The organism is Aeromonas sp. BIGb0445 (assembly GCF_024809075.1).
GTDB lineage: Bacteria > Pseudomonadota > Gammaproteobacteria > Enterobacterales > Aeromonadaceae > Aeromonas > Aeromonas rivuli.
Map to the genome: position 1 here is coordinate 57,672 of NZ_JANUES010000011.1, position 48,608 is coordinate 106,279.

General features: G+C 59.6%; 45 protein-coding genes and 1 tRNA gene. 17 read left to right on the forward strand and 29 right to left on the reverse strand.

What is annotated here, in order from left to right:
• The first annotated feature begins 287 nt into the window (after positions 1-287).
• From barA to M2367_RS17050, 3 genes are all read left to right on the forward strand, one after another.
• Positions 288-3,002, forward strand: a complete 2,715-nt coding sequence (barA, locus tag M2367_RS17040; protein ID WP_224431231.1) for a two-component sensor histidine kinase BarA — start codon at positions 288-290, stop codon at positions 3,000-3,002.
• A gap of 84 nt (positions 3,003-3,086) precedes the next feature.
• On the forward strand, positions 3,087-3,566 hold the full coding sequence (locus tag M2367_RS17045; RefSeq protein ID WP_042042974.1) for a DUF1456 family protein: 480 nt from the start codon (positions 3,087-3,089) through the stop codon (positions 3,564-3,566).
• A gap of 3 nt (positions 3,567-3,569) precedes the next feature.
• Entirely contained in the window at positions 3,570-4,478 is a 909-nt protein-coding gene (locus tag M2367_RS17050; protein ID WP_310504081.1) for an N-acetylmuramoyl-L-alanine amidase, read from the forward strand.
• A 284-nt stretch (positions 4,479-4,762) separates the two neighbouring features.
• On the opposite strand, the gene pdxJ is transcribed toward M2367_RS17050, so the two are convergent.
• From pdxJ to rpoE, 10 genes are all read right to left on the reverse strand, one after another.
• Entirely contained in the window at positions 4,763-5,500 is a 738-nt protein-coding gene (gene pdxJ / locus M2367_RS17055) for a pyridoxine 5'-phosphate synthase (protein ID WP_042042973.1), read from the reverse strand.
• Between the two features lie 92 nt (positions 5,501-5,592).
• Entirely contained in the window at positions 5,593-6,303 is a 711-nt protein-coding gene (recO, locus tag M2367_RS17060; protein ID WP_042042972.1) for a DNA repair protein RecO, read from the reverse strand.
• Between the two features lie 14 nt (positions 6,304-6,317).
• Entirely contained in the window at positions 6,318-7,223 is a 906-nt protein-coding gene (era, locus tag M2367_RS17065) for a GTPase Era (protein WP_224431232.1), read from the reverse strand.
• Positions 7,224-7,343: 120 nt separating this feature from the next.
• Positions 7,344-8,015: a ribonuclease III gene (rnc, locus tag M2367_RS17070; protein WP_042043031.1), complete on the reverse strand. Its 672-nt coding sequence runs from the start codon at positions 8,013-8,015 to the stop codon at positions 7,344-7,346.
• Positions 8,016-8,017: 2 nt separating this feature from the next.
• Positions 8,018-8,941: a signal peptidase I gene (gene lepB, locus M2367_RS17075; RefSeq protein WP_259237345.1), complete on the reverse strand. Its 924-nt coding sequence runs from the start codon at positions 8,939-8,941 to the stop codon at positions 8,018-8,020.
• 3 nt (positions 8,942-8,944) lie between these two features.
• Positions 8,945-10,738, reverse strand: a complete 1,794-nt coding sequence (gene lepA, locus M2367_RS17080; RefSeq protein WP_224431233.1) for a translation elongation factor 4 — start codon at positions 10,736-10,738, stop codon at positions 8,945-8,947.
• 116 nt (positions 10,739-10,854) lie between these two features.
• Positions 10,855-11,316, reverse strand: a complete 462-nt coding sequence (locus M2367_RS17085; protein WP_224433041.1) for a SoxR reducing system RseC family protein — start codon at positions 11,314-11,316, stop codon at positions 10,855-10,857.
• Between the two features lie 60 nt (positions 11,317-11,376).
• A complete protein-coding gene (locus M2367_RS17090) occupies positions 11,377-12,357 on the reverse strand; it encodes a MucB/RseB C-terminal domain-containing protein (RefSeq protein ID WP_042042965.1) in 981 nt (326 codons plus the stop codon).
• A 41-nt stretch (positions 12,358-12,398) separates the two neighbouring features.
• The gene (locus M2367_RS17095) at positions 12,399-12,980 is read right to left on the reverse strand and encodes a sigma-E factor negative regulatory protein (RefSeq protein WP_259237346.1); all 582 of its coding nucleotides are present in this window, start codon (positions 12,978-12,980) and stop codon (positions 12,399-12,401) included.
• A gap of 22 nt (positions 12,981-13,002) precedes the next feature.
• A complete protein-coding gene (rpoE, locus tag M2367_RS17100; RefSeq protein ID WP_005898862.1) occupies positions 13,003-13,584 on the reverse strand; it encodes an RNA polymerase sigma factor RpoE in 582 nt (193 codons plus the stop codon).
• A 182-nt stretch (positions 13,585-13,766) separates the two neighbouring features.
• Between rpoE and nadB the strand changes: the two genes are divergently transcribed.
• The gene (nadB, locus tag M2367_RS17105; protein ID WP_259237347.1) at positions 13,767-15,374 is read left to right on the forward strand and encodes an L-aspartate oxidase; all 1,608 of its coding nucleotides are present in this window, start codon (positions 13,767-13,769) and stop codon (positions 15,372-15,374) included.
• A gap of 101 nt (positions 15,375-15,475) precedes the next feature.
• Here nadB and M2367_RS17110 read toward each other — a convergent pair whose 3' ends face one another.
• Complete coding sequence (locus tag M2367_RS17110) at positions 15,476-15,859, reverse strand: protein YgfX (protein ID WP_259237366.1); 384 nt, start codon at positions 15,857-15,859, stop codon at positions 15,476-15,478.
• 13 nt (positions 15,860-15,872) lie between these two features.
• Entirely contained in the window at positions 15,873-16,142 is a 270-nt protein-coding gene (locus M2367_RS17115) for a succinate dehydrogenase assembly factor 2 (protein ID WP_259237348.1), read from the reverse strand.
• Between the two features lie 76 nt (positions 16,143-16,218).
• On the opposite strand from M2367_RS17115, the gene ygfZ reads away from it, so the two are divergent.
• Positions 16,219-17,166: a tRNA-modifying protein YgfZ gene (gene ygfZ / locus M2367_RS17120; RefSeq protein WP_259237349.1), complete on the forward strand. Its 948-nt coding sequence runs from the start codon at positions 16,219-16,221 to the stop codon at positions 17,164-17,166.
• Between the two features lie 294 nt (positions 17,167-17,460).
• Entirely contained in the window at positions 17,461-19,185 is a 1,725-nt protein-coding gene (locus M2367_RS17125) for an ABC transporter ATP-binding protein/permease (protein ID WP_259237350.1), read from the forward strand.
• Positions 19,186-19,293: 108 nt separating this feature from the next.
• Here M2367_RS17125 and M2367_RS17130 read toward each other — a convergent pair whose 3' ends face one another.
• On the reverse strand, positions 19,294-20,187 hold the full coding sequence (locus tag M2367_RS17130) for a LysR family transcriptional regulator (RefSeq protein ID WP_259237351.1): 894 nt from the start codon (positions 20,185-20,187) through the stop codon (positions 19,294-19,296).
• 155 nt (positions 20,188-20,342) lie between these two features.
• Between M2367_RS17130 and M2367_RS17135 the strand changes: the two genes are divergently transcribed.
• The gene (locus tag M2367_RS17135) at positions 20,343-20,774 is read left to right on the forward strand and encodes a PACE efflux transporter (protein ID WP_042041998.1); all 432 of its coding nucleotides are present in this window, start codon (positions 20,343-20,345) and stop codon (positions 20,772-20,774) included.
• Positions 20,775-20,940: 166 nt separating this feature from the next.
• On the opposite strand, the gene M2367_RS17140 is transcribed toward M2367_RS17135, so the two are convergent.
• Positions 20,941-21,282 (reverse strand): hypothetical protein, encoded by a 342-nt coding sequence (locus tag M2367_RS17140; RefSeq protein ID WP_224431240.1) that lies wholly within the window; start codon positions 21,280-21,282, stop codon positions 20,941-20,943.
• 201 nt (positions 21,283-21,483) lie between these two features.
• Here M2367_RS17140 and cutA point away from each other — a divergent pair, with 201 nt between their 5' ends.
• From cutA to M2367_RS17155, 3 genes are all read left to right on the forward strand, one after another.
• The gene (gene cutA, locus M2367_RS17145) at positions 21,484-21,801 is read left to right on the forward strand and encodes a divalent-cation tolerance protein CutA (RefSeq protein ID WP_224431241.1); all 318 of its coding nucleotides are present in this window, start codon (positions 21,484-21,486) and stop codon (positions 21,799-21,801) included.
• Positions 21,798-23,573 carry a protein-disulfide reductase DsbD gene (locus tag M2367_RS17150; protein WP_259237352.1) on the forward strand — a complete coding sequence of 592 codons (1,776 nt, stop codon included), beginning with the start codon at positions 21,798-21,800 and terminating at the stop codon, positions 23,571-23,573. Before cutA ends, M2367_RS17150 begins: the two co-directional genes overlap by 4 nt.
• Positions 23,574-23,837: 264 nt before the next feature.
• Positions 23,838-24,248: a hypothetical protein gene (locus M2367_RS17155; RefSeq protein ID WP_042041973.1), complete on the forward strand. Its 411-nt coding sequence runs from the start codon at positions 23,838-23,840 to the stop codon at positions 24,246-24,248.
• 44 nt (positions 24,249-24,292) lie between these two features.
• Here the strand turns inward: M2367_RS17155 and M2367_RS17160 are convergent, their stop codons facing one another.
• From M2367_RS17160 to M2367_RS17210, 11 genes are all read right to left on the reverse strand, one after another.
• Complete coding sequence (locus tag M2367_RS17160) at positions 24,293-24,670, reverse strand: hypothetical protein (RefSeq protein ID WP_042041974.1); 378 nt, start codon at positions 24,668-24,670, stop codon at positions 24,293-24,295.
• A gap of 12 nt (positions 24,671-24,682) precedes the next feature.
• Positions 24,683-25,381: a hypothetical protein gene (locus M2367_RS17165; RefSeq protein ID WP_259237353.1), complete on the reverse strand. Its 699-nt coding sequence runs from the start codon at positions 25,379-25,381 to the stop codon at positions 24,683-24,685.
• Positions 25,382-25,622: 241 nt separating this feature from the next.
• A complete protein-coding gene (locus tag M2367_RS17170) occupies positions 25,623-26,915 on the reverse strand; it encodes an FAD-binding oxidoreductase (protein WP_224431245.1) in 1,293 nt (430 codons plus the stop codon).
• 170 nt (positions 26,916-27,085) lie between these two features.
• Entirely contained in the window at positions 27,086-28,165 is a 1,080-nt protein-coding gene (gene fbaA, locus M2367_RS17175; RefSeq protein ID WP_042041977.1) for a class II fructose-bisphosphate aldolase, read from the reverse strand.
• A 114-nt stretch (positions 28,166-28,279) separates the two neighbouring features.
• Positions 28,280-29,443 carry a phosphoglycerate kinase gene (locus M2367_RS17180; RefSeq protein ID WP_259237354.1) on the reverse strand — a complete coding sequence of 388 codons (1,164 nt, stop codon included), beginning with the start codon at positions 29,441-29,443 and terminating at the stop codon, positions 28,280-28,282.
• A 62-nt stretch (positions 29,444-29,505) separates the two neighbouring features.
• Positions 29,506-30,516: an erythrose-4-phosphate dehydrogenase gene (gene epd / locus M2367_RS17185; RefSeq protein ID WP_259237355.1), complete on the reverse strand. Its 1,011-nt coding sequence runs from the start codon at positions 30,514-30,516 to the stop codon at positions 29,506-29,508.
• A 51-nt stretch (positions 30,517-30,567) separates the two neighbouring features.
• The gene (locus M2367_RS17190) at positions 30,568-31,497 is read right to left on the reverse strand and encodes an ROK family protein (protein ID WP_259237356.1); all 930 of its coding nucleotides are present in this window, start codon (positions 31,495-31,497) and stop codon (positions 30,568-30,570) included.
• 216 nt (positions 31,498-31,713) lie between these two features.
• Positions 31,714-32,781, reverse strand: a complete 1,068-nt coding sequence (hemE, locus tag M2367_RS17195) for a uroporphyrinogen decarboxylase (protein WP_224431248.1) — start codon at positions 32,779-32,781, stop codon at positions 31,714-31,716.
• 210 nt (positions 32,782-32,991) lie between these two features.
• Positions 32,992-33,789, reverse strand: a complete 798-nt coding sequence (nudC, locus tag M2367_RS17200; protein WP_259237357.1) for an NAD(+) diphosphatase — start codon at positions 33,787-33,789, stop codon at positions 32,992-32,994.
• 236 nt (positions 33,790-34,025) lie between these two features.
• Positions 34,026-34,625 carry a TIGR04211 family SH3 domain-containing protein gene (locus M2367_RS17205; protein WP_042041985.1) on the reverse strand — a complete coding sequence of 200 codons (600 nt, stop codon included), beginning with the start codon at positions 34,623-34,625 and terminating at the stop codon, positions 34,026-34,028.
• A gap of 170 nt (positions 34,626-34,795) precedes the next feature.
• The gene (locus tag M2367_RS17210; RefSeq protein WP_224431251.1) at positions 34,796-35,548 is read right to left on the reverse strand and encodes a potassium channel family protein; all 753 of its coding nucleotides are present in this window, start codon (positions 35,546-35,548) and stop codon (positions 34,796-34,798) included.
• 101 nt (positions 35,549-35,649) lie between these two features.
• Between M2367_RS17210 and M2367_RS17215 the strand changes: the two genes are divergently transcribed.
• The 4 genes from M2367_RS17215 (at position 35,650) to M2367_RS17230 (ending at position 41,977) form a co-directional block, all read left to right on the forward strand.
• Positions 35,650-36,900 (forward strand): methyl-accepting chemotaxis protein, encoded by a 1,251-nt coding sequence (locus M2367_RS17215; RefSeq protein WP_259237358.1) that lies wholly within the window; start codon positions 35,650-35,652, stop codon positions 36,898-36,900.
• A gap of 142 nt (positions 36,901-37,042) precedes the next feature.
• Entirely contained in the window at positions 37,043-37,504 is a 462-nt protein-coding gene (locus M2367_RS17220) for a GNAT family N-acetyltransferase (protein WP_042041988.1), read from the forward strand.
• A gap of 293 nt (positions 37,505-37,797) precedes the next feature.
• Entirely contained in the window at positions 37,798-40,626 is a 2,829-nt protein-coding gene (glnE, locus tag M2367_RS17225; protein WP_259237367.1) for a bifunctional [glutamate--ammonia ligase]-adenylyl-L-tyrosine phosphorylase/[glutamate--ammonia-ligase] adenylyltransferase, read from the forward strand.
• A 256-nt stretch (positions 40,627-40,882) separates the two neighbouring features.
• On the forward strand, positions 40,883-41,977 hold the full coding sequence (locus M2367_RS17230; protein ID WP_259237359.1) for a type I restriction endonuclease: 1,095 nt from the start codon (positions 40,883-40,885) through the stop codon (positions 41,975-41,977).
• A 59-nt stretch (positions 41,978-42,036) separates the two neighbouring features.
• On the opposite strand, the gene M2367_RS17235 is transcribed toward M2367_RS17230, so the two are convergent.
• Positions 42,037-42,372, reverse strand: coding sequence for a DsrE family protein (locus M2367_RS17235; protein ID WP_042041989.1), 336 nt, complete (start codon positions 42,370-42,372; stop codon positions 42,037-42,039).
• Between the two features lie 376 nt (positions 42,373-42,748).
• Here M2367_RS17235 and M2367_RS17240 point away from each other — a divergent pair, with 376 nt between their 5' ends.
• The 3 genes from M2367_RS17240 (at position 42,749) to M2367_RS17250 (ending at position 44,745) form a co-directional block, all read left to right on the forward strand.
• Positions 42,749-43,015, forward strand: coding sequence for a hypothetical protein (locus M2367_RS17240; protein WP_259237360.1), 267 nt, complete (start codon positions 42,749-42,751; stop codon positions 43,013-43,015).
• A gap of 88 nt (positions 43,016-43,103) precedes the next feature.
• Positions 43,104-43,955, forward strand: coding sequence for a DUF692 domain-containing protein (locus tag M2367_RS17245; RefSeq protein WP_259237361.1), 852 nt, complete (start codon positions 43,104-43,106; stop codon positions 43,953-43,955).
• On the forward strand, positions 43,939-44,745 hold the full coding sequence (locus M2367_RS17250) for a DNA-binding domain-containing protein (RefSeq protein WP_259237362.1): 807 nt from the start codon (positions 43,939-43,941) through the stop codon (positions 44,743-44,745). The genes M2367_RS17245 and M2367_RS17250 overlap by 17 nt, the downstream gene beginning before the upstream one ends.
• A 79-nt stretch (positions 44,746-44,824) precedes the next feature.
• Here the strand turns inward: M2367_RS17250 and M2367_RS17255 are convergent, their stop codons facing one another.
• The 3 genes from M2367_RS17255 to M2367_RS17265 all read right to left on the reverse strand — a co-directional run bounded on the left by M2367_RS17255 (position 44,825) and on the right by M2367_RS17265 (position 48,601).
• The gene (locus tag M2367_RS17255) at positions 44,825-46,963 is read right to left on the reverse strand and encodes an AsmA family protein (protein ID WP_259237363.1); all 2,139 of its coding nucleotides are present in this window, start codon (positions 46,961-46,963) and stop codon (positions 44,825-44,827) included.
• A gap of 169 nt (positions 46,964-47,132) precedes the next feature.
• Positions 47,133-48,041, reverse strand: coding sequence for a bifunctional methionine sulfoxide reductase B/A protein (locus M2367_RS17260; protein ID WP_042041994.1), 909 nt, complete (start codon positions 48,039-48,041; stop codon positions 47,133-47,135).
• Positions 48,042-48,524: 483 nt separating this feature from the next.
• Positions 48,525-48,601, reverse strand: a tRNA-Asp gene (locus tag M2367_RS17265).
• Positions 48,602-48,608: the final 7 nt, after the last annotated feature.

Sequence of the window (48,608 nt, forward strand, 5' to 3'; positions counted from 1 at the left end):
GCTCATGCCGTGTCATTGACAATCTCGCCCAGCCTGCTCATCGGGGGACCATCCGCATGACCAAATCCGGCCTGCGCGCTCATGCCGTGTCATTGACAATCTCGCCCACCCTGCTCATCGGGGGACCATCCGCATGACCAAGTCCGGCCTTCGCGCTCATGCCGTGTCATTGACAATCTCGCCCAGCCTGCTCATCGGGGGACCATCCGCATGACCAAGTACGGCCTTCGAGCCCGTGTCGTGTCATTGACAATCTTGCCCAGCCTGCTCATCGGGGGATCATCCGCATGACCAAGTACGGCCTTCGAGCCCGTGTGCTGGCCTTTACCATATTGCCGACCCTGATCATTGGCGGCCTGATGGCGGGTTATTTCACCTTCCACCGCTATCAGCAGCTGGAAAACAATCTCATCGATCAGGGCATCAACATCATAGAGCCCCTGGCCATCGCCAGTGAATATGGCATGACCCAGCACAGTCGTGAGTCCCTCAAACGACTGATTGGCCTGACTCACCGCAAGAACTCACCGCTCATCAAGTCCATCGCCGTCTTTACCCAGGACAACCAGTTGTTCGTGACGTCCAACTATCACCGCGACTTCACCCGGCTGCGGCTGCCGGATGGCAGCACCATACCCGAACTCACCAGCGTCACCCTCTATGGGGACGACATCATCCTGCGCACCCCGATCCAGGCCGAAACCAGCCTGGATGGCTTCCCGCTGCCCAGCGATGTCGAGCCCCCCGTCATTGGCTATATCTCGATGCAGATGACCACCGACAGGGCCATGATCTTGCAATATCGCGATACCTTCTTCGCGGTGGTCATGGTGCTGATCGGCCTCGCCGTCAGTACCCTGTTCGGCTTCCGACTGGTCAAGAGCGTGACTCAGCCCATCACTGACATGGTGAAGGCGGTGCACAAAATCAGGGAAGGGCGGCTCGATACCCGGGTCAGCGGCCAGCTTACCGGTGAGCTGGACATGCTGAAAAATGGCATCAACGCCATGGCCAAGGCGCTCTCCGAATATCACGAGGAGATGCAGCAGAATATCGATCAAGCCACCTCAGACCTGCGTGAGACGCTTGAACAGATAGAGATCCAGAACGTCGAGCTCGACATGGCCAAGAAGCGGGCTCAGGAGGCGGCCAGGGTCAAATCCGAGTTCCTCGCCAACATGTCTCACGAGCTGCGCACCCCGCTCAATGGGGTCATCGGCTTCACCCGCCAACTGCTCAAGACGGCGTTGACCCCGAGTCAGACCGACTACATGCAGACCATAGAGAAGTCGGCCCGCAACCTGCTCGGCATCATCAACGACATCCTCGACTTCTCCAAGCTGGAGGCGGGCAAGCTGCAACTCGAGCATATCCCGTTCAGCCTGCGCGACACCCTCAACGAGACCATGCACCTGCTCGGCCCGAGCGCCCACGACAAGCAGCTCGAGCTCTCACTGCGCGTCGATACCGAGGTGCCGGATCATCTCACCGGCGATCCCATGCGGCTGCAACAGGTGATCACCAACCTGGCAGGCAACGCCATCAAGTTCACCGAGCAGGGCAACGTGGATGTCCACATCAGCCAGAGCGGCCCCCTGCACCAAGGCACATTCCGCCTCAATGTGCAGATCCGCGACACCGGTATCGGCATCTCGCCGGATCAGCAGCGCCAACTGTTCCAGGCCTTCAACCAGGCCGACTCCTCCATCTCCCGACGTTATGGGGGCACCGGCCTGGGCCTGGTCATCACCCAGAAACTGGTGCAGCAGATGGGCGGCCTCATCCGCTTCGAATCCGAGCTCGGACAGGGCTCCGTATTCACCTTCAGCCTGGATCTGGAAGTCTCGCCCCTGCCCCAGGCCGATCAGCTGCCGCTGGACCGCATCCGTGGCAGACGCGTCTGGTTGCTGGAGGCGGATCCCTTCGCTCAGGCCTCTCTGTGCGCCCTGCTGAAGGAGTGGCTGCTGGATGTCGTGCTGGTCGAGCCCAATGCCCCCTGGCCCACCATCACCGACCAGGACATAGTGGTGATTGGCAGCAGCCAGCGCCACAGCACAGAATCGGTCTTGGCCCGCCTTGACGATCTCAAGGGGCAGCAGAATCGCATCGTGCTGCTGAGCAGCCACGAGCCGGCGTTGTATGAGAAGATGCACCAGCATGGGGCCCAACATTGTCTCTCCAAGCCCATCAATCACCGCAAATTGCTCCATGCCCTGCTCTCCCCAGAGGCCGTCAGCAACGCGCCTTTGGCACTGCCCCAGATCCCGCCCCGCCAGATTGAGGACATCAGGGTGCTGGCGGTGGATGACAATGCCGCCAACCTCAAACTGATTGCCGCCATGCTCAAGGAGATGGTCAGCCAGGTGGTGCTGTGCAAGAACGGCAAGGAGGCGGTCAAGCAGGCCCAGAGCCAGGGCTTTGACATCATCTTCATGGACATACAGATGCCGATCATGGATGGCATCAGTGCCACTCAGGTGATCCGCAGTCAGTCCCTCAATACCGAGACTCCCATAGTGGCGGTGACGGCCCACGCCATTCCGGGGGAGCGCGAGCGCCTGATCCGCCAGGGCATGGACGACTACCTGGCCAAGCCCATCGACGAAGGCATGCTGGCTCAACTCATCAAGGACTTCGCCCACAGGCGTCACCAGAGCAGTACCATCCAGCAGATAGACTGGACCCTGGCCGTGCGTCAGGCGGCCAACAAGCCTGAACTGGCCAAAGAGATGCTGACCATGTTGCTGATAAGCTTCGACGAGCTGGATCCCCTGCTGGATGCCGCTATCCGGGGTGAGGCCGAACAGCAACAGGTGCTGGATCAGATCCATAGGCTCAATGGCGGCTGTGCCTATTCCGGCGTGCCAGGCCTGCAGCGCCTGCTCTCCCAACTCGAACAGCAGTTGCGTGATGGCACCGTCCTGGCCGAACTGGAACCCGAGTTACTGGAGTTGCAAGACGCCATCGAGCAGGTGCGTGCCGAAGCGCCCCGCTACCTTTAAGGGAAGCTGGCGCAGTCCTGGCCGCTTTTTCTGACGCCACCTCCGGCAAGTGGTACAGTTGCCCGCTTTTTTACAGGAGTCATCATGACCAACAACGATATATTGCGCCGCCTGCGTTATGCCCTCAGCATCAGCAACGACCAGATGGTCGAGATGTTTGCCAAAGGCAACCTGCCCGTCGATCACGCCCTGCTGCACAGCTGGTTGCTCAAAGAAGCCGCCGAAGGGGAAGAGCAGGAAGCCGGTTTTGTCGCCTGCCCTGACGCTGCCCTCAGCCAGTTCCTCGACGGCATGATAGTCGTGCGCCGTGGTGTACGCGAAGACGCGCCGCCCCAGCAGATCCCCAACCGGATCAACAACAATCTTATCTTGCGTAAATTGCGCATCGCCTTGAATTTCAAGGAAGATGACATGTTGGCAACCCTCAAGGCCGCCGACTTCAAGCTCTCCAAATCCGAGCTGAGTGCCCTGTTCCGCTCCAAGGATCACAAACACTATCAGGATTGCGGCGATCAGATACTGCGCAACTTCCTGCTTGGCCTGACTGCGCAGCTGCGCGGCTGAGTCATGGCTGCGCCGTCGCTCCCCCACCAGATCCGCTCCCTGGGGTGGAGCGCGGCGCCGCTCTCTCCCCTTGTACTCTGCTGTAGCCTCCTGCTGGTGCTCCTCGTCCTGCAAGGTTGCAAACCCGCCCACTATCGGCTCGAACACCAATATCAGAGCGCCAGCCAGGATGGCCGCATCGCCTTCCTGATCCTGCACTACACGGATGAAGATGATGACCACTCCCTGCGCCTGCTCACCCAATCCCCCTACAAGGTCAGCGCCCACTATCTGGTGCCCCGCGCCCCGGATCGCAGCCCCCTGCCCATCTATCAGCTAGTACCGGACAGCCAGCGCGCCTGGCATGCGGGCCGCAGTCGCTGGCACAACCAGGCCGGGCTTAACGCCAGCTCGCTGGGTATAGAGATCGTGAACCTGGGCTACGACACCAAGGAGGCTCAACTGCCGATTGATGCCCGCCACTGGCAAGCCTTCACCGAGGCGCAAATCGCCGCCGTTGGTGCGCTCAGTCAAGATCTCGTTGAGCGCTATCACATCCCCCCGACCCATGTGCTGGCTCATAGCGACATAGCGCCGACCCGCAAGCTGGATCCCGGCCCTAGTTTCCCCTGGCGGCGCCTCTCTCTGGAGTACGGGGTGGGCGCCTGGCCCGATGAGGCGCGGGTGGCGGTATTGAACGCCGAGCTGGAACAGGCTCCCCAGGGGCGCTGGGATGCAGCACGCTGGCAGCAGGCGCTTGCTCGCTATGGCTATGACCTGCCCCAGAGCGGTGATTGGGACGCCCCAAGCCGGGATGCCCTGCGCGCCTTTCAGCTCCATTTTCGCGCGGCCAGAGTCGATAGCGAACCCGATAATGAGAGTCAGGCCATCCTGATGGCCCTGCTTGAGAAGTACCATCCAACGCATCCCTGAGTCGCGAGTCATGGCCCTGCTTGAGAAGTACCATCCAGCGCATCCCTGAGTCGCGAGTCAGGTCATCTCCCTGATGGCCCTGCTTGAGAAGTACCATCCAGCGCATCCCTGAATCGCGAGTCAGGTCATCTCCCTGATGACCCTGCTTGATAAATACGACCCGGTGCATCCCTGATGCCGAGCGCCAGACTAGCTCCAGCCCTGCCCTCCCCCAAAAAAGAAACCGCCAGCGGGATAGCCCGCTGGCGGTTCATCGAGAGACATGCTGTGGCCGATTGAGGGTATCAGACGCTAGCGCGCGCCTCCTGCATCAGGACGCGCATGTCGGCGACCGCCTTAGCCAGACCATCGAAGGCGGCACGGCCTATGATGGCGTGACCAATGTTGAGCTCATAGATCTCGGGGATGGCGGCGATGGCCTGAACATTGTGGTAGTGCAGGCCGTGGCCAGCATTGACCTTGAGTCCTTTATCGGCGGCATAGGAAGCCCCGGCTGCGATGCGCTTGAACTCGGCGCAGCGCTCACTGTCGGTGGGAGCATCGGCATAGCGGCCGGTGTGGATTTCGATAAAGGGAGCACCACTCGCCACGGCCGCGTCTATCTGCTGATAATCCGCATCGATAAACAGCGATACCTTGGCACCCACCTCACTCAGCCGACGCACCGCATCGGTGATTTTATCGAGCTGACCCGCCACATCCAGACCGCCTTCCGTGGTCACCTCGGTGCGCTTTTCCGGCACCAGGCAGACGAAATGCGGCTTGATACGGCAGGCGATCTCGATCATCTCCTCGGTCACCGCCATCTCCAGGTTCATTCTGGTCTGGATGGTCTGACGCAGGATCTCGACATCACGGTCGGTAATGTGGCGTCTGTCTTCGCGCAGGTGAACGGTAATGCCATCTGCCCCTGCCTGCTCGGCGACGAAGGCGGCCTGCACCGGATCCGGGTACTGGGTGCCCCGGGCGTTACGCAGGGTGGCAATGTGGTCTATGTTCACGCCCAGATAGATATCGCTCATTAACAACTCCTTGAAAGTCTGTATAAAAATCCACTACGGACCGGGTCGGTCGCCCTTGGGCCAACCCGCCTCTGAACAGAGTCCATGATCCCTCAGGCCGAGACGCTACTCTTTCGCTTGATAAACAGCTCCCGGCTCTTGAGTTGCCGCTTCCCCAGGTAGGGTTGCAGCGCCAGGCGGCTGAACCGTTTGGCCGCCTGCAACAGTGCCGGGCTATCGAAACGCCCCTCGGCGAAGGCCAGCAGGTGAGCGCCAAGGAACAGGGTACGGGGATCTGCCGTGCGCTCGCAAGCCACGAAACCGAGTTCGCGCTCGAAGCCATACAATAACTCGGGCCTTATGATGCTCTCATCGTCGGCGGCATATTCAAAATCCACCGCATAGCCAAGGGATTGCAGCAACAGAAACTCGAAACGACGCAGGGGCAACTCGGGGGTCTCGCCATCGGTGAGCGCCATCAATGCGCGGGCATAGCCATCGAACACCTCGGGAAAGGGGGTGTGGGCTTCCAGCAGGTAGTAGACCAGCTCGTTGAGATAGAGACCGTAGAACAGCAGGTCGCCGCTCAGACGCAGGGAGTAGTCCGGGCACTCGACTGCGGTCAGGTTTTTGAGATCCCCCTTGCCACGCCAGGCAATGGTGAGCAGGGAGAAAGGCTGCAGCAGCCCTTTTAGAGGGGAACGTGGCCCGCGAGAACCGCGAGCCACCAGGGTAAATCGGCCACTATCCTGGGTAAATACCTCGACCAGCTGACTGGTCTCCCGATAGGGCCGACTGTGGATAACGAAGGCCGGTGTCAGCAATCGATCATCACCACTTAATCATCACCATAGCCAAGGCTGCGCAGGGCGCGCTCATCATCGGCCCAGCCCGACTTGACCTTGACCCACAGCTCCAGGTGCACCTTGTTCTGGAACAGGCGTTCCATGTCGATGCGCGCTTCTGTGCCTATGGTCTTGATCCGCTCACCCTTGTTGCCGATGACCATCTTCTTCTGGCCATCGCGCTCCACCAGGATCACGCCATTGATGTAGTAGATACCGTTATCTTCGACCTTGAAGCGTTCTATCTCCACGGTCACCGAGTAGGGCAGCTCCTCACCGGTGAAGCGCATCAGCTTCTCACGGATGATCTCGGAGGCCATGAAGCGGGACGAACGGTCTGTCACGTAATCTTCCGGGAAGAAGTGCACGTTCTCCGGCAGCAGATCCTTGGCCCACTCGCGGATCTTCTCCACGTTGGTGCCCTTCTCGGCACTGATGGGCAGGATATGGGAGAACTTCATCTGCTGACCGAGCCACTCCAGGTGGGGCAGCAGGTCTTCCTTGTCCTTGACGTTGTCTATCTTGTTGACCGCCAGCACCACGGGACAGGGCAGATGGCGCAGCTTGCCGAGCACCATGTCGTCATCCTTGGTCCAGTGGGTGCCGTCGACCATGAACACCACCATGGCCACGTCCCCCAGAGAACTGGTGGCGGCACGGTTCATCAGCCGGTTGATGGCCCGCTTCTCTTCGATGTGCAGACCCGGGGTATCCACAAAGATGGTCTGATAGTTGTCCTCGGTGTCTATCCCCAAAATCCGGTGACGGGTGGTCTGGGGTTTCTTCGAGGTAATGCTCACCTTCTGGCCAAGCAGCTTGTTGAGCAGAGTGGACTTGCCCACGTTGGGGCGGCCCACGATGGCGACAAAGCCGCAGTAAGTGGTATCTGTATCCGTCATGACAGTTTTTCCAGTGCCTGTTGTGTTGAATGACCGCAGCCTCTTGCATCAATAGCAGTCATGACAGTCTTTCCAGTGCTTGCTGTGTTGAAAGACCGCGGCCTCTTGCATCAATAGCAGTCATGACAGTCTTTCCAGTGCTTGCTGCGCCGCGGCCTGCTCGGCCTTGCGGCGGCTGGTGCCGACCCCAATAAGTGGCTCATCCAGGCCATCCACCTCACAGTGCACGGTGAACTCCTGATTGTGCGCCTCACCCTTGACCTTGGTCACAGTGTAGGTCGGCAGGGATTTGCGGCTTCCCTGCAAAATTTCCTGCAGCCGGGTCTTGGGATCCTTCTGCTCTATGCCCGGCTTTATCTCGTCCAGGCGGCTGGCATACCAGCTCAGCAACAGGGTCCGCACCGCCTCGAGATCGGTATCCAGATAGACGGCGCCTATCATCGCCTCGACCGTATCGGCCAAGATGGATTCACGACGATAACCGCCGCTCTTGAGCTCGCCCGGCCCCAGGATCAGGTGATCCCCAAGCTCGAACTCGCGGCCGAGTTCGGCCAGGGTCTTCTCGCGCACCAGGGTGGCACGCATCCGGCTGAGATCCCCTTCCGCCGCTTGCGGGAAGCGGTGGAAGAGCGCATCAGCAATCACCAGGCTGAGGATGGAGTCCCCGAGGAACTCCAGACGCTCGTTGTGGCGGGATCCTGCGCTTCTGTGGGTCAGGGCGCGGGTCAACATATCCTTGTCCGAAAAGACATGCCCGAGACGGGACTGCAGTCTGTTCATCTTGATATTCATCATTACTTTATTCCGCCGATGCGGTTGAAGCGCACGTCGGTCGGCACCCAGCTTGGCAGCCAGGAGCTCTCGTCGCGCTCAAATTCGAAACTGATCCAGATGGCAACCGCCTTGCCGACCAGATTCTGCTCGGGCACGAAGCCCCAGAAACGGCTGTCGGTACTGTTGTCACGGTTATCGCCCATCACGAAGTAGTGACCCTCTGGTACGACCCATTCATCCGGGTAGGTACCGGGCTGGCGATAGTAGCGATCCACCAGATCCGGCATCAGGGGGTTGCGCAGGGTATCGTGGCTCACGCTACCCAACTGCTCGGTAAAGCGATCCAGGGGGATACCCATCTGGCTGAATTCCCCACGCTGGTCGAAGCTGACATCGAGCTTCTTGAAACCCGGGCACGTTTTCCCTGCCTGCTCCTCGCACTTGGGACGGATCATGATCTGCTTGTTGCGATAGATGACCCGATCGCCGGGCATGCCGACCACTCGCTTGATGTAGTCAATCCGGGTATCCAGCGGATACTTGAATACCACCACATCGCCCCGTGACGGTTCACCGGTTTCGAGGAACTTGGTGTTGCTGACCGGATCCTTGAGGCCGTAGGCAAACTTCTCCACCAGGATGAAGTCGCCCACCAGCAGGGTCGGCATCATGGAGCCCGACGGGATCTGGAACGGCTCGAACAAGAAGGAGCGCAGTATCAGCACCAGGGTGATGACGGGGAAGATCCCCGCCGTCTGCTCTATCCATACCGGCACCGGCGCCACCTTGGCGAGGGTCTTCTCATCCAGGCCTGCACCGCCATGGGCACGGGCCATGGCAATCTTGGCGGCCCTTTGCTTGGACCACACCAGCTTGTCGATACACCAGATAATGCCGGTCACCGCACAGACGATAACCAGGATCAGGGAAAACGTACTTGCCATCGATTAATCCTTTCCTACGTGGAGAATGGCGAGGAAGGCCTCTTGCGGCACGTCGACACGACCGATGGACTTCATCCGCTTCTTGCCTTCTTTCTGCTTGTTCAGCAGTTTCTTCTTCCGGCTCACATCGCCACCGTAGCACTTGGCGGTCACGTCCTTGCGCAGGGCCTTGACGGTGCTGCGGGCGATGATCTGGCTGCCAATAGAGGCCTGAATGGCAATATCGAACATCTGGCGCGGGATCAGCTCACGCATCTTCTCCACCACCTGGCGACCGCGATACTGGGCGTTCTCCTTGTGGGTGATGATGGCCAGAGCATCGACGCGATCGCCGTTGATCATGATGTCGAGGCGCACCATGTCGGAGGTTTCGAAGCGCTTGAAGCCGTAATCCAGGGAGGCGTAGCCACGGCTGGTAGACTTGAGGCGGTCGAAGAAGTCGAGCACCACTTCCGCCATGGGGATGTCATAGGTCAGCGCCACCTGGTTACCGTGGTAAACCATGTTGGTCTGCACGCCACGCTTCTCGATACAGAGGGTGATGACGTTGCCCATGTACGCCTGTGGCAGCAGTATGTTGCACTCGGCGATAGGCTCGCGCATCTCCTTGATGTTGTTCAAGGCAGGCATCGCAGCCGGGCTGTCGATGTGGATGGTCGAGCCATCGTTGAGCTCAATCTCATAAACTACGGTCGGTGCAGTGGTGATCAGCTCCAGATCGTATTCCCGCTCCAGGCGCTCCTGGATGATCTCCATGTGCAACATGCCAAGGAAGCCACAGCGGAAGCCAAAGCCCAGCGCGGTCGAGCTCTCTGGCTCGAAGAACAGGGAGGCGTCATTCAGGGAGAGTTTGTCGAGCGCATCACGGAATGACTCATAGTCATCGCTGGAGATGGGGAACAGACCGGCATAAACCTGCGGCTTGACCTTCTTGAAGCCCGCCAGCGCCTTGTCGGCACCATTCTTGGCCTGGGTCAGGGTATCGCCGACGGGGGCGCCGTGGATGTCCTTGATGCCGCACACCACCCAACCTACCTCGCCGCAACCCAGACCTTGGGTGTCGACTTGCTTGGGAGTGAAGATGCCGATGCGATCCACGCCCCACACCTGTCCAGTGCTCATCACCTTGATCTTGTCGTTCTTCTTGAGTGAGCCGTTTTTGACGCGCACCAGAGAAACCACGCCCAAGTAGGAGTCGAACCAGGAGTCGATGATCAGCGCTTGCAGCGGGGCATCGGGATCTCCTTCGGGGGGCGGGATACGGGCCACGATCTCTTCCAGCACCAGATCGACACCCAGACCCGTCTTGGCGGAGCAACGCACCGCTTCCATGGCGTCGATGCCGACGATATCTTCAATTTCTTCGGCGACCCGCTCGGGTTCGGCGGCAGGCAAGTCTATCTTGTTGAGCACTGGCACCACTTCCAGCGCCATTTCCATGGCGGTGTAGCAGTTGGCCAGAGTCTGTGCCTCAACCCCCTGACCGGCATCGACCACCAGCAGTGCACCTTCACAGGCAGCCAGCGAGCGGGATACCTCATAGGAGAAGTCCACGTGACCCGGGGTGTCGATAAAGTTCAGCTGGTAGGTGTTACCGTCTTGAGCCTGGTAGTTCAGGGTCACACTCTGCGCTTTGATGGTAATGCCGCGCTCGCGCTCCAGGTCCATGGAGTCAAGCACCTGAGCCTGCATCTCACGGTCGGACAGGCCGCCACAAGTCTGGATCAGACGGTCCGACAGGGTCGATTTACCGTGGTCTATGTGCGCAATAATCGAAAAGTTACGAATGTATTTCATCGAGCAGGGATCACTCAAATTAGGTTAGGGCCGGATATGGAGGCAGGATTTTACTGGATAACCCGCTAAACGGCCAATCTTTAGTCGGCGGGTAGGCCAGGTGCTGGCCAACATGGTTATGACAGGGTGCGAGTGGTGAGTACCGCGCCCAAAATGCGGGGACCGTAAGCCCCCTGGTCGAGACGGTTTGAATAAAAACGAACCAGCAGGAATCCCAGGGCACCTCCCCCCAGGCAACTGAGGATGGTGATGCCCTCGCCTCCCTCAAGCAGGGGAGCCAACCAAAGCTGGCCGAGCAAGGCACCGACGAGCAGACAGAACAGGGGCAACACATACACCAGGGCGGCACCACGCAGCAGACTCTGCTGAGGGATGCCGAGCCGCACCTGCTGACCCACCGCCAGCGTCATGGTTCTCGGTACCCGGATCCGTTGCTGGCGTTGGGGAAAGGCCTTGGCAACCGTCCCGGTACCGCAGTTGGACTGCTGCTGGCAGCCACTGCAGGCGGAACGCCGCTCGCACTCAACCCAGATGTGTTGTTCGTCAATGGCGACCACTGTCGCCACCTCTTCGCTCATCTCATCCAAGGTTAACGTCCTCTCTTCTCTGATCCCGCCCACCATACGTCATCAGCACGCCTACTGCACTGTCTCGTTACGGGTCAGCGGGCGCACCGACTCGGCGATACGCTTGGCGGTATCAGCCGGAACCTCACCCACCACAGTGATCTCGACCCCGACATCGTTGACGAAACTCACCAGAGAGGTTGCCCCCTGGCGGATGAGTTGCTGACGCACCGCCTGCTTGGGATCGACCCGGACCACGTAAACGGAGAGATCGACCAGACCATCGGAGAGCATCATGTAATCGACCGGGGTACTGGTGGTCACCAACTGATGCTTGTCCTGAGAGAGTACCTTGAAGCCCTCTGGCAACCAGGTGATCTGCCAGTTCAGGGTCTGCTGAGGGGCCGGATAGGCATCCTCCAACGCCAACGCCTGAGGCAGCTGGCTGCTGGCCAGGGTCACCAACCAGGGGGATGGCGTCGTCATCAGATCGAGATCCACTCCCAGCACCTGCTCGACCAGGTTACCCTCCTTGTCGATCATGTCGGCACGCAGCAGCAAGTGGCTCTCTTCATCGAGCCAGAGCACGAAGCCGTACTTGTCCGCTTCCTTGGGCACCATGCGGATCACTTGGGAGACACGACCTGCCACCCGGCTGCGACCGGCGACCACCAGATCGTAGCTACCCAGCACCCGCGCCAGCGGCATGCTGACCAGGGTGGACCAGATACCGGGGAAGCGACCGCCTTTAAGGGTATAGGGTTCGTGGGTGTTCTCGAAGAAGGTGAACTCATTTTGGCGCTGCAGGTACTCCACCGCCTTGCCATCCAGATAGCTCAGATGAGCCACCTCTTTGCCATCAATGATGGCGTGGCTGATCCGGAGCGGTTCGATCCGCCCCTGCCTCGCCTTGACCATGGAGAGTTCGAAATTCTGTTGGGTAGAGGCACTCTGCATCTGCTGCAACAAGGCCTCGGCCGACATTTCGTCGGCCGAGGCCTTGGCACAAATCAGCAGGACAGATGCCAGCAGGATACGGCTGGACTGGCGCACGTTAGCATTCCTGAGAGAAGAGGGTGATGGCGGATAGGCCCTTATTCCTGAACCTGCTTGTCTTGCAACAAGCGCTGCTGCAACTGGTGATCGCGCAGGAAGGCATTGATACGCGCCCGCTGCTCATTCATCTGCTGCTCGTTCAATGTTTGCTGACGACTTGCTCGGTCACCCTCCTGGGCGTAGTGAACGCTTACCGGTGCGGCACTGCCGCCGACGGGTATGGTGTTCAGCACAGGATTGGTCTGCATGGCAGGATCCTGGCCCTGATACTGCTGCACCCCAAAGATGACGGCAGCGGCGACCGAGGCGGCAATGGCATATTGACCAAATTGCTGGCCCGCACGGCGCAGGAAGGGAATGACGCGACCGGGTTGCCGCACAGGCTGAACAGGTGCCGCGATCGGAGCCAATATGGTTGGCTCCTCATCGAGTGCCAAGGCTATCTTGTCGCTGAGATCCAGCTGCAGATTGAGCGGCAGATCTCCCCGCATGGCATCACCGATCAGATGGTAACGGCTCCAGGTATCCCGCGACTCGGCATCCATCGCCAAGAAGTCGAGTTCCTGTACATCACTCAGGTCACCATCCATCAGGGCCGAGATTTGCTGTTTATTTGCCATAAGTTAACCTGTCTTCCCCAGTTTAATTCTCAGTCAGAGGTTTCAGCTTTTTATCGATTGCGTCCCTCGCCCTGAAGATGCGGGATCTCACCGTACCCACAGGACAATCCATGATTTCTGCAATCTCTTCATAGCTCAGCCCTTCCAATTCACGAAGGGTGATAGCTGTCCTCAAGTCCTCAGGCAGCGCCTCTATGGCGGCAAACACTGTCCGTTTTATCTCGTCGGTCAGTGCCAGATTCTCCGGGGTGGCGACCTCTTGCAGGGCTTCTCCACCAGCGTAGTATTCTGCCTCGTCAGCCTCCACGTCACTGCTGGGCGGCCTGCGCCCTTGGGAGGTGATGTAATTCTTGGCCGTATTGACGGCAATTCGGTACAACCAGGTGTAGAAGGCACTCTCGCCACGGAATGTCGGCAGCGCCCGATAGGCTTTGATAAACGCCTCTTGCGCTACATCCGGCACATCGCCCGGATTATTGACATACCTGGCTACCAGGTTGACCACCTTGTGTTGGTATTTCTTTACCAACAGGTTGAACGCGTTTTTATCGCCACGTTGGACTCGCTCAACCAGTTGTTCGTCCAGTAAATTCTGGTCGCTCATCAGGCCGTAAGACCCCCATTAAGGTTATCGTTTTTCTTTTCCGGCCCTTCCTAAGCGCACAAGTTCAGACAGGGAGAATCAGAGAAAGTTCGCTTTAGTTGAAAAAAAAGTGATGCGTGCTGCACCGTTACCCTTGCTTGGGCTACCATGGTGCCAGTTCTTTATCCAGGCCAATGATACTTATGAAAGCAAGTGTTGAATACCTTTGCGACGTTCTCATCATTGGCAGCGGTGCCGCCGGTTTGTCTCTCGCGCTGCGATTGGCTGATCAGGCAAGAGTCCTGGTTCTGAGCAAGGGGCCCATCAGTGAGGGGGCCACTCTCTATGCGCAAGGAGGCATCGCTGCCGTGTTTGACGAAACCGACAGCATCGAGTCCCACGTCAGTGACACCCTCAACGCAGGCGCAGGCCTGTGTGACCCGAGTGTCGTCGAGTTCACCGCCCGCCATGCCCGCGACTCCATCCAGTGGCTGATCCAGCAGGGCGTCCCCTTCGATCAGGAAGAAGATGACCACGGCGAGTCCCACTATCACCTGACCCGGGAAGGGGGCCATAGCCATCGCCGCATCTTCCATGCCGCCGATGCCACCGGCAAGGCGGTGCAGACCACCCTAGTCGATCAGGTACGGGCTCATCCCAATATCCAGCTGATGGAGCGCTTCAATGCGGTCGATCTCATCACCACCCGCAAGCTGGGCCTGCCGGGCAACAAGGTGCTGGGTGCCTACGTCTGGAACCGCAACGCCGAACAGGTCGAGGTGATCCGCGCCCGCTTCGTGGCCCTGGCCACGGGGGGCGCCTCCAAGGTCTACCAATATACCTCCAACCCGGATGTGAGCTCGGGGGATGGCATCGCCATGGCCTGGCGCGCCGGCTGCCGGGTCGCGAATCTGGAGTTCAACCAGTTCCACCCCACCAGCCTGTTCCATCCGGACGATCCGAACTTCCTGCTGACCGAAGCACTGCGTGGCGAAGGCGCCTATCTGCGCCGCCCGGACGGCAGCCGTTTCATGGAGGATTTCGACGAGCGGGCCGAATTGGCACCGCGGGACATCGTCGCCCGCGCCATCGACCATGAAATGAAACGCCTGGGCGCAGACTGCATGTATCTGGACATCAGCCACAAGCCGGCGGATTTCATCATCAAGCACTTCCCGACCATCTTTGATCGCTGCCTCGCGGTCGGCATCGACATCACCAAAGAGCCGATGCCCATCGTCCCTGCCGCCCACTACACCTGTGGTGGCGTCATGATAGACAACAATGGCCAGACCGACATTCCCGGTCTCTATGCCATCGGCGAAGTGACCTACACCGGGCTGCACGGTGCCAACCGCATGGCCTCCAACTCCCTGCTCGAATGCGTGGTCTATGCCCACCAGGCGGGCGCCGACATCCTGGCCAAACTGCCGATGAGCGTGGAGCCACCGAGCCTGCCTGCCTGGGATGAGAGTCTGGTGGACAATTCCGACGAGCAGGTGGTTATCCAGCACAACTGGCACGAGCTGCGGCTGATGATGTGGGACTATGTGGGCATAGTGCGCACCAACAAGCGGCTCGAGCGGGCCAAGCGCCGCATCGACATGCTCAAGCAGGAGGTGCAGGAGTACTACGCCAACTTCCGGGTCTCCAACAACCTGCTGGAGCTGCGCAACCTGCTGCAAGTAGCCGAACTCATCGTCAACTGCGCCATGCAGCGCAAAGAGTCCCGCGGCCTGCACTACAACCTGGACTTCCCTGATTTGAAGCCCAACCCCAAGCCAACCGTGTTGACCCCGGACAGGGATTGACCCCGCCATCACAACAGACCCCGCCGAGTGCGGGGTCTGTTGTGATGGGAGAGCGGCCACCCTCTGTGCCTCGATAACCAGGCTGACAGCCCCTCCTCTCCCTACTGCCCCTTGCGCCCTGGATGGAGGTGCACGGCCCGGGCCAGGGCACGGTAGTGCTCGGGGGCTAGGGCATCGGCGAACAGCCAGAGGCGAGCCTGCCCACCCCGCTCTCCCAGTATCTGTAGCCAAAGGGCACCGGGCAAGATGCAGCTGCGCGGCCCAATCCGGTAACGCTGCCCCTGCCAATGGAGCCACTCCCCCTCCCACCGCAAGGCTCCCTGGGTTTGATGGGCCTGACGCTGTGCCAACCCCAACCCCAGCAGCCAGCACGGCAGAAACAGCCCCCATAATCCGCCCTGGATCAGCGACGAGACGGGCCAGAGCAGCAATAAAAACAGCGCCAGCAGACAGAGCTGCTGGCGCCGGGAGACGGTCACGGGGATCTGCACTCAGGCCTCAGCGCTGGGCGTCGTGACGGGCCTGATTGCGCCGGAGGATCAGCGGGATCATGGCGGCAAAGGCCGGATCCTCCGGTGTCCCATGGCCCATGCACCACTTGAACAGATCCGGGTCATCGCTCTCCAGCAGGCGGATGAAGGTCAGCTGATCGGGCTCGCTCAGGCTGTCGAACTCGTGTTCAAAAAACGGCATAAAGATCACATCCAGCTCGAGCATACCGCGACGGCAGGCCCACTTCAGGCGGGATTTCTCGATAGGGCTCAACATGGCACTCTCCTTACAAAGACCCGTGGATGGTAACAGCAGGATTTTCCGGCTGACAAACATTCCTTACGTCTTTACCATGCAGGTCACATACTTTTGTCTCAGGAATGCGATCGTGAGCCTGCAACCCCCTGTTTTCCCGGCCGAGCCAACCCAATTCTCCCTGACCGATTACGCTGTTGTCCGCCTGACGGGCGAGGACAGAGTCAAGTACCTGCAAGGTCAGGTCACCTGTGATGTCAGCGCCCTGGCGCCGGGGCAGAGTAGCCTGGGTGGCCATTGCGATGCCAAGGGCAAGCTGTGGGGGGATTTTCGCCTCTACTGCCTGACCGACAGCCTGCTGCTGCAAACCAAACGATCTCTGCTGGCGCGCCAGCTGCCGGAGCTGAAGAAATTTGCCGTGTTCGCCAAGGTCGATATCCAGCAGAGCGACTGGACAAGTCTGGCCATCGCAGGCACGGGCACAGATGGCTGGGTAGCCAGCCAGTTCGGCCTCGGCGAGACCGGCCTCATCCCCCAGGGCATGGCGGTGCGGGTCGCCACCGATCGCTGGCTGCTGGTGTGCGAGCAGGATCCCGCCCTGACCTTGCCCGAGGGCGAACCCGCCCTCTGGTGGGCGCTGGATATCCTGGCGGGTATTCCCCATCTGGAGGCGGTGCATCAGGGGGAGTACATTCCCCAGATGATCAACCTGCAGGCCCTGGGCGGCATCAGCTTCACCAAGGGTTGCTACATGGGTCAGGAGACGGTGGCCCGCGCCAAGTATCGCGGTGCCAGCAATCGCTCTCTGTTCGTGCTGGCCGGTGAGGCGACAGCCCCTGTGGCGAGCGGCGACACCCTGGAGCTGCAACTGGGCGAGAACTGGCGCCGTGGCGGCCTGGTGCTCAATGCCTGGCAGCAGGATGGCCGAGTCTGGCTCACCGCCGTGCTGCCCAAGGATACCGAGGCCGACGCCGTCTATCGCCTCAAGCAGGAAGAAGGCTCACGCCTCCACCTTCAGCCCCTGCCCTACTCGCTGGAAGATTAAGCGGCCCCCCTCTCGCTTGCCAAGGCCCCTCAGCGGGCCTTTTTACTGGCTGACCGCCGCCCAGCCCGCCCCGACCGATCCTTTGATGGACTCACCACCGGGCCCGCAAAGGACGCTCGTCCAGGGTGGCTCATAGACTGCCCCTAACACACACTCCCTCTGCACGCCTCGCCTGCCCTCCATGCCCTGCAACTCAGCGGCAATTAATTCTCGCCTGAACCATGTGACCCGGCCCTCACTCCAAACCATATCGAAACCCGCTTTCACACCTCCCTCTCTGCACAAGGTGACGACATGAACAAGACCTCTTCCTGGGCCACCAGTTGGCGCCTGCTCACCCCTTACTGGCGCTCCGAACAACGCTGGCACGCCCTCGCCCAACTTGGGGCCATCATAGGGCTCACCCTCACCATGGTGTACCTCAACGTCAGGTTCAACAGCTGGAACAACCTCTTCTACAACGCCCTTGAACGCCACGACTTCGCCACCTTCAAGACCCAGCTCTGGCACTTTGCCGCCCTGGCCATCGCCTTTATTCTGGTCGCCGTCTACAAGATCTATCTCACCCAGGGCCTGCAAATGCGCTGGCGCCTATGGATGACCAGCCACTATCTGGATCGCTGGCTGGCGCAGCACAGCTTCCTGCATCTGGAGCGCAGCGCCGAACTGGATAACCCGGATCAGCGTATCGCCGACGATCTGGGCTCTCTCACCGATGGCGCCCTCTCCCTGGGATTGGGACTGCTCTCCAGCCTGGTCACCCTCTTCTCCTTCGTGCATATCCTCTGGGGCATAGGGGGCAGCCTGACGTTTGCCCTCATGGGCCAGACCCTGAGCATCCCGGGCTACATGGTCTGGTTCGCGCTGGGCTATGCCCTCGTTGGCTCCTGGGTCATCTGGCGCTTCGGCCGCCCCTTGGTCGGGCTCAACGTCCAGCAACAACAGAGGGAGGCCAACTTTCGCTTCGGGCTCATCAGGGTGCGCCAGCATGCCGACGCCATCGCCCTGCAACGGGGGGAGGGGTTCGAGAAGCAGCGGCTCAATCGGGAGTTTCACTCGGTGCGGGATAACTGGTTCTCCATCATGGGGCTCAGCAAGCGACTCAACATGGCCAGCACCTTCTACAGCCAGTTCGCCACCATATTCCCCATTCTGGTGGCCGCTCCCCACTATTTCGCCAAACAGATAAGTCTGGGGGGGCTGATGCAGACCGCCTCCGCCTTTGGCCAGGTACAGGGTGCCCTCTCCTGGTTTATCGGCGCCTTCGATCAGCTGGCGAGCTGGAAGGCCTGCCTCAACCGCCTCGGTCAGTTCGAACAGGCCATCAGCCAACCGGCGCCCAGTCTTTTGCAACTGACGCCGGATCGGGACCTCGAACGGCCATTACGGATCCAGGGCCTCCTTCTCGAGACGCCGACCGGCATGCCGTTGCTGCATCTTGATAACCTGGTGCTGCAACGGGGTGAGCATCTGCTGCTGAGCGGCCCCTCGGGCTGCGGTAAATCGACCCTGCTGCGCGCCATCGCCGGCCTCTGGCCCCATGCCAGAGGCGAGGTCTCCACCCTGAGTGCCCATGAGTGCTTCTTCCTGCCCCAGCGCCCCTATCTGCCGCAAGGCTCCCTGCGCGCGGCACTCTGCTATCCGGAGCCCGAGGGTGCCTATGGCGATGAGGAGATAGGCCAGGTGATGGAGCTCTGCCTGCTCGCCCCTCTGCTCCCCGAGCTCGACCAGGTGCAGGATTGGCAGCTACGCCTCTCGCCGGGAGAGCAGCAGAAGATCTCCCTGGGCCGTGCCCTGCTGCACAAACCACGCATGCTGTTCCTCGATGAGGCCAGCAGCGCCCTGGATGAGGCCGCCGAGAGCAAGATCTATCGGCTGCTGCTGACCCGGCTGCCGGATACCACCCTCGTCAGCGTGGCGCACAGATCCAGCTTGCTGCCCCTGCATGGCCGTCATCTCGACTGCCGCCCTGACTCAGCGGGCGCTGTTAGCCTGGTGGCGGTGCCGCTACCCGCTTAGCCGCCCCCGGGCTTGTCATACGGGGAAATATGACAGAGGCTGCCCCGATCCCTTGGAGCTGCCTCGCTGTCGGGCAACAGCAATCAAGGCCGAGGCTTTACGCCGCCTTCAGTCCCGGAACACCTGACGGGCATGGCTCACCAGGGCATCCTTGAGCCAGCGGCCAGCGGGCCCCAGGGATCTGTCCCGGCGCCACAGCAGCTCCAACCCCAGGCTCTGCTGCGCGAGGAAGTCCACCGGCAAGAGCACCACCTCCCCCCGGGCCAGGGGCCCCTGCAACAGATATTGGGGCACGGATCCCCAGCCAAGGCCGCGCTTGGTGAGCTCGAGCAGGCCCCAGTCCCCCTCCACCCACCAGACATTCGGCGAGAAGCGAAAGCGCTCCCGCTCCCCGCCCCCCCGCTGACCCGTCACCATCAACTGGCGCTCCAGCCTGAGATGATCGAGCCCCACCTTGGCCAAGGTCACCAGAGGGTGAGTGGGGGCCGCCACTATGGGCATGGCGAGCCGCCCCAGGGCATGAAATTCCAGCTCAGGACTCGGCTGCAGGCGCTCGTAGCTGATGCCAAGCTGGGCCCGCCCCTCCCGCAGCAGGTGAGTGAGATCCTCGAGCATGGGAAACAGCAGCTCCAGCTCGATGGCGGGGAAGCGCTCGGCAAAGCGACTCAGCACCTCGGCCACCCAGGAGAGCTGGGAGTCATCATCGATGGCCAGGGTCAGCCGCGACTCCACCCCCCCATGCAGCTCAAGGGCCACGGCTTGCAACTGCTCGCTGCTGGCGAGCACCGCCCTGGCCTGGGCCACGATGCGCTCCCCCGCCGGAGTCAGCTGTGGATAGCGACCACTGCGATCGAACAAGCCGAGATCAAGATCGGCCTCCAGATTGGCGATGGCGCTGCTCACCACCGATTGTGCCTTGCCAAGCTGGCGGGCCGCGGCCGAAAAGGAGCCACTGTCGGCGGCGGCCAACAGGGTCCTGAGCTGCTCCAGGGAGAGATTCATGAGCGAATGCCTTGTCATGGGAGTGGGCTTGATGAGCGGCAGTATAGGCCATATGTATCTATTAAAGAGATAGATACCAACGTGAATACCCGGCAATTAAGCGATAGATTGACCTCCATGCTTTCCATGAAACCTGTTTGAAGAGAGAGATAGACATGCGTAACTCCCGTGATCGTCTGCGCCACGCCATCGGCTTTGAATTGATTGGCCTGCTGATCGCCGCCCCCCTCGCCAGCTGGGTGACCGGGGTAGCCTTGAGCCACATGGGACCACTGGCCCTGTTCTTCTCTGTGCTGGCCACCGTCTGGAACTATGTCTACAACCTGGGATTTGATCGCTTGCTGCAACAGCGGCAGGGTCATACCCACAAGACGCTCTGGCAGCGGGTGGGGCATGCCATCGGCTTCGAGGGGGGTCTGCTGATCGTGGCCCTGCCCGCCATGGCCTGGTGGCTGGAGATCAGCCTGCTGGAGGCTCTGGTGCTGGATCTTGGCTTCGTGGTCTTCTACCTGGTCTATGCCTTCGTCTACAACCTGCTCTATGACAAGGTCTTCCCCATCCCGACTCAGGTCACGCAACACGCCTGAGCCTGTCATCGCCATGCAAAAGGTCCACCCTGAGGTGGACCTTGTTACTCATTCCCCGCCCACCGGCAAATCAGTGCCAAGGGTCCCGCAGAGTGAGTGATGGATTGCGCTGGGGTCCGGGTTGCCACCGGTGACAGGACCGCCCCCATTGCAAGCCAGGGGCGGCTCAGGCCGGTGCGTTGACCAGGGGCGCCTCTTGCTCTTCGACCGTCTGCTCTTTCCTGAGCATGGCTTCGATATCTTGCTGATATTGACTCAACATGCGCTGGGCCGCCGCCATGTCTCCCTTGTGCAGCCGCTCGAACAGATGATGCTGGACCACACCGCTCAGGTATTCGACCGTGATGGGTTGCTCCAGGATCTCCTGCAGTTCCTCCTTGTCCAGTTCGGCATTGATCTCGTCTGCACAACTGCGCAGCAGGCCCGACAACTGGGTCAACATCCGACGCTCGCCGTCGCGCAGCAGGCTCAACATGCGAGTTCTCTGCTGCTCATTCTGTTGGGTCATACATTTCCTTACGTCTAGGGGAACAGGCCAGCTCATTTTGCCCTGTCCGCTCAGGAGCGTCTATCCCGCCAAACACTCTTATTTTCCCCTCTCACGAGCGGGGGGCCATGCTGTGCTATTTGGGCCGCTTCTGGGTATAGTAACCCCCAGAAGCGGGGTCGCGGACCCCTTGTCGACCCCATCTCCGGAGACCCTTATTCCATGACAGATGCCATGCTGCTGCTCTGTACCTGCCCGAGTCAAGCGAGCGCCGACCTCATCAGCGAGCAGCTGCTCGAGCGCCGCCTCGCGGCCTGTATCAATCAGTTGGCACCGGTGAGCTCCGTCTACCGCTGGCAGGGCAAGATAGAGCGGGCAAGCGAGATCCAGCTCATCATCAAGTCCCGAGCCCCCCTCTTTGCCGAGATAGAGCAGGCGATCCTGACCCTGCATCCCTATGAGATCCCCGAGCTGCTGATGCTGCCCATCAGCGCTGGCCATGGGCCTTATCTCGCCTGGCTGACAGCGGAAACCTCATGATGGGCACTATCTTGCTGCGTTACTTGCTGCTGATTTTCAGCCTGATTGCCCCCCTCTCCCAGGCTCAAGCCCAGGCCAGCAATGATCTGCTCGACTCTCTGGGACTGGGGCAGCAGACCCCCCACTTCCTCAAGGTCGATCAGGCCTTCGTGCTCGATGCCGTGCAAGATGGTGAGCGGCTGACGGTACGTCTGCAGATAGCCGAAGGTTACTACCTCTACCGCCACCGCTTCACTTTCAAGGGAGAGCATGCCAGCTTCGATAGCCCCGCACTGCCCCCTGGCACGGATCATGAGGATGATTTTTTCGGTAAAACAGAAGTTTACTACCAGCAAGTGGAGATACCACTGCGGCTGACCCAGGTCGACGAACAGGGCCGCCTGCACATCAGCTATCAAGGCTGTACCGAGGGCCTCTGCTACCCGCCCACGGACAAGGTCATCACGCTGACACCCCTGGCGGCCCACGCCGCGACGGCGGATCCCGGCGAGAGCCAGTCAGACGTTGATGGCCCCACCAGCCAGCAAGACAGACTGGCCGCGGCGCTTGGCAGTCAGGGATTCTGGCTCAGCATCGCCGCCTTCTTCGTGCTCGGGCTGGGGCTCGCCTTCACCCCCTGCGTCTTCCCCATGTACCCCATTCTGACCGGCATCATCGCCGGGGCAGGAGAGCGGCTGTCGACCCGACGCGCCTTCCTGCTCTCTCTGGTTTATGTGCAGGGCATGGCGGTCACCTACACCCTGCTCGGCCTGGTGGTGGCCTCTGCGGGATTGAAATTCCAGGCCGCGCTCCAGCACCCCTATGTGCTGATCGGCCTCTCCGTCATGTTCGTGCTGCTGGCGCTCTCCATGTTCGGCCTCTATAACCTGCAGCTGCCCAGCAGCCTGCAGACCCGGTTGAGTGGCATGTCAAACCGCCAGCAGGGCGGCTCAGTGCCCGGGGTCGCCATCATGGGGATGATCTCCGGCCTGGTCTGCTCCCCCTGCACCACGGCGCCGCTCTCGGGGGCGCTCATCTATGTGGCCCAGAGTGGCGATCTCTGGCTTGGCGGCGCGGCGCTCTATGCACTGTCGCTAGGGATGGGCCTGCCACTGATGCTGCTCGGCACCTCGGGGGGCAAGCTGTTGCCCAGGGCTGGCGCCTGGATGGATCTCATCAAACAGCTCTTCGGGTTTGCGCTGCTGGCGGTGCCCGTGCTGTTACTGTCACGGCTGTGGAGCGAGCAGGCCACCACCCTGGTCTGGCTCGGCTGGGGACTGGCCCTGTGCGGCTATCTCTATCATCACAATCAGGGCTCCCCCCACGGTATCGGCAAGAGCCTGCGCGGTTTTCTCATACTGCTGGCCATGATAACCAGCGTGTTCATGGTCAAGGAGACCCTGCTACCGCCCCCCATCGCGCAAGTCGAGGCCAAGGCGCCTCAGTTTGTGCGGATCAAGACGGTGCAGGATCTGCAGCAGCAGCTGGCCGCCGCCCGTGGCACACCGGTCATGCTGGATCTCTACGCCGACTGGTGTGTAGCCTGCAAGGAGTTCGAGCACAAGACGTTCAGCGATCCCGCCGTGCGTGCGCGTTTCGATCAGATGGTATTGCTGCAGGCCGATGTCACCGCCAATGATGACGACGACGTCACCCTGCTCAATGAGCTGAAGGTGCTTGGGCTGCCGACCCTGATCTTCTTCGACCCTGAAGGCAACGAGCAAAGTGGCCAGCGGGTAACCGGCTTTATGGGGCCCAACGAGTTTCTCGGCCGGCTCGACAAGCTGCGTTGATATCCACCCGGTAGACGCCACACCTTCGCCAAGGGGAGAAAGTGATTCCTATGCGGGGCAATCCCTTTTCAAGCTAGCGTGCTCACACGCAGCCAGAGGAAAAGCATCCCCGGTGTCATTGAAGCCCGGCTGAGGATCAGAGGGATTTGTCGCCACCCAGGGTGGGATCTGGCCGATAACCCCTGATTTTTCTGGTCATCCCTTGTATATGCCCGGCACCGTGGCAAAATTTGCCCTTTCCCGTCTCGGTCGTCCGGAGTTTTGATGAAAAAGTGGTTCATCCCCCTGTTAGCCCTCTGGCTGTTTGCCTGCAGCTCGGGACCCGGGGTCGACGAGATAGAGCGCCAGGTCAGGGCCCAGCTGCTGACTGGTAGCGATGCCAAGCTGTTTGACATGAGTGACTTTCAGGTGCTGGACCAGAGTGAGACCCAGGATGGGGTTTATCTGATCAGGGTCAGTTATCAGCTTCATTTCAAGCAGGGGCTGGATCAACTGCAAGTATTGCAGGACGAGGATCTGGTCTACGACAGGGTTGGCCCCTATCAACAGGAAATGGCGCTGATGGAGCTGGAGCGTAAATACGGCAACTTTGAGGCGGGCCAGGTCGTGGCGCAACAGACCCAGGTATGGATGCTCAAGACGGAACAAGGCTGGCGCCTGGCAGAACCCGCCTGATAATGTTGATGGGGAAGGTCATGCAAACCTTCCCCGCTATTTATCTATCCCTTGTTTTTCCACGCAACCAGAGAGATGGCGACATCGTTATAGTCATCATCATCTTGATCTTCGATGGAGATGTTATAGCCATAACCGATGACAGTGCCATCATTGGTCGTGATGTTATAAGTGTTGATGCTGCTACTCAATTTGACTGACTGAGCTATATCTATCGACAGTTTGACTTGCCCTCCCTGGACGAAATCAGCTCCCTGAGCCAGCGGAGGATTAATATCCACACTCTGCTTCTGCTTATCGAAATAAACTTTATTACCATCATATAATTTCGCCTTTATTAAAAAGGCGGCCTGAGTGGTGACAAACCAGGACATATAATAACCGGCTGGGAATGAGTCAATATTAAATGTTTTATTCGCCATGATAGTTCTTCCTTAAGGTTGAGTCGCTGATAAAAAGTTTTTCCACTCGAAGTTCATAGCGGTGCTATAGATGCTCATTGCCTTGTCCTCATCTATGGCTCCCGGATGCTCTTTCTGATATTGATCCAGAAAATTCCCCATGGCATAAGCACCAGACGCGCTGTTGTTACCCGTGATCCAGGGCGCATACAGGTTGCCAGGGGAAGGCGGCATCAACTGATTGGCGAGCCAATACCAGAGATATTCACAGGGGATCATCATGATGAGGGTGTAGATAGGATCGGCATGGGAGGCGGTATCCGATTCAAACTGGGCATAGTCACGACAGGCCGTCGTCGGGACTACCCCATTGGCATCACGAATATGCCAGATGGTCGGGAACGCCTCATTATAGGCTTGGTATCTTTTATATTTCTCCAGCAGGAAAAATTTCAACACCTCATCACTGGTACGGCTCTCGGCAGCCAGATAACTCTGGGCGCCATTGAAGCAATAATAGGCATCGCTCACATTAAACCCGCCATAAGTAACAGGATCCAGGCTGGCCGACTTTATACCTGACATGAAGGGCGTGTTCAGCGTTTTTTCGGCTATGGGAATGCAGGGCTGCCACAATCGCCAGAACAGCGAATCAGTGGGGGGAGGTGCGCTGGACAGACCATGTTGATCCAGCATGAGATTATCAAACCTGAGTCGTCTTGGACTAAACATATTATTTCCTTATATCCCGTAATCTCCTTGAGCATCTCAGGCCCTTGATGGCCTTGACGCTCTTGCTATTCTGCCGCACCAAACGAATCCACCTTGAGGCGAGCAGATGCTCACTATAGCCGACAGATACGGTTTCGTTCGTAACTCATCAGGCTTTATCGGAAGGCAAGCGACAGGAAGTTGATATCTAATGGATTTATGTCTGGGGGAACCAGGCTCCCCCAATATGATCAGGAAAGGATCACAGCAGATCTTTCATGCGGTGCCACAACATCCCGAGCGCCAGCAAGGGGGAGCGCAGGGCAGGGCCACCTGGGAAGCTCATGTGGGGGACGCTGCTGAACAGATCGAACCCTCGACTCTGCCCGGCAATCGCCTCGGCTACCAGCTTGGCGGCCATGTGGGTCGCATTGAGGCCATGCCCCGAATAAGCCTGGGCATAGAAGACATTGTCATGGGCCGATAGCCGGCCAATCTGCGGCAAGCGGTTGGCACCTATGCCTATCATCCCCCCCCACTGAAACTCGATGGCGGTGCCCGCCAGCTCGGGAAAGACCCGTAGCAGTTTGGGCAACATGAAGGCCTTGATATCTTTGGGATCTTTTCCCGAGTAGTTGCAGGCCCCCCCAAACAGCAGGCGCCCATCCGCCGATAGCCGGTAGTAATCGAGGGCCACATTCTGATCGCAGACCGCCATGTTCTGCGGCAGCAAGCGCTGGCGCAACCGCCTCTCCAGCACCTGGGTCGCCAATATGTAAGAACCGGCGGGCAGCACCCGCCCCCCAATCTCGGCATCCAGATCATTGAGATAGGCGTTGCAGCCCAGCACCAGGTATTTGGCGCGGCATCGACCATGGGCAGTGGTGACGCTCACTGTGCTGCCATAGTCGATGTGAGTCACCCGGGAGTGCTCGAACAGGGCGACGCCCAGGCTGGCGGCGGCGCGCGCCTCGCCGAGGGCCAGATTGAGGGGATGCAGGTGCCCCGATCCCATATCGATCATGCCACCGATATAGCGATCCGATCCCACCACGGTATGCATCTCCTCCCGCGGCACCAGCCTTACCTCATGCCGGTAGCCGAGGCTGGTCAGATGCTCGGCCTCCTCCTCAAAGTCACGCAGATGGCGCGCCTTGGTGGCCAGATCGCAGTAACCCCACTGCAGATCGCAGTCGATGTTGAAGCGTTCTATGCGTTCGCGCACTAGCTGCACCGCCTCCAGCCCCATCAGATCCAGATCGCGCACCCCCTGCTCACCGATATGACGGGTGAACTGGCTGGTGTCGTGGCCTATGCCGCGGATCAGCTGACCACCGTTGCGACCCGACGCTCCCCAGCCGATGCGGTTGGCCTCGAGCAAGACGACCTTGTAGCCCGCCTCCGCCAGATTGATGGCGGTGTTAAGGCCGGTGAAGCCGCCGCCTATGATGCAGACATCCGCCTCCAGCTCACCGGATAGCTCGGGCCAGCTCGAAAGGTCATTGCGTGTCGCCGCATAGTATGAGGCCGCGTGTTCCTGATTCCCTGTACTCATAAGTCAGCATCCTGCCCATGTATGTTTACTAAAATAAACAACCGTTAGCAGAGAATACCCACAGGGGGGTCGGCAATCCAGCCTATCCACCACCGGAAAACCCTTGGCGAGTCACAGAAATGCAAAAGGCGCCCCTGGGGGCGCCTTGGTCAGCAATCGAGTACCGAGAATTACAGTACGTCGATGGCGTTCAGGTCGGAGAAGGCTTTCTCCAGACGAGCGATCATGGAAGTCTGACCGGCACGTACCCAGACGCGCGGATCGTAGAACTTCTTGTTCGGCTTGTCAGCACCTTCCGGGTTGCCCAGCTGGGCTTGCAGGTAGGCTTCGTTCGCCTTGTAGAAGTCCAACACACCTTCCCAGGTAGCCCACTGGGTGTCGGTGTCGATGTTCATCTTGACCACACCGTAGGAGATGGATTCGCGGATCTCTTCCAGGGTAGAACCTGAACCACCGTGGAATACGAAGTCCAGGGACTTGGCAGGCAGACCAAACTTCTCGGAAACGAATTTCTGGGAAGCGTCCAGGATGGACGGGGTCAGCTTGACGTTACCCGGCTTGTAAACACCGTGTACGTTGCCGAAGGAGGCAGCGATGGTGAAACGGGGGCTGATCTTGGACAGACGCTCGTAGGCGTAAGCCACGTCTTCCGGCTGGGTGTACAGGGAAGATTGATCCAGGTGGCTGTTGTCCACGCCATCTTCTTCACCGCCGGTGCAGCCCAGTTCCAGCTCCAGGGTCATGTTCATCTTGGCCATGCGAGTCAGGTACTCGCAGCAGATGTCGATGTTCTCTTCCAGCGGCTCTTCGGACAAGTCCAGCATGTGGGAGGAGAACAGCGGCTTGCCGGTCTCGGCGAAGTGCTTCTCACCGGCGTCCAGCAGGCCGTCGATCCAGGGCAGCAGCTTCTTGGCAGCGTGGTCGGTGTGCAGGATAACCGGCACGCCGTAAGCTTCGGCAACAGCGTGCACATGCTTGGCACCGGAGATGGCACCCAGAACGGCAACTTGCTGGCCTTCCAGCTTCAGGCCCTTACCGGCGGTGAACACGGCGCCGCCGTTGGAGAACTGAACGATGACCGGAGCCTTCACCTTGGCGGCAGCTTCCAGTACGGCGTTGACGGAGTCGGTACCGACACAGTTAACAGCCGGCAGAGCGAAGCCGTTCTCTTTAGCGATAGCGAACACTTTCTGAACGTCATCACCAGTGATCACGCCGGGTTTTACGAAGTCGAAAATTTTCTTAGACATGTTAATCGTCCTGTTCTCGTATGCCGTTAATAAAAAGTGGGGGTTTATCACGAACCGCCGCAGCGGCCATATGATAAACGAAACGGGAGGCTTTTGCCCCCCGTCTCGGGTCAATTAGGCTTTGGCGCGCTGTTCCAGCATGGCCACTGCCGGCAGTACCTTGCCCTCTACAAACTCCAGGAAGGCGCCGCCGCCGGTGGAGATGTAGGAGACTTTGTCGGCGATGCCGAACTTGTCGATAGCCGCCAGGGTGTCACCACCGCCAGCGATGGAGAAGGCAGGGGAAGCAGCGATGGCTTCGGCGATCACCTTGGTGCCTTCAGAGAACTGGTCGAACTCGAACACACCGACCGGGCCGTTCCACAGAATGGTCTTGGCATTCATGATGATGTCGGCCAGGGCCTTGGCGGAGTCAGGGCCGATGTCGAAGATCATGTCACTGTCGGTCACATCGCTAACGGACTTGATGGTCGCCGGGGTGTTTTCTGCGAACTCGGTGCCCACGACCACGTCGGTGGTCACCGGAATGTTGGTCTCGGCGGCCAGTTTCTTGGCGGTGTCGAGCAGGTCGTGTTCGCACAGGGACTTGCCGACGTTGTGACCGGCAGCGGCGATGAAGGTGTTGGCGATGCCACCACCGACCACCAGCTGGTCAGCGATCTTGGAGAGAGATTCCAGCACGGTCAGCTTGGTGGAGACCTTGGAGCCGCCCACGATGGCAACCATGGGGCGCTCGGGCTTGAGCATGGCCTTGCCCAGGGCTTCCAGTTCACCGGCCAGCAGCGGACCTGCACAGGCTACCGGAGCAAATTGAGCCACACCGTAGGTAGAACCTTCGGCACGGTGAGCAGTACCGAATGCATCCATTACAAAGACGTCACACAGGGCAGCGTATTTTTTGGCCAGCTCTTCGGTGTTCTTCTTCTCGCCTTTGTTGAAGCGGCAGTTTTCCAGCACAACCAGCTCACCGGCGGCAACGTCTACACCATCCAGGTAATCTTTCGCCAGGGTCACTTTGCAGGAGAGTGCGTCTTTCAGATAGTCAACGACCGGGGCCAGGGAGAATTCTTCGTTGTATTCACCCTCGGTCGGACGACCCAGGTGGGAGGTGATCATCAGCTTGGCGCCCTTTTCCAGAGCCAGCTTGATGGTCGGCAGCGTCGCTTTGATCCGTGCATCGGAAGTGACCTTGCCATCTTTTACCGGCACGTTAAGGTCAGCACGGATCAGTACGCGTTTACCCGCCAGATCCAGGTCAGTCATCTTGATAACAGACATATTCAGTCCTCTATATTTTCAGGTAATGTTAAAAACAGTAACCTTGCGCCCGGTGCAGGCTCTCAGCCTGCGGCCATCATGGCCCGGGTGGTATCCAGCATGCGGTTGGCGAAGCCCCATTCGTTATCGCACCACATCAACATCTTGACGAGGTTGGCATCGCTGACCCGTGTCTGGGTACCATCGATGATGCAGGAGTGTGCATCATGATTGAAATCGACGGAGACCAAGGGTTCCTCCGTGTAATCCAGAATACCGCTTAATGTACCTCTGGATGCCCGCTGCAGGGCTTGATTTACGTCAGTAACTGTCACTTTTTTACGAACAGTAATACTGAGATCCATGGCCGTTACATTAATGGTCGGCACCCGTACCGCTATCGCCTCGAACTTGCCGGCGAAGTGGGGAAGGATACGCTCCAATCCCTTTGCCAGCTTGGTATCCACCGGAATGATGGACTGGCTGGCGGCCCGGGTTCTGCGCAAGTCACTGTGGTAGGCATCGATGACTTGCTGGTCGTGCATGGCCGAATGAATTGTCGTAATAGTACCACAATTTATCTCGAATTCTCGATGCAATGTTTCGATGACGGGCACCACGCAGTTGGTGGTACAGGAGGCATTGGAGACGATCCGCTCCCGCCCGGTCAAGGTCTGATGGTTTACCCCGAAAACGATTGTCGCATCCACATCCGCGTCCGCCGGATGGGAGAAGAGCACCTTGCCCGCCCCTGCCCCCAGATGGCGCTGCGCATCCGCCCGGGAGCCAAATACGCCGGTACAGTCTAGCACCACATCCACCCCCAGCGCCCGCCATGGCAAATTGGCGGGATCCTGCTCGGCGAACAGGGCGATGAGATCCTGCCCTACCTGCATGCTGCTACCTGCCAGTTGCACAGGGTGTGCGAAACGACCATGGCTGGTATCGAAGCGGGTCAGGTGCACCATGGCCTCGGGCGCCGCCAACTCGTTGATGGCGACTATCTTGATGCTCTTGTCCCGGCCGCTCTCGTAAAGAGCACGCAGTACATTGCGGCCGATCCGCCCGTAACCATTGATGGCAATCTTGATCATGGAAATTACGTGTCCTTACCTGCGACTAAAGAGAGGATGAAGAGGGAAGCATCATGAGAGTTGCGCCTCCCGGAAGGTGCCACGAGCCAGGAGTGCCGCGCCGAAGACCCCGGCACTGTCACCCAGGGCTGGAGCAATAATGGGGGCCCTGAAGCGGGGATTAAAGAGGAAGGGCAAAATTGTCTGGGCCGGGACGCTATAGAGACTCTGCACATTGCCCACCCCGCCGCCGATGACGATGACATCCGGATCCAGAATATTGACCACGTTGGCCAGGGCTTGGCCAAACAGCAGGTGCAGACGGTCTATGGTGAGCTTGGCCACATGGTCATGGGCCGTGGCCGCCGCAATCTGGGCCAGCGGGAGATGGCGCCTGGCCTTGGCTTCATACCAGGCCTCCAGCGCCGGGCCGCTGATGAGCGTTTCGACGCAGCCACGCTTGCCGCAGTAGCATTCGGGGCCATCGGGGGAGAGCACATTGTGGCCCCACTCCCCGGCGATGCCGTGGTGGCCATTGAGGATCTGGCCGTTGATGACGATACCGGAGCCCACCCCGGTACCCATGATGATGCCAAATACAACCCTGGCATCGGGATGGTGCTGGCGCACCGCCCCCAGGTGGGTTTCCGCCAGGGCGAAGCAGTTGGCGTCGTTGGCGATGAGCACCGGAATGCCGAGCCTGCGCTCGAGATCTTCCTTGAACGGCTTGCCGTTGAGTTCAGTGGTGTTGCAGTTCTTCATCAGCCCGGTCTGGGGGTCCCGGGCGCCTGGGGTGCCCATGCCGATGACGGCCGGACGCTGACCGAGCTTGGCGGCACACTCGTCCACCAGCTTGGCTATCTGACCAATCATGTGCTCGTAACCGCCACGGCGCTCGGTGGGAATGCGATGGCGCAGCAGCACCTCGTCGCCATCAAGCACCACGCACTCGCACTTGGTACCGCCCAGATCTATACCCCAATCCCACGACTTCTTGCTCATTCTGCCTCCTGCATGGCGAGCGAGACGGCCGATACGCGGCCTCGCACGCTGTCGCTCATCTTGTGTGTGGCCACCGCCACAGATGGCGCAGTGTAACCCGAGCCGGGGCCGGCGCGCAGTATCCAAAACAGTACAAGGGCCAAAACGGCGCCGCCCCGGATAACACAACGGGGCCCTGGGGCCCCGTTGTCATGATGCTGATGCAGCGGTTCAACCTCAGCGGCCGTGGTACTGGCCGGACAGCTCGTGCACCGCGTTCACAAATACCCCGGCGTGCTCGGGATCCACATCCTGATGGATGCCGTGACCCAGGTTGAAGACGTGGCCGTTGCCGCTGCCAAAGCCCGCCAAAATGGTGGCGACCTCTTCGCGAATGCGCTCAGGGGCGGCGTAGAGCATGGAGGGATCCATGTTGCCCTGCAGCGCCACCTTGTCACCGACCCGGCGCTTGGCATCCGCGATGTCTATGGTCCAGTCCAGTCCCAGGGCATCGCAGCCGGTGGCGGCGATCTGCTCCAGCCATTGACCGCCGTTCTTGGTGAACAGAGTCACCGGCACCCGGCGGCCCTCATTCTCACGGATCAGGCCATCGACGATCTTGTGCATGTACTGCAGGGAGAAGTCGCGGTAATCCCGCGGGGTCAGCACGCCGCCCCAGGTATCGAACACCATGACAGACTGGGCACCGGCCTTGATCTGGGCGTTGAGGTACGAGATCACGCTGTCCGCCAGTTTGTCGAGCAGCAGGTGCAGAGTCTGGGGCTCGGCATACATCATCTGCTTGATCTTGGTGAACGCCTTGGAGCTGCCCCCCTCCACCATGTAGGTGGCCAGGGTCCAGGGGCTGCCGGAGAAGCCAATCAACGGCACTTCGCCCTTCAGCTCGCGGCGAATGGTGCGCACCGCATTCATCACGTAGCCGAGTTCATCTTCCGGATCCGGATGTGGCAGCGCCTGCACCTGCGCCAGCGAGGTGATGGGGCGCTCGAAGCGCGGGCCTTCGCCGTGCTCGAAGTAGAGACCGAGCCCCATGGCGTCGGGTATGGTGAGGATGTCGGAGAAGAGGATGGCGGCATCGAGGGGATAGCGGCGCAGGGGCTGCAGGGTGACTTCACAGGCCAGCTCGGCGTTGCGGCACAGGGACATGAAATCCCCCGCCTGGGCACGGGTTGCCTTGTATTCCGGCAGATAGCGGCCAGCCTGACGCATCATCCACACCGGGGTCATGTCCACATCCTGGCGCAGCAGGGCACGCAGGTATCGATCGTTCTTCAGCTCTTTCATCCCAGTTCCTGAGTCATATCACGCATAAAATGGCGGATATGATACCACTTTGTGCGCCGCTGCGGGGGATGCAAACCAGGGCGCTGACCGCCCGGAGTGCAAAGATGTGAGAGGGCGCAACCTCGGCACCGATGCCAATGGCCACTCGGGGACAACCGCGGGTCAATTGAAGCCCCCCCCCCCCCACCTGCCGCCCAATTGCAATCGCCCTTAGAGGGTCTCACGGCAGAGTTCAATCAAACGACGCGCTATGGTGCCATGGGGGGGAATACGCGGCAGGGCATCGAGTTCAAAGAAGTCGGCGGCCACCAGCTCCTCCTCCTGCAGACGGATCTCGCCGCTCTGGTACTCGGCGGTGAAGCCCATCATCAGGCTGTGGGGGAAGGGCCAGGGCTGGCTGGCGACATAGCTGATATTGCCGACCCGGATGCCACTCTCCTCGAACACCTCCCGCGCCACGCACTGCTCCAGGTTTTCACCGGCCTCGACGAAACCCGCCAGCACGGTAAACATGGGGTCGTCCGCCTGATAGTGACGACGATGGGCCCCCAGCAGCAGTTGGGAGCCACGACGCACCGCCACTATGATGCAGGGGGAAATGCGCGGATAGGCCATGTGTCCCTGATGGCACCCTTGTGCCCACTCCCCTGTCTTGGGCGTCATGGGGGCGCCGCACTCGCCACAGAATTTATGGCTGCGACGGAAGCTGGCCAGCTGCCAGGCTCGGCCCCCGAGGCGAAACCCCTCCTCGTCTCCCGCCATCATCAGCTGACGCAATGGGCTCAACTCTCCAAACTCCGATGAGTCGCCGAGGAGTGACTCTCCTTCCCCCAGATCATGGAGATAGCAAGGGGCCCCCTCCCACAGGTCGAATGCCTCGAAGGCCAGAGCCTGCCAGCACAGGGGCAGCGCCTGCCGGGTGCAGTGCGGGACTCGGTCCGCCTCATCCAGCCAGATGAGGTGATCGCCCGCCAGCACAAACCAGTGGGCCCGTTCGGTTAATTCCATGATAGCCAAGCTCTTTTTGACGTTCGATTGGGGTATCTGGCAGGTAAGAACCTGCCAGGAATATGTCGCATATTACGAAGGATGCGTCTCGCAGGCGAGCCTAGGGAGACCCTTTTCAACCCATTTGAGTGGAAAACCTGCCCCCAGCCAAAGAGTGACAACCCGCCCCACTAAAAAGGGCCGCCCATGGGCGACCCTCTATCATGACCAAACGGCCTGGCTGCCTCGGCAGGGCCTCAGTTCATCCAGCGCTCACTCTGCTTGCGACGACGCGGCAGCAGGGGCAAGAGGATGCCAAGCAGTATGCCGCCACCGACCATGGCGCCACCGCGAATGAACCAATCCATCTGCATATCATGCTCGCGGTTGTCGATGCTGCTGTTCAGGGCATCATTCTGCGCCTTGACGCTGGCCAGCTCCTCACTCTGGTTGTCGAGCTGCCCCTTGAGGTTGGTGAGCAAGCTATCTTGCTCGGCAATCTTGCCATCCTTCTCGGCGAAGCGCTGCTCGTTGTCACCATTGAGGTTTTGCAGGCGATCCTTGAGGGTTTGCAGCTCCTGTTCCAGCTGGGGCACACGTACCTTCAGGCTGGGTTCGCTCTGCAACTCGTCGCTCTTGATCCAGCCTTCACGACCACGTTCATCCACCACCTGAGTGAAACCGGCCTGGCCGCCTTTCACTTCCAGGGCTTCACCGGCCTTGACGCTGCCGAGGATCCGGTACTGGGTACCCGGTCCGCCGTGCATGAAGATATAGATGTTGTCTGAAACATAACGGGTCTCGGCCAGGGCGGATTGAGCACACAGGCAGATCAGTATCCCGAGGAGGGCGCGCATGGTCAGTCGATTCTCTCGATTGGTTAGGAATTGGCTGGAATGTTAAGCCGCTCCGTGGTCAAAGGACAAGCAAAGAAACGGCCTCCCCCCGAGGCGGGGAGGCCGTTCAACACCACCATGTTTACCCGCGGCCCTGAACTGGCGCGCCGCGGCGCGCCATCACGCGCGGATCAGGGTTCACGTTTGAGCTGACGGATTTCGTCACGCAAGCTCTGTAGCTCCGCCAGCATCTGCGTCTGCTGAGTCTGCAACAGCTTGAAGCGCAGCTCTTCTTCTCTCTTCTCGCCATGCCTTGGTTGCAGGAATAGGCTGGCCATGAAGCCACTGACGGCGGCATAGAGACCGACCCCGAACAGGATGAGCAGGCTGGCGACGAAACGCCCTTGTTCCGTCTTGGGAACCAGATCCCCGTAGCCCACGGTCGAGAGCGTCACCAGTGTCCACCAGAAGGCGTCATAGGGGGTCTCTATCTGGCTGCCGGGGTGACCGGCTTCAATCCAGAACATGACCCCGGATCCCACCCCCAACAACAGAAAGAACAGCAACAAGATCCCGGACAGAGTGGTCTCATTGCGCTCGCGACGAAACATGGTCAGCAGATCCGGCTGGTTGCGCAACAGCTGATAGACACGCCACAGCTGAATAAGCCGCGCCCAGCGCAGGGATTCCACCATGGGCAGGCTCCCCGGCAGATAGAACCAGTTCGCCTTCAGAAAACCCCAGCGATCCTCCGCCCGCAGCCAGCCGTAGGCAAAGTGGGCGAGAAAGATGTAGCAGATGAGACTGTCGATGTCATAGAAGAGCTGCATGGTCTGCGGGGTCGCCACCCCAAACCAGCGAACACTGACCAGGCCAACCGACACCAGAGAGAGGATTGCCATCAGCAGATCCATGGCGCGCAGGGGGGTTAAGTGATGTCGCATGCAAATTCCAACTTTAAACGGGAAACGAATTAATAAAACAGAAGATAATGCCGATAGCCCTGATGAGAAAGGAAAATTCCCCCATTAAAAGGAGAGAAGCTATGCAGTTCAACCCGCTTGAACAGCGGCTCAGTGATATACGTCTGGTGCCCAAGGTGATCTTGCTGATGGTATTCAGCACCCTGTTGCTGCTGACCAAGCTTTGGTTCGATGCCAGTAATCTGGAGCGCACTTTGCTCAGCGAGGGCATTGATGCCGCCAAGGCCAATGACATCGCCTCCCGCCTGATCTGGACCGGTCTGCTCGAGACGGCCCTGATGGGAGTGGTGTTTGTGGTGCTGCTGATGGCGGGCTCCCGCCTCATGGTCAAGCAGGTGCGCTATCTGGTCAGCTTGCTGGAGCGTTTCTCCCAAAAAGATCTCAGCCACCAGGTCGAACTGGCATCCAAAGACGAATTCGGCGACATCGCCAAGGCGGTGGCCCACTCCCAGAACGAACTCAAGCAGGTGTTCGGCAGCCAGCGCCTGGCTTGCAAGGAGCTTAACGACATCGCCTCCCAGGTGACCCTCTGCATGGAAGAGGCCAATGAGGCGATCAACGAGGAGTTCGTCCAGATAGAGCAGCTCGCCAGCGCCATGACCCAGATGGTCGGCGCCATCGGCGAGGTGGCACATCACGCCGAGCAGGCCTCCCACTCCACCAGCGAGACCAGCCGCCTGGCCCAGGAGGGCAGCCGCTGCGTCGCCGATACCGTCAACACCATACACACCTTGTCCGGCAACATTCAGCAATCTTCCAGCGTCGTCCATGACGTGGAGCAGGGGGTCGAGCGCATTGGCTCAGTGGTGGACACCATTCGCAGCATCTCGGAGCAGACCAATCTGCTGGCCCTCAATGCGGCCATCGAAGCGGCCCGTGCCGGTGAAGCCGGACGCGGCTTTGCCGTGGTGGCCGATGAGGTACGCGGCCTCGCCAACCGGGCTCAGTCCGCGACCGTGGAGATCCAGAAGATGATTGAGCAGCTGCAGGGCAGTGCCCGCACCGCCGCGGGTCTGATGGAGCAGAGCGTGGCTCAGGCCGATCGCGGGGTCGAGCAGGTAACCCAGGCCGGTGAGCAGCTGACCACCATAGTGGCGCGGGTACAGGGGGTGGCCGACATGAACCGCCAGATAGCCACCGCCTCCGAAGAGCAGAGCGCCGTCGCCCAGGAGATGAGCGGCAACCTGGAACAGGTCAAGCAGATCGTCGAGGGATCCGTGGTGGTGCTGCGCGAGCTGCAAGATGCCTCAATGCTGGTCGAATCCCACAGCCAGACCCTGAATCGTCACATCCAGGCCTTCAAGCTGGACTAGCCGTGATGAGCGCGCGAGCGCAGGGTGCAAGCTGCTCATCGAGGCTTGACGTCCCCTGGTGTTATCGTCACCTTATGAAAAGAGGAGCCTGCGGGTTCCTCTTTTCGTTTCAATACTCCCCAGAGCGAGGCAAGGAGCCCATATGCATGACCTGCACCACAGTGACACCGGCTTGGAAATCAGCGATGACAAGGGGCGGCTCGATGTGCCGCTCATCCACCAGTTTCTGTCGCAAGAGGCCTACTGGTGCCTCGGCATACCACTCTCCACCGTGCAGCGAGCCATCAACCACTCCTTCTGCATCGGTGGCTACCTGGACGGTCAACAGGTCGCCTTCGCCCGTGTCATCACGGATCACGCCACCTTCGGGTATCTCTCCGATGTGTTCGTACTGCCCGCCCACCGTGGCCTGGGCCACGGCAAGGCGCTGATCCAGGCCATACTGTCCCACCCGAACCTTCAGGGGCTGCGCCGCATCAGCCTGGCCACCTCGGATGCCCATGGGCTCTACAGCGGCTTCGGCTTCCAGGCCCCCGTCCGGCCAGCCACCCTGATGGAGCGCTATCAGCCGGATATCTACCAGCAGGATCACAGTATTCGCTGACGAACCGGCCCCCGCGCTACCGCGTCATGGGCCATCTGACAACGTGCAACCCGCTGACAGGCTGCGAGTTGCCCGCCCCTGTGATGACCCCTCGCCAGCGAGCACATCTGACCCGGCTCACGCTTCTGCGGGACCCGGGCCCTTGCCCCTATGAGCCCGGGGCCCGGCAATGTTAGATTGATGGACATGCGGTGCCGAACAGCGGTACCGGATGCGGTCAGTCACCCACTGCCGCCGCATCTGCCTTTAACCAAGACGTAAGGAAGAGAACCTTGGTGCTCCCCGCCTCCCTCATGACCCAGGCCGATCGCCACTGGCAACGCCTGCTCGTTCAAGCCCCCCAGTATGGCGAGCTGACCGGCGCCAGCCGCGCTGAACTGCTCACCCTGTTTGGCCTCTCAGATTTCGCCGCCGAGGCCCTGATCCAGGAGCCGACCCTGCTGGCCGAACTGCTCGCCTCGACGGAGCTTCACAGCGACAACCGCTGGCGCGCCTATGAGCCGGAGCTCGCGGCCCTGCTCGCCGACCAGGTGGACGAAGAGGCACTCAAGCGCACCCTGCGCCGTTTTCGCCGCAGCCGCATGCTGGTCATCGCCTGGCGTGAGCTCCTCGGCCGCGCCGAGGTAGAGGAGAGTTTCATTCACCTGACCAGGCTGGCGGATGCCCTCATCTGTGGCGCCCGTGACTGGCTGTACAGCAAACAGTGCGACGAGCTGGGCACCCCCATGGATGGTGACGGCAACCCCCAGCCCTTGCTGATCCTCGGCATGGGCAAACTGGGGGGTGGCGAGCTGAACTTCTCCTCGGACATCGACCTCATCTTCACCTTCCCCGAGAACGGTTACACGGTCGGCGGGCGGCGCGAGCTGGCCAATCAACAGTTCTTCATCAAGCTGGGTCAGCGGCTGATCAACGCCCTGCACCAGACCACAGTCGATGGTCAGGTATTCCGGGTCGACATGCGGCTGCGTCCCTTTGGCGAGGCGGGGCCGCTGGCCATCTCCTTCGCCGCCATGGAGGATTACTACCAGCACCATGGTCGCAACTGGGAGCGCTACGCCATGGTCAAGGCCAGGGTGCTTGGCCAGGAGTGCGCGCAGAGCCAAGCGCTCAGCGAACTGCTGCGCCCCTTTGTGTTTCGCCGCTACATCGATTTTGGCGTCATCGATGGCCTGCGCCAGATGAAGGCCATGATCGCCGCCGAGGTACGCCGCAAGGGGCTCAAGGACAATATCAAGCTGGGTGCCGGTGGCATCCGCGAGGTGGAGTTCATCGCCCAGGCGCTGCAACTCATCCGGGGCGGGCGAGAGCCCTTGCTGCGAGTGCGTCACCTGCCCGAGGCCCTGAATGCCATCGCCCAGAGCGGTGCCCTGACCCCGGAGCGTTGCGATTGCCTGCTCAATGCCTACCGTTTCCTGCGCCGGGTCGAGAACCTGTTGCAGGAAATTGGCGATCAGCAGACCCAGACCCTGCCCACGGAGGAGCGCGACAGGCTGCGGCTCATCACGGCGCTTGGCTTCCCGGATTGGGAGGCCTTCATGACCCGTCTCGATCAGGAGATGGCCGCCGTCCATGGGGAGTTCGTCGCCGTGGTCGGGGAGGAGAAGGAGGCGCCGGATCATCTGGAACAGGCCTGGCTGGATCTGTGGCGCACCGATCTGGATGCCGCCGAAGTAGGCATTCTGCTCACCGAGCAGGGAGTCAGCGACCCCGAGCCGCTGGCCGGGGCCGTACTGCGCTTCAAGGAGGAGTACAAGCGTCGCCAGATTGGCCCCCAGGGCCGGATCGCCCTGGACTGGCTGATGCCCGAGTTACTGCGTCTTGTGGTAGCGAGCGAGACCCCTGCCCGCCTGTTCGAGCGGGTCTGCACCCTGCTCACCCGCATCTTCACCCGCAGCGCCTATCTGCAACTGCTGGCAGAAAATCCGGCCGCCCTGCGCCAGCTGGTGCGGCTGTGCGACGCCAGTCACCTGGTGAGCGAGCAGCTCGCCCGCTACCCCATCTTGCTCGATGAACTGCTCGATCCCCAGCACCTCTACCACCCTACGCCCCTCGATCAATACAAACCCCAGCTGCGCCAGTTCCTGCTGCGCATCCCGGAAGAGGACGTAGAGCAGCAGATGGAGGCCCTGCGTCAGTTCAAGCAGGTACAGTTGCTGCGCATCGTCGCCGCCGACATCGCCGGTGCCCTGCCACTGATGAAGGTGAGCGATCACCTCACCTGGCTGGCCGAAGCCCTGGTGGAAGAGGTGGTCAATCAGGCCTGGAGCCAGATCAGCGAGCGTTACGGCGTGCCTCCCGACGTGGCCGAGAGCGGTCGGCGCAGCTTCGCCGTGGTGGCCTATGGCAAGCTGGGGGGCATAGAGCTCGGCTACGGGTCGGATCTCGATCTGGTGTTCCTGCACGGGGGTGACCCCAACAGCTACACCAATGGCCCCAAGCCCATCGACAGCCGCCAGTTCTACCTGCGCCTGGCCCAGCGGGTGCTGCACCTGTTCAGCACCCGCACCCCCTCCGGCATCCTCTACGAGATCGATATGCGCCTGCGCCCATCGGGGGATGCCGGGTTGCTGGTGTCCTCCCTGGCCGCTTATCAGCAGTATCAGGAGAACGAGGCCTGGACCTGGGAACATCAGGCCCTGGTCCGGGCAAGGCCCATTTACGGCGATGATGACATCGTCGCCGAATTTTTGCGTATCAGACGCGATCTCTTGGCAACCAAGCGAGATTTGGGGGAGTTGGCCAAGGAGGTGCGCGAGATGCGTGTCAAGATGCGCGGCCACCTGCTCAAGGCGGCAGAGGGGGAGTTCGATCTCAAGCAATCCCCGGGGGGCATGGTGGATATCGAGTTCCTTGCCCAGTATCTGGTACTGGCCCATGCCCATAGCGAGCCTCAGGCCCTGACCCGCTGGTCAGATAACGTGCGCATCTTCGATGAGTGCGTGATGGCCGGTGTACTCAGCCTGGAGCAGGCCGAAGGGTTGAAACATGCCTATCTGGAGATCCGCAACCTGGGGCACCGCCTCAATCTCTCCGAGATCAGCCGCAAGGTAAAAGACGATCAACTGCTGGCCGAGCGCCAGCTGGTCAGCCAGGTGTGGCAGCAGCAGCTCGGCGACTGAGCCAGAGCCCCGACCCCAGGGTGGATCCTCATCCTGGGGTCGATGTCCGCTGACGTGTGCCACTCGATCTCCTTCACCCTAGAAAGTTCATTATTAACGGTGAGCAAGGTCTGATTTTTGTCACTGATGACTTGGCATGAAATTAAATTTTGCTAAACATGGAGCTGGTAGCCGCCCGCCTCATGAATACTATGTATTTCTTTCATCTGTCGAGTGCCTTTATTAACTGAATATTCATCAGAAAAATGAGGTGTTTATGGATTTCCCTGAAAGATTACAGAGCTTGGCAAAAAAGATTACCCAGCAAGCAGCAATGATCACGACTGAAGAAGCGACCAAAAATGCGTTCGTAATGCCTTTTCTCCATAGTGTACTTGGATATGATGTGTTTGACCCGACAGAGGTTATCCCTGAGTTCACGGCTGATACAGGTATTAAAAAAGGCGAAAAGGTCGATTATGCAATTCTCAAGGATGGTCAGGTTCAGATCCTCGTTGAGTGTAAAAAGTACAGCGAGAAATTATCCACCAAACACTCAGGACAGTTGTTTCGATATTTCTCGGTCACTAATGCACGAATTGGCATTCTGACCAATGGCGCCCAATACGAGTTTTATACCGACTTGGATGCTCCGAATAAGATGGATGAAAAGCCCTTCTTAACGCTGGATCTGGAAGATATTGATGAACATGTGATCCCTGAGGTACTCAAATTGAGCAAGAGTACTTTCGATGTCGAATCGGTGGTCGATGCCGCAGGCGAATTGAAGTACTTGAGCCAAATAAAAAAACTGTTAGCAGAACAGTTTAATAGCCCTGAAGAGGACTTTGTACGTTTCTTTGCCTCTCGTATCTATGGTGGTGTGTTGACGGCCAAAGTGAAACAGAGCTTCTCTGACATTACCACCAAAGCCCTTCAGCAGTTTCTAAACGACAGTATCAATGCAAGGTTGAAATCAGCTATAGGCTCCAGTGTCAACACTATGCCCCAGGCAAATGAAATTCATACATTAAAAGAAAATGATAGTGGTCATAACATGCAAGAAATCGATGAAAAATCTAAGGTTGACACCACTCTAGAGGAGATAGAAGGGTTTAATGTCGTCAAGGCTATATTAAGACAGAAGTTTGATGTATCCAGAATTATTGCTCGAGATACTCAAAGTTATTTTGGTGTATTGCTCGATGACAACAATCGCAAACCATTATGTAGACTGCACTTCAATGCCAAACAAAAATATATTGGTCTGTTTGATGAGAACAAGAAAGAAACTCGACATCCAATAGATTCCATAGATGATATTTTTCATGTGTCAGACTTGCTGCTGAATAGCACGTCGACATATGAATAAGGATAATAAGGAGATCAATAATGCCCTATTGCTCTCCTTATCAGTCCACTAGCCTCGGCTCAGGACTTGATATAGGCGAAGCCCTGTTGCTGCAATTCGATCAGGGTCAGGACGCCGGTAGAGACGACCTCAACCCCCGCCAGCAGCCGCTCGGGGGCTATCTGCTGACCTCGCAGGGAGTTGGCGCAGGCCAGCAACCTGACGCCCTGTTGCCGCAGACCGGCCCACTCGGGCTCACTCTCTCCTCCTTCCAGCAGGCTGGTTACCGCTATCCCATTGACCAGCAACACCAGCTCCCCGGGTTCACCAGCCATAGCCGCCAGTAAGTTATTGAGATTATTGAATGCCGCCCGGCTGCGATCCCGCTCGGACAGGTGAAAGACCACTCGAATCATCTGTTACCTCCTTGTTAGTGATCCCCATGATGACAGTCGCCGCCCCACAAGGCGAGCCTCATGGCTCCCAGCCAAGAGAAGCGACCCCAGCCAACTGGTCAGACCTGAGTGCCAGCCCAGTCATAACAAGGGCTAGACATTATTTCGGCAGAAAAATGGATTTTATATGAATGTAAATGCCCTCCCCCTCGGTCTTCTAAAGCGAGGTCGATAGAGCAGCGTCATTATGATCCAACTCATTAACAAGGTTCGTAATGATGTCTGAGCATCTTGATCCCCCGACTCATGTGGTGGGGGAGTCGCTCCTCACCAAGATCAAGTCACATGGACGCTCGGCCAACGCTGGTAGAGTGACAATCCTTCAAGGAGATAGAACATGCACGCAACCCGTAAAACCATGAACCGTCTGGCCGGTGCCGCCCTCGCAATGGCTGCCGTCTCCCTCTCTGGTGCCGCTCTGGCCGCCAATACCGGACAACATGGTGAAAATCAGGTCCAATGTTGGGGAGTCAACAGCTGCAAGGGCCATAATGACTGCAAGACCGCCAGCAACGCTTGCAAGGGTCAAGGCAGCTGCAAGGGCCAAGGCTTCATGAGCCTGACCCGCGAAGAGTGCAATGCCCAAGGCGGTAAAGTCCGCTAACCTGGTCTTTCGCAGGGTAGAATGGCCGGTGACCCCATGGGGAAACCGGCCTGTTTTTATGGCAAGCATGGATAGATCAGGAGCTCAGATGCACAGTTTCCCCTGGCTCGGCTTTGGTTTAGGGCTCAGGCCTCCCCACTTCCAAGAGGTGCTGGATGGGGCGCAGGGCGCCGACTGGTTCGAGATCCTCTCGGAAAACTTCATGGTGGCAGGGGGCAAACCCCGCTATTACCTGGAGCAGGTCCGGGCCGATTACCCCATCGTCATGCACGGGGTATCGATGAACATAGGCTCGGCGGATCCCCTCGACATGGATTACCTCAGCCGCTTGAGGGAGTTGATGCGCAGCATAGAGCCCGCCTGGCTGTCGGATCACCTCTGCTGGACCGGTGTCTCTGGCCACAACAGCCATGACCTGCTGCCGCTGCCCTTGACCGATGCCGTGCTCACCCATCTGTGCGAGCGTATCGATCAGGTGCAGAATTATCTCGGCCGCCCCCTGGTACTGGAAAATGCCTCAACTTATCTCGAATTTGCCGGTGCCGACTACCGCGAGCATGAGTTTCTCAACCACCTCAGCCGCCGGAGTGGTTGCCGCCTGCTGCTCGATATCAACAACATCTATGTGAGCAGCCGCAATCACGGTTTCGATGCCAACGCCTACCTCGACGCCATCGACAGGGATGCCGTGGTGCAGTTCCATCTCGCGGGCCATAGCGACTATGGGGACTATGTCATTGATACCCATGACCACCCCATCGTCGATCCTGTCTGGGCCCTGTTTGAGCGGGCAGTGCGCCGCTTCGGGCCGATCAGTACCATGATAGAGCGCGACGACCATATCCCCCCCTTCCCTGAGCTGGTCAGCGAGCTGGATCAGGCAAGGCAGATTGCCGCCCCGCACTGGGCTCTGGAGACGCAAGATGTCAACGCCGGTTGAGCTTCAGGCTCTGCAACAGGCCTTCATGACGGGTTTGCAACAACAGACCGCAACCCCACCCATTCCCCTCGTTGTCGGTTCGCTGCCCGCCGATCTGCGCTGGTACATCTATGCCAACGCCTACCAGAGCCGACTGCTGGAGTGCCTGCAACAGGACTTCGAGCAGACCTGGGCCTATGTGGGGGATGAGATGTTTGCTTCCCTCTGCCAGGAGTATCTGCAGCAGCGCCCTCCCCACAGCTGGACCCTGCGTGAGCTGGGGGCTCAGTTTCCCCTCTATCTGGAGCAGGCCCTGGCCGAACATCCTCAGGTGAGCGAGTTGGCCGAGTTCGAATGGCGACTGCGCGGCGCCTTCGATGCCGCCGATGCCGAGCCACTGACCCTCGGCGAGATCCAGCGCCTGGACCCTGAGTCCTGGCCCGATCTGCGCTTCCTGGTGACGCCCTCCACTGATCTGCATCTCCAGCATTTCAACTCCCTGGAGGTGTGGAAGGCACTCAAGGCCGAGCAGACCCCCCCTCCCCCACAGCGCAGTGAGTGTGCCATCCCTTGCCTCATCTGGCGCGATCCCGAACGGCGCACCCGCTATCGCAGCCTGGATGCTGATGAAGCCATTCTGGTCGACGCCCTGCTCCATCAGGAGGCGTTCGCAACGCTCTGCATGTTGCTCAATGCCCGTCTGCCCGGTGACAACGCCGCCTTCCAGGCTGGCCAGTATCTGCAACAGTGGCTCACGGATGGGCTGCTCGGCGGTTACCGGCTGGAGCAAGACACATCACGGCTCGATTGACACCGCCTGGTTCAGCCACACAAACGAAACAGCCCCACCGATCTCTCGGCAGGGCTGTTTTGTTTGACGGGGTCCCCGGTTATTTGAACAATCCCTTGAGCAGCTGGTCGGCCACCCCCTTGATTTGCTCATCCTCAGCCTTGTCCCCGAGCAGTTTCTTGAGGCCGCGCTCGGCCTCCTTGCGCGCCTTCTCCTCCAGCAGCTTGTTATCGGCGAGCAGCACCTTGATGTCCAGCTTGTAGCTGGGGTCACGCCAATGCCCCCCGATCTTGACCGGGATGGTAATCCCCTTGAGCTCGGCCAGATCCTTGCCGCCCTGCCCCTTGCTGGTCTCCACCACTGTCGTTGCCATCAGGAAGTCCAGGGTCTCGGGCAGCAGCTCCGTTTTTCCCTTGCCCTCGACCCGCAGCGCCGGAGCCAACAGCAGAATATCGTCACTGCTCGCCACGCCTTTGGCTATCTTGAAGCTCGCCGTCAGGGCACTGAAATCTGTCTTGCGTGCCTCCTTGACCTCCCTGGCTTTCTCTCCCTTGAGCGTCGCCTTGGCCTCGCGCAGCATCTGCGGCAGGTTGATACCATTCAGGGCCCCATCTTCCACCTTGAGCCCTATGGTGCCGCTCAACTGGCTACGCAACGCATGGGAAGAGAGTCCTAGGCCACTGAGCTCAATATCGGCATCGCCTCTGCCCGCCAGCAGGTCGGTCTTGGCAACGCTGTGAAGCAAGGGCTGCAGATCCACCCCCTTGATTTGCTTGTGTACCTTGAAGCTGGCCGGTTGCTGACGCGCATCGATCACCCCCTCCCCCTGAACCGAGCCGCCAAACAGCTTGGCACTAACATGCTTGAGATTGACCAGCCCCTTGTTGGCGGCCAGATCGAGCTCAACCTGCTGGGCGGTCACCCCATCGGCGATCAGGGTCCCCAGTTGCAGGCGACCGGCCAGATCCAGCCCTTTCAACCAGCTCAGATCCGGTTCAGCCGTGATGGTTGATGGCGCAACAGGGGCATTCGTTGATTTGGAGGCAGGGGCGCTCTGGTTGTCCGACTCGGGGTTAGCGGTAATCCCCTTGTCCATTTTTTGGCGCCAGGCATCCAGATCCAGCCGCTCGGCCGCAAGATTGAAACGAATGGCAGGCACTGCCGTCATCGCCACGCTGGCATCGCCGTTCAGCTGCAGATCATCTACGCCAAACCGTAACTTGGGCAGGGTCAACGTTTTATTCGCCATGGCCCATTGCCCCTCACCAGCCAAGGCCATCTTGACCCCGGACTCAGGCAGTTGCGGACCACTCAAGGCGCCATCGAGGGTCAAGTCACTAAAATCGACCAGGCTCTGGGCACCATTGAGACGCCCCTTGAGCTTGCTCTTCAGATCGAACTTCAGCTCTCCCTGCTGTCCTTGAGCACTCAGGTCAAGCTGGCTCCATTGATCCAGCATCAGACGATCCGCGCTCAGCGTGAAATGGTCGACTCGGGTATCGGCCTGCTGTAGTGAGCCTTCGACAGCGAGGCCCTGCAACTCACTCGTCGCGAGATCCTTGCCGAGTTTCAGCTTGCTTGCCCCCTTGGCCGCTAATTTGAGCCCCTGCGGTTCCCCCTCCAGCGCGAAGCTGATGGGCACCCAGGTATCGAGTCTGAGCTCGCCCAGGGCGAGGTCGAGGCGCGCCAGCTGGAGGCGAGAGCCGCTGCGATCATCCAGCACCAGGGCACTGGCCTGATTGAGGGAGATGCTCTCTATGTCCAACTGCCACTTCGCCTTGTTGGGATCGGCCTGCTCCCCCCGTGTCACAGGCTCGGCACTGGGCTCTGTGGCCACGCTCCCATCAGCCTTCTTCAGGCCACTTAAGTTGGAGCTGCCATCGGCCTTGGTCTGGATAAAGAGGTGAGCCCCGTCCAGCGCCACCTCGCCAATCTGTAGCTGATGGGAGAGCAGAGGCAACAGGGCGACCGAGGCCTGGCCTCGTTCGAAGCGTACCAAATCCGGCTCGGCAAATCCGCTCGGATTGCGCAGCGCCACCTGCTCGAGGGAGAGTCCCAGACTCGGCCAGAAGGTCCATGCGATGGGGCCCGATACCACCAGGTCCCGCCCCGTGTTCTTCTTCACCTGCTCTATCAGCAAGGGTTTGAAATCATTGGGGTCGATCAGGGTTACCAGAGCCGCGCCCCCGACCAGCAAGGCCGCGCCCAGCCCCAGCACCCCATAGATGATCTTCTTCATGAGTCACTCTCTCTCAAAAAACCGATTGCCTCGACTATACCATGGTCAGCCAGCAGCAGGCCGGGCTAGCCCCCCATCACGCTCGGGAGGCGACAGCTTCTGAACCCCGATAAGGCAAAGACCGGCACATTGGCCGGTCTTTGCGGTTAACACTGTTCGTGCAATGCCCTCACCCCTTGAGGTGTTCGGCAAACAGCTGCCTGAATTTCTCCAGTTTGGGACGGATCACTATCTGGCAATAAGGCTGCTCACCATGCTGGGCATAGTAGTCCTTGTGGTCCGCCTCTGCAGGATAGAAGCCATCATAGCCGGTCAACTCGGTCACCAGGGGGCTGGCGAAAACCTTGGCTTCATCCAGCGCCTTGATCATGGCCCCGGCGACCCGCACTTGCTCATCATCATGGGCAAAGATCACCGAGCGGTACTGAGGACCCACATCATGACCCTGACGATTGAGAGTGGTGGGATCATGGCTGGCAAAGAAGGCCTCCAACAGGGTCGCAAAGTCGATAACGGCGGGGTCGTATTCGATCTGTACCACCTCGGCATGGCCGGTTTGGCCCGAACAGACCCGTTGGTAATCTGCATCCCTGGCCGCTCCGCCCGCATAACCCGAGCTGACCTTGCTGACCCCCTTCAGGCTGCTGAATACCGCCTCGACACACCAGAAGCAGCCTGCTCCCAGGGTCGCCAATGCCATCTTAGACCCCTGAGGCTCGCTCCCCTCCCTAGCCTCAAAATCGAGGGAGACGGAGTTGACACAGTGGCGCAGATTCTTGTCGGTCAGATACTCCCCTTCAAATACATGGCCAAGGTGCCCTTCACACTGGGCGCACACTATCTCGACCCGGTGACCGTCCGCATCGGGAATTCGCTTCACCGCCCCCGGGATCTCATCATCGAAGGCCGGCCAACCACAGTGGGCATTGAACTTGTGTTCTGAGGTATAGAGAGGCGCACCACACTTCTTGCACAGATAGCGCCCGGGGGCATCGTGACGGTAATACTCGCCACTGAAGGGACGCTCGGTCCCTTTCTGCTCAATCACATATTTTTCGAACTCTGTCAGGGCAGCCATGATGGACCTCCTTTATTGCAGGTGAATAGTAGACCGGAAAGCTGCTTGTCCTATTTCAAGCCCAGGCGACGCGAGATACAAGCCTGAGCATCAACAAGGAACCTTACCGTAAAAACAGGTTGGATCACCCAACAAGCAGAGCGCCCCACCTGTCTCTCTTGTCTTGCACCTGCCTGATTGGCGTGCTGAACCCGTGGCTTAGTGCTCAACCAGACCGGTCTGCCAGAATGGCAAATCATGATGCAATGGCTGATATTTGCGCCAAACGATCGCGAACAAGCCTGTAAAAGCCCTAACGGCAGAGCCATGGTTTCCAATAATGAGGGTGAAAAATGTGGGCTTTTGGCGCCATTTGAATTACGTGGAGGGGACTAAAAGAGAGTGAAACATGGCAGGGCGGATCATATGGGCATGGCTGCCACCCGGCTTAAAAATGCACAAAAGCAAAAAGGCCTTCCCGTGAGGGAAGGCCTTTCTATTTATTGGCGGAGCGGACGGGACTCGAACCCGCGACCCCCGGCGTGACAGGCCGGTATTCTAACCAACTGAACTACCGCTCCGCAATTT

Excerpts from the sequence above, each read along its gene's own strand:
- M2367_RS17045 (WP_042042974.1), top strand. The coding sequence starts at position 3,087 with ATGACCAACAACGATATATTGCGCCGCCTGCGTTATGCCCTCAGCATC.
- M2367_RS17165 (WP_259237353.1), bottom strand. The coding sequence starts at position 25,381 with ATGTTTAGTCCAAGACGACTCAGGTTTGATAATCTCATGCTGGATCAA.
- lepA (WP_224431233.1), bottom strand. The coding sequence starts at position 10,738 with ATGAAATACATTCGTAACTTTTCGATTATTGCGCACATAGACCACGGT.
- M2367_RS17095 (WP_259237346.1), bottom strand. The coding sequence starts at position 12,980 with ATGGCAAATAAACAGCAAATCTCGGCCCTGATGGATGGTGACCTGAGT.
- M2367_RS17125 (WP_259237350.1), top strand. The coding sequence starts at position 17,461 with ATGAACAAGACCTCTTCCTGGGCCACCAGTTGGCGCCTGCTCACCCCT.
- M2367_RS17240 (WP_259237360.1), top strand. The coding sequence starts at position 42,749 with ATGCACGCAACCCGTAAAACCATGAACCGTCTGGCCGGTGCCGCCCTC.
- M2367_RS17220 (WP_042041988.1), top strand. The coding sequence starts at position 37,043 with ATGCATGACCTGCACCACAGTGACACCGGCTTGGAAATCAGCGATGAC.
- M2367_RS17245 (WP_259237361.1), top strand. The coding sequence starts at position 43,104 with ATGCACAGTTTCCCCTGGCTCGGCTTTGGTTTAGGGCTCAGGCCTCCC.
- M2367_RS17205 (WP_042041985.1), bottom strand. The coding sequence starts at position 34,625 with ATGCGCGCCCTCCTCGGGATACTGATCTGCCTGTGTGCTCAATCCGCC.
- M2367_RS17250 (WP_259237362.1), top strand. The coding sequence starts at position 43,939 with ATGTCAACGCCGGTTGAGCTTCAGGCTCTGCAACAGGCCTTCATGACG.
- M2367_RS17130 (WP_259237351.1), bottom strand. The coding sequence starts at position 20,187 with ATGAATCTCTCCCTGGAGCAGCTCAGGACCCTGTTGGCCGCCGCCGAC.
- barA (WP_224431231.1), top strand. The coding sequence starts at position 288 with ATGACCAAGTACGGCCTTCGAGCCCGTGTGCTGGCCTTTACCATATTG.
- pdxJ (WP_042042973.1), bottom strand. The coding sequence starts at position 5,500 with ATGAGCGATATCTATCTGGGCGTGAACATAGACCACATTGCCACCCTG.
- M2367_RS17150 (WP_259237352.1), top strand. The coding sequence starts at position 21,798 with ATGATGGGCACTATCTTGCTGCGTTACTTGCTGCTGATTTTCAGCCTG.
- cutA (WP_224431241.1), top strand. The coding sequence starts at position 21,484 with ATGACAGATGCCATGCTGCTGCTCTGTACCTGCCCGAGTCAAGCGAGC.
- M2367_RS17140 (WP_224431240.1), bottom strand. The coding sequence starts at position 21,282 with ATGACCCAACAGAATGAGCAGCAGAGAACTCGCATGTTGAGCCTGCTG.
- epd (WP_259237355.1), bottom strand. The coding sequence starts at position 30,516 with ATGATCAAGATTGCCATCAATGGTTACGGGCGGATCGGCCGCAATGTA.
- rnc (WP_042043031.1), bottom strand. The coding sequence starts at position 8,015 with ATGAATATCAAGATGAACAGACTGCAGTCCCGTCTCGGGCATGTCTTT.
- M2367_RS17215 (WP_259237358.1), top strand. The coding sequence starts at position 35,650 with ATGCAGTTCAACCCGCTTGAACAGCGGCTCAGTGATATACGTCTGGTG.
- nadB (WP_259237347.1), top strand. The coding sequence starts at position 13,767 with ATGAAAGCAAGTGTTGAATACCTTTGCGACGTTCTCATCATTGGCAGC.
- M2367_RS17115 (WP_259237348.1), bottom strand. The coding sequence starts at position 16,142 with ATGTTGAGCCCTATCGAGAAATCCCGCCTGAAGTGGGCCTGCCGTCGC.
- M2367_RS17255 (WP_259237363.1), bottom strand. The coding sequence starts at position 46,963 with ATGAAGAAGATCATCTATGGGGTGCTGGGGCTGGGCGCGGCCTTGCTG.
- M2367_RS17170 (WP_224431245.1), bottom strand. The coding sequence starts at position 26,915 with ATGAGTACAGGGAATCAGGAACACGCGGCCTCATACTATGCGGCGACA.
- nudC (WP_259237357.1), bottom strand. The coding sequence starts at position 33,789 with ATGGAATTAACCGAACGGGCCCACTGGTTTGTGCTGGCGGGCGATCAC.
- M2367_RS17260 (WP_042041994.1), bottom strand. The coding sequence starts at position 48,041 with ATGGCTGCCCTGACAGAGTTCGAAAAATATGTGATTGAGCAGAAAGGG.
- M2367_RS17155 (WP_042041973.1), top strand. The coding sequence starts at position 23,838 with ATGAAAAAGTGGTTCATCCCCCTGTTAGCCCTCTGGCTGTTTGCCTGC.
- fbaA (WP_042041977.1), bottom strand. The coding sequence starts at position 28,165 with ATGTCTAAGAAAATTTTCGACTTCGTAAAACCCGGCGTGATCACTGGT.
- M2367_RS17210 (WP_224431251.1), bottom strand. The coding sequence starts at position 35,548 with ATGCGACATCACTTAACCCCCCTGCGCGCCATGGATCTGCTGATGGCA.
- rpoE (WP_005898862.1), bottom strand. The coding sequence starts at position 13,584 with ATGAGCGACCAGAATTTACTGGACGAACAACTGGTTGAGCGAGTCCAA.
- M2367_RS17050 (WP_310504081.1), top strand. The coding sequence starts at position 3,570 with ATGGCTGCGCCGTCGCTCCCCCACCAGATCCGCTCCCTGGGGTGGAGC.
- M2367_RS17180 (WP_259237354.1), bottom strand. The coding sequence starts at position 29,443 with ATGTCTGTTATCAAGATGACTGACCTGGATCTGGCGGGTAAACGCGTA.
- ygfZ (WP_259237349.1), top strand. The coding sequence starts at position 16,219 with ATGCAGGTCACATACTTTTGTCTCAGGAATGCGATCGTGAGCCTGCAA.
- M2367_RS17190 (WP_259237356.1), bottom strand. The coding sequence starts at position 31,497 with ATGAGCAAGAAGTCGTGGGATTGGGGTATAGATCTGGGCGGTACCAAG.
- M2367_RS17085 (WP_224433041.1), bottom strand. The coding sequence starts at position 11,316 with ATGAGCGAAGAGGTGGCGACAGTGGTCGCCATTGACGAACAACACATC.
- lepB (WP_259237345.1), bottom strand. The coding sequence starts at position 8,941 with ATGGCAAGTACGTTTTCCCTGATCCTGGTTATCGTCTGTGCGGTGACC.
- hemE (WP_224431248.1), bottom strand. The coding sequence starts at position 32,781 with ATGAAAGAGCTGAAGAACGATCGATACCTGCGTGCCCTGCTGCGCCAG.
- M2367_RS17235 (WP_042041989.1), bottom strand. The coding sequence starts at position 42,372 with ATGATTCGAGTGGTCTTTCACCTGTCCGAGCGGGATCGCAGCCGGGCG.
- era (WP_224431232.1), bottom strand. The coding sequence starts at position 7,223 with ATGACGGATACAGATACCACTTACTGCGGCTTTGTCGCCATCGTGGGC.
- M2367_RS17230 (WP_259237359.1), top strand. The coding sequence starts at position 40,883 with ATGGATTTCCCTGAAAGATTACAGAGCTTGGCAAAAAAGATTACCCAG.
- glnE (WP_259237367.1), top strand. The coding sequence starts at position 37,798 with ATGACCCAGGCCGATCGCCACTGGCAACGCCTGCTCGTTCAAGCCCCC.
- M2367_RS17160 (WP_042041974.1), bottom strand. The coding sequence starts at position 24,670 with ATGGCGAATAAAACATTTAATATTGACTCATTCCCAGCCGGTTATTAT.
- M2367_RS17135 (WP_042041998.1), top strand. The coding sequence starts at position 20,343 with ATGCGTAACTCCCGTGATCGTCTGCGCCACGCCATCGGCTTTGAATTG.